Below are 57,671 nucleotides of genomic sequence, written 5' to 3'. Positions count from 1 at the left end.
TTTATCGCGCGGGTTTTTCCCGCATCGTGCACGGGATTGCGCGATAAATCGCGCCGCTACGGATCGAGCAGTTAAGGATTCAACCGCCGACGTGTCCGTCCCGAGCTCAGATAGTCCGCAATATAATCCTGCGAAATCTCCCCGCTGTAGCGGCCATCCTCATCGACAATCGGCATCCACACCAGATTGTGTTCATACAGTTTGGACAGCACCACACGCAGGTTCTCTTCGGCTTTGCCGGTGACGGTAAAGGTATGCAGCATCTCTTCACAGCGCCCACTGGCACCACGCGCTTCCCGACGTTTCACAAAGCCCAGTGGCTTGCCGTCATTATCCACCACCGTTACCGAGCGCATATCGTTATCATCCATGGTGGCGAAAGCTTCCTGCAAAGGAGTACTGCGCTGCACGGTAATGGTCGGCTGCTGATCGGTGACGTCACCCGCCTGCACCAGCAACAAACGTTTCAGGGTGCGGTCCTGGCCGACAAACGATCCAACAAAATCATTCGCCGGTTTCGCCAGCAATTCATCCGGGCTGGCACACTGCACAATTTTGCCCTGACCAAATACCGCAATGCGATCGCCCAGCTTCAGTGCTTCATCAATATCATGGCTGACCAGCATCACTGTCTTTTTCAACTGACGTTGCATGTCGAGAAATTCATTCTGGATCACCTCACGGTTAATTGGGTCGACCGCACCGAAAGGTTCATCCATCAGCAGTACCGGTGGATCTGCCGCCAGCGCGCGGATCACGCCGATCCTCTGCTGCTGGCCACCTGACATCTCACGCGGGTAGCGATGCAGGAATTTTGTCGGATCCAGCGCCACCATGCTCATCAGTTCAGTCGCGCGTTCACGGCAACGTTTTTTATCCCAGCCCAGCATGCGCGGCACCACGGTAATGTTCTCTTCAATGGTCATATTGGGGAACAAACCAATCTGCTGGATCACATAACCGATATTGCGGCGTAGCGTCACGGTATCCTGCATGCTGGTGTCTTCACCATTGATTAAAATTTTGCCGCTGGTAGCGGGAATCAGTCGATTGATCATCTTCAGCGTAGTGGTTTTGCCGCAACCAGAAGGGCCGAGCAACACACACATTTCCCCGGCGGGCACTTCCAGGCTGACGTTATCAACGGCATTGAAGCGGGTGCCATTTTTCTGGGTAAAGGTTTTCGTCAGGTTTTCCAGTTTTATCATTATCGAATCCCCTTAGGAGTCAGCGCCGACTGCAAACGATGCAGCAGCCAGTCAAGCACAATAGCCAGCACACAAATCATCAACGCACCGGCAATCAACATACGTACATCGCTGCCGCTGATGCCATCCAGCAGCTGCAGGCCTAAACCACCTGCACCGATCACCGCGGCAATCGCCATCACGCCCACATTCATCACCACGGCGGTGCGGATACCACCAAAAATGACCGGGAGTGCCATGGGGATCTCAACCCAGCGCAAGCGCTGCCAGAAGGTCATGCCGATACCACGTCCGGCTTCACGCAGGCCCGGTGGCAGGTTCTCCAGCGCGGTGTGGGTGTTACGCACAATCGGTAGCAGTGAATAAAGAAACACGGCGGTGATGGCTGGCAGGGCACCAATCCCCTGACCGATCAGCGAAAACAGCGGAATCATCAGGCCAAATAGCGCGATGGTCGGAATGGTGAGTACGATGGTGGCAATACCCAATACCGGCGTAGCCAGCCATTTAAAGCGCACAATCAAAATGCCCAGCGGTACGCCAACCACAATGGCAAAACCAACCGCCACCAGCACCAGCCAGGTATGCTGCCAGGTCAGGGCCAGCAGGGTGTCCCAGTTATCCATGATGTAATGCAGGGTATCCATAGCGCCTCCTTACAGCATGTTTTTAGATTTAAGGAAATCACGTGCCACCTGTTCAGGAGACTGGTGATCAATATCGACGCGTTTATTCATCTCGGTGATCGCCTCGTCAGTGATCAGCGGTGACAACTGATTCAGCGCAGCTTCCAGTCCCGGATGGCTCTCCAGCACATCTTTACGCACCACAGGCGTGACGTTGTAACTTGGAAAGAAGTGCTTATCATCCTCCAGCACCTTGAGATCAAAGCCTTTTACACGTCCGTCAGTGGTGTAGATCAGGCCAGCATCAACAAAGCCTTCCTGCACCGCGTTGTATACCAACCCGGGATCCATCTGCCGAATCTGTGGGCGGTCAAGCGGCATGTTGTAGGCCTTCTGTAACGGCTTGAGGCCATCAGAACGCCCGGCAAACTCCAGGTCCAGCCCCAGCTTCCAGTTATGATCCGGGTCAGTCTTACGAATCTGCTCCAGCTTTGCCACCAGTTGCGACATGGTGCTGATACCTTCCTTGTCAGCACGTTCACGTTTCATGGCGAAGGCGTAGGTATTGTTCATGGGGGCCGGGTCCAGCCAGATCAGCCCCAGCTTACCGTCAAGATCTTTCACCGTTTGATAAGCCTGCTGTGACGACATCGGCTTATTGATGTGGTTAAAGATGATGAGCGAAGTTCCGGTATATTCCCAGGTCATATCAATCTGTTTGTTGATCATCGCGTTACGACCAATGGTGGTGGCGATATTGGTTTTTGGGATCACCTGAAAACCTTTCTTTTGCAGCCACATCACCGTCATGGCGGAAAGAATGTGTTGCTCAGTAAAACTTTTGGTCGCCATCACAATGGGGGTGGCGGCCGCAGCGGCCTGGCTGAGTGCCAGGGTTGCGGTCAGTGCCAGCGCGGTGCGTTTTGCCCAGCGCGCCAGCAGGTTGGCAGTGGCCATCACAAGGCTCCTGTGGTTATGCCGCTGAGTGCGGGCTGAGGATGCGTCCCACTGCGGCGAGCAGCATATCGAGGATCAGCGCGAACAGGGCAGTTGCCGCTGCACCGAGGATCAGCGTTGGGAAGTCGTTGAGATAGATGCCAGGAAAAATCAGCTCGCCGTAGCTGCTGGCACCAATCAAAAACGCCAGCGGCGCAGTGCCAACATTGATGGCAGTAGCAATCCGCACCCCGGCAAGGATCACCGGCAGTGCATTGGGTATTTCCACCTGACGCAAACGCTGAAATTTGGTCATGCCAATACCGTTGGCGGCTTCGAGCAGCGAGGGGGGGACCGCGCTCAGTCCAGCAAAGGTATTTCGCACGATAGGCAGCAAAGAGGCGAGGAACAGGGCAATTAACGCCGGACGATCGCCAATGCCGACGATTACCATCGCCAGCGCCAGCACGGCCAGCGGTGGCAGCGTGTTGCCGACGTTGAAAATCTGCATCACGTACTCAGCCCAGCGCCGGGCAAACGGACGGCTCAGCAAAATGCCGCTGGGAATACCGACCAGCAGCGCGAACAACATTGACCAGAACACCAAAAACAAATGCTGTTGCCCAAGATAGATTAAATCCACCCGACGGGCGCGCAGCGTATCCAGCCCGAGTCCCCAGACCAGCAGCCCAACCACCACTACAATGGCAAGCACTGCCAACCCGGCTCGTCGGGCAAGCGATGCGTTTTGCATAGCGTGCTTCTCCCTGAATCATAAAAACATTTAAAAAATTAAGATTGCAGATAAAACGACTACTTAATGTCACTTTTCCAGTGAAAACCGGGAAAGGGGTTTTAGACCTATAGCAACCTAAAACGGAAGATGCCAGTTTTCAGGGGAAAATCAGACAGATAGAAAAAGGGGAAAAAACGGGTTCAACCCGCATGAAATAAGGCAATTCACGACAATAAAAAAAATTCATCGAATTATGTGACACTGTCACAAGCGAGCGCACGCAGAGGAAATTGACGACGGCAAATTTCGTCTAGCCTTGAGGCAAAGGAAGGAAGAAAAATGACTGAGAGCGCAGAAATACAAACGGGAAATCGTCACTGGATCCTGATCGGCTGCATGCTGGCTATGTTTATGGCGGCGATTGAGGTCACCATTGTGGCGACAGCGATGCCCACCATCATTGCCGATCTGGGCGGCTTCTCGCAGTTTGGCTGGGTTTTCTCCATCTATCTGCTTACCCAGGCGGTGACCGTGCCGCTTTACGGGCGGCTGGCGGATATGTGGGGCCGGAAAACGCTATTTTTTGTTGGGGTTTCACTGTTCCTTATCGGTTCAGTGCTGTGCGGCTTTGCCCATAGCATGACATGGCTCATCCTGTTCCGCGCTTTTCAGGGATTGGGAGCGGGGGCCATCATGCCGCTGACCACCACCATCGTTGCGGACATCTACTCACCGCGCGAACGCGCCAGTGTGCAGGGCTGGCTCTCCAGTGTCTGGGGAGTGGCGGCGATACTCGGGCCGTTGAGTGGTGCCTGGCTGGTACAGCATTTCAGCTGGGCGGTGATTTTCTGGGTCAACGTGCCGATTGGGCTGCTCTCCATGCTGCTGCTGGCGCGTTTCCTTCCGGCGCATGAACAACAGCAAAGCGCTGCGCTGAACATCACGGGTTGCGCCTGGCTGATGCTGAGCGTCAGCGCGTTGCTGATCGCCTTGTTGCAGGCAGAAGTCCTCGGTTACTGGCTGCTGCTGTTTCTGGTGATGGCGCTGATCGCGGCGGTTTTCCTCAAGCGTCATGAGCAACGCGCGGCGGCACCGCTGTTTCCGCTGGCTATCTGGCGCAGCCGGTTAATCGTGGCGGGCAATGCGGGTAACCTGATTATCGGGGCTGCGATGATGGGGATCAGCGCTTTCCTGCCCACCTGGATTCAGGGCATTACCGGTGGCACGCCGTTACAGGCAGGCAGCGCGCTGGCGATGATGTCGATTGGCTGGCCGCTTGCCAGCACCCTGAGTGGACGACTGATGCTGATGACCTCTTACCGCATTACCGCGCAGTTGGGGGCGCTATTGTTAATAGCCGGTAGTGCGTTATTGCTGCTATTACGCGCCGATAGCAGCATTATGCAGGCTGGATTCACCGCTTTTGTGATCGGTACGGGCATGGGAATGACCAGCACCACCTTCCTGGTTTCTGTGCAAAACCATGCGCATTATGAAATTCGTGGCATTTGTACCGCGTCGATTATGTTCAGCCGGATGCTGGGTTCGGCGATTGGGACTGCGCTGATGGGGGCGGTGCTGAATTATAACCTGATGCTACGGCTGCCGCAGGCCAGCGATCCGATGCAAAAAATCATGTCGCATGAAAGCCGTCAGGCCTTGCCACACGGAACATTGCAGGAGTGGATAGCCCAGATTGCCAGTTCACTACATTGGGTGTTTGTGGTGGCGCTGCTCATTGCCAGCCTGACACTATGGATTGCGTGGCTGATGCCGCATCAGCGACCAGAGAATACGTAGCGGCGCGCGGTGCCAAAAACCTGCGCGAAAAAACGCGCCGCTACAGGGTATGTTTACTGTGAAGATGAATCCTGCGAGCTGCCCGCAGCATTGGGTTCGTTACTGTCAGCGTCGTGGTTCAGCTTTTTGTAGACAATTTTCTGGGTATCATTCTCGCAATGGCCCACAACCTGGCCACCGGCCTGGTCGGCCTGATCGTTCGCGACGATATCCAGGGTAAAATCTGACTCGGCTACGCCGTTACTGATGATTTTTTTGCTGATGTCTGCTTTTACGCTTTCACAGGAGGCCTGTGCCAGCATCGGCAATGCCAGCAGGGACAGCAATACAACGGCTACACGTTTATTCATCACACACTCCTTTGGTTTTTATTCCCTTGATGACTATAGCAGCATCAGCGGCTTATGGTGCGACCACGCGGCCGGTACGACGATCCAGGCAACGCAGGGTGTTGGGTTCCCAGTAGGCGTTGACGTTATAGCTTTTTTCACATGAGTCACGGGTATCAAACGCTTTGTCGGTTTTGTCGAACTCTTTCTCGACGCGGGTATTCACCTTGTCGCGCAGGTTGCGGGTGTCATTCCATTGTTCCTTGCTTTGGCGTGCTGCTTCATTGCTGGCAGCGCTGTTGCCGTTTTCAATGATCAGTTTATCGGTCTGCGCGGAAGCCAGGGGGGCAGCCAGCAGTACGCTGGAGGTCAGTGCCGCAGCCAGTAGTGCGGGAAACAGTTTTTTCATCATCTTTTCCTTCAGTTAACGCCAGCACAGCCGCGATGGTGGCTGTAACAACAATGGTCGCTAGTATATCATCGCTGCTTCTTTACTCACCAGCGGTGAGGCATTTGTTGAGACTTCTGAGAGACTTTTTATGCTGGTTAAAACCGCACTGTTGTTCTTTTTCACTGCTATCGCGGAAATTGTTGGCTGCTTTCTGCCGTGGCTGTGGCTGAAGAAGGGGGCGACGGCATGGCTGTTGCTACCGGCTGCGGCCAGCCTGATGCTATTTGTCTGGTTGCTGACGTTACACCCGGCGGCGAGTGGACGCGTCTATGCCGCCTACGGTGGTGTGTATGTGATGACGGCGCTGATCTGGCTGCAGCTGGTCGATGGGGTAAAACTTAGCCCGTGGGATTGGGCAGGCGGTCTGATTGCCTTAAGTGGCATGCTGATTATTGTGGCGGGCTGGGGCAGTGAAGCGTAGCGACGCGATAAATCGCGCCGCAACACGTTATTCTTTATGTACCTTCAGACCGGCCAGCGTTTGCGTGACTGGCATCATCTCCAGGGTATTGATGTTGACGTGTTTCGGCAACGTCGCGACCCAATACACCGCTTCGGTCACATCTTCGGCTGTCAGTGCGGTGGTGCCTTCATACACCTTATCCGCTTTACCGTCGTCGCCTTTAAAACGGACATTAGAAAACTCGGTGCCGCCGACCAGACCCGGTTCGATATCGGTTACGCGCAACGCGGTGCCATGTAAATCGGTACGTAGATTGAGGCTGAACTGACGCACGAAGGCTTTGGTCGCACCGTAAACGTTGCCACCGAGATATGGCCAACTACCGGCAATTGAGCCGATATTGATAATATGACCGACATTGCGTTCCACCATGGCTGGCAGCAATGCGCGCGTCATATACACCAAACCTTTATTGTTGGTGTCGATCATATTTTCCCAGTCTTCAATATTGGCCTTATGTGCTGGTTCCACGCCCAACGCCAGACCGGCATTGTTAACCAGCACATCAATATTGCGCCACTCGGCAGGCAGGGCGGCGATAGCCTCTTCGATGGCCGCGCGGTTACGCACGTCCAGCTGAACGGTATACAGATTGTCACCCAGCTCGTCTTTCAGCGCCTGCAGGCGCTCAGCGCGGCGTCCACTGGCGATCACTTTATGACCTGTAGCAATGAAGCGGCGGGTGATACTTTGACCAAAACCGGCGGTCGCACCGGTAACAAAAATAATCATCTCACTGTTCCTTAACAATTGTATGTCCAGACTAATCTATTCTGACAAAGAAAAACTGACGAGAGAACAAAGTCTGTAGTGGATCGCAAAATTGAGACAAAAACACGGATTACCGAAGCGGAACGTATGGAAAATTTTGGATAAGTCAGAGGGTTGGCTTAGAATCGCGCCGGGTGCTTGAGGCTTTCTGTCTTAAGCATTTGTCAAAGGCAGAAAGAGAAAAGCCCCAAGTGATTATAAATCAACTTGAGGCCCATCTTTATGCTTCAGCCACATAAAGGTAGCCTCTTACGCGCCGAAAGGCAAGGAGAAGCAACCATGAAGCAGCATAAGGCGATCATGATCGCCATTATCGTATTAGGGGCGGTAGTCGCCGCCTTGCTGGTATCGAGGAAAGACCTTTGTGAGATACGGATTCGAACCGGTCACATGGAGGTTGCTGCTGTCATGGATTACGAACCTAAGTAAGAGCAACCGGCGGGGAGTGATCCCCGCCAATCCTGATGGTTGCGGCTAGCCTCAATGCACCCAATCCTTTCTTCGAACTCAAGCCAGGTCTTCTGCCCATAAAAAGCATTGACCGAATTTGTCATGCACAATGATGGCGCAGGCCTGCACCACGATGACACACGTCATTCTCACGCCAATCGCACCAAATCTGGCAGTTGTTAAATCGCAACCGATTGCTAACCCAGGCAACCGGTTGCGCATTCGGTTGCCTGCTCAGCATGACTAAAAACAAATGGGTTGAACATAAGCCATTGAATATAAATAAATAAATGATATTTCCGCGTTGGCATGTTGTTTGCAATCTGCATAAAAGGCCGTCACCTGCCATAACAAAGAGAAAGCCGGGTGCTTTCTCAACTAAGGAACATTTTATGCCTTTTGCATCCGAAATCACGCTGCGGGCCAGCTTTTTTGATTTTACCGGCCTGGCTACCCAGCCTGACACCATTGCCGATCAGGCGCGCTACCTCGAAGATGGGGTACTGGCCGTGCGCGACGGGAAAGTCGTCAGCCTGGAAAGCTGGGAAACGGCTCAGAAACACATTGATCCCACCAGCCTGGTCGACCTGCGTGGCAAACTGATCGTGCCGGGCTTTATCGATACTCACATCCATTATCCGCAGACCGAAATGATCGGCGCGTTTGGTGAGCAACTGCTGGAATGGCTGAATCAATATACTTTCCCGGTAGAAAGCCAGTATCACTGCCCCGATCACGCTGCGCAGATGTCGGCATTTTTTCTGCATCAGCTGTTGGCCAATGGCACCACCACCGCGCTGGTGTTCGGTACCGTGCATCCGCAATCAGTCGATGCGTTGTTCAGTGCTGCGGAGCAACTCAATATGCGCCTGATCGCCGGAAAGGTGATGATGGACCGCAATGCACCGGCTTATCTGACGGAAACGCCGCAAGCCAGCTATCTGCAAACCCGTGAGCTGATTCAGCGCTGGCACAATCGGGGACGATTAAGCTACGCGCTGACGCCACGTTTTGCCCCCACATCGTCGCCCCAGTTGCTGGAAAAGGTGAGTCAGCTGCGCGCGGAATTTCCCGATACCTGGCTGCATACCCACCTGAGCGAAAATCCTCAGGAAATCGCCTGGGTGAAAGAACTGTTCCCGGAGCACGACGGTTATCTTGATGTTTACCATCAGCACCAGCTCACCGGGAAACGCAGCGTCTTTGCCCACTGTTTGCATCTGGAAGACCATGAATGGCAGTGCCTGCACGACACCGATTCGTCGATAGCCTTTTGTCCAACCTCCAACCTGTTTCTCGGCAGCGGTTTATTTAACATCAAACGCTGCTGGCAGCAGGGGGTGCGCATGGGCATCGGCACCGATGTCGGTGCGGGGACCACCTTCAATCTGCTCCAGACGCTGGGCGAAGCTTATAAAGTCGGCCAGCTGCAACGCTACAAACTCAGCGCCTGTGAAGCCTTCTACCACGCAACACTGGGTGGTGCGCATGCGCTCGATCTTGATCATGCCATTGGCAACTTCAATCCCGGAAAAGAGGCCGATTTCGTGGTACTCGACCCGGCCGTATCGGCATTGCAGCAGCTGCGCTATGCCAACAGCAAAGATATCTGGGAGAAATTGTTTGTGCTGATGACGCTGGGTGACGATCGCAACATCGCCCAGACCTGGGTGAATGGTCAACCCGTCTGGCAACGTGAAAGCGGGGTAAAGGCTGCATGATTCAGTTTCTGCTTAATAATCGACTGGTGACCGAGCGCGACCTCGATCCGAATCTCACCGTGCTGAATTACCTGCGTAATCACCAGCAACGACGCGGCACCAAAGAGGGCTGCGCCTCAGGTGATTGCGGTGCCTGTACCGTGACGCTGGGAAAAGTGGTGGATGGCCATATGCACTATGAAACGGTGAACAGCTGCCTGACGCTGGTCAGCAGTTTGCAAGGCAAGCAGTTGATCACCGTGGAGGACTTGCGCCAGGGGAGCGATCTGCATCCGGTACAGCAGGCGATGGTTGATTGCCACGGTTCACAGTGCGGCTACTGCACGCCGGGTTTTGTGATGTCGTTATTTACCTTGCAGAAAAACAGTGACGGCTGGGACAGGCATCAGGCGGAGCAGGCACTGGCGGGGAATCTGTGTCGTTGCACCGGCTACCGGCCGATTATGGATGCGGCGCAGCAGGCCTGTGAGCACCCGGTGTGCGATAACTTCAGCCAAAGCGAAACCCACCTGGTGCAGCGCTTACAGGCGCTGACCAACAATGAAGTCCAGGTGCTGGAGGCCAATGGCAGCCGCTGTTTTGTCCCGAAAACGGTGGCACAGCTGGCGGCGTTGTATCAGCAGCATCCGCAAGCGCGTCTGCTGGCGGGAGGCACCGACCTCAGCCTGCAAATCACCCAGCAGTATCAGCGTCTTCCGCTGTTGATCGCGCTGGAGCAGGTGGCGGAACTGAAAACCTGTCTGGAAGATGATGAAAACTGGCGTCTGGGCGCAGGGGCATCGCTGCATCATTGCTATCAGTTTCTGGCAACGCGTATTCCGGCGTTCAGTGCCATGCTGGAGCGGTTCGCTTCACTGCAAATCCGCAATCAGGGCACGCTGGGCGGCAATATCGGCAATGCCTCACCGATTGGCGACGCTGCACCGATGCTGCTGGCGCTCAGCGCCCGGCTGGAATTACAGCAGGGGGAGCACTGTCGTGAAGTGGCGCTTGACCAGTTTTTCACTGGCTATCGCCAGACGGTGTTACAACCGGGGGAGTTTATCCGCAACATCATTATTCCGCGCGTGACGGTGTCACCTGATTTTGTCGCCTGGAAAGTTTCAAAACGCCTGGATGACGATATTTCTGCCATCTTTGCCGCGATCAATATGCAGCTGGAGAATGGCACGGTGCAGCGCGTCCGTATTGCCTTTGGCGGTATGGCGGCCACACCCAAACGTGCGTTGCAAGCCGAGGCCGTGCTAACCGGCGCCCCCTTTAATCTGACCACCATCGAAAGCGCCTGTGCCGCGCTGAGCCATGATTTCCAGCCACTGAGCGACTTCCGCGCCAGCGCGGCTTATCGTTTACAGGTGGCACGTAATCTGTTGCGTCGCTACTACGCGCAGGCCAGCGGTGAACTGACCATTGCGGAGGTAACGCGCTATGTCTCATAACCGCCCGGAACTGAATGAAACGTTATTAAAATCGCAGTTTGACGCCGGTATCCAGACGGGTGTCGGGCGCAGCCGTAAGCATGAAAGTGCCGATAAACACGTCTCCGGCGAAGCGATCTATATCGATGACAAACCGGAGCTGCCGGGTTTGTTACACCTTTGCCCGTTACTGAGTCCACATGCCCATGCACGTATCACCCGACTCGATGTGCAGCCCTGCTATGCGGTGCCGGGTGTGGTCAGCGTCCTGACATGGCGTGATGTGCCGGCTATCAACGATGTCGGCCCGCTGGAGCCCGGCGATCCGCTGCTGGCACAGGATAAAGTCGACTATCTTGGGCAGGTGGTGATCGCCGTTGCCGCCGAATCCCCGGAAGCGGCACGCGCCGGGGTCGCTGCGGCCATCGTCGAATATGAACCGTTACCGGCGATCCTCGATGTGTGCGAGGCGCTGGAGCAGGGATATTTTGTCCAGCAGCCCCACATCCATCAGCGTGGCGATGCGGATGCTGCCCTGGCGCGCGCGCCACACCGCATTCAGGGCAGCTTTCATATCGGTGGTCAGGAACATTTTTACCTCGAAACCCAGACGGCGCTGGTGATCCCCGGCGAGGACGCCAATTTGCAGGTGTTTTCCTCCACGCAAAACCCCACCGAAGTGCAGAAGCTGGTGGCAGAAGTGATGGGCATCAGCATGAACAATGTCACCATCGATATGCGCCGCATGGGCGGGGGTTTTGGTGGTAAAGAAACCCAGGCAGCAGGGGTGGCCTGCCTGTGTGCGATCGCCGCGAGCCAGACCCGGCGGCCAGCGAAAATGCGTCTCGCTCGCCGTGATGACATGCGTATCACTGGCAAGCGTCATCCATTTTATGTGCGTTACGACGTCGGCTTCGATGATGTGGGGCGTTTTTGTGGGGTGAGGATCGATCTGGCAGGAAATTGTGGATATTCGCTCGATCTTAGTGGATCGATAGTCGATCGAGCCATGTTCCATGCCGATAATGCTTATTACCTCGGCGATGCGCTGATCACGGGTTACCGTTGCCGCACCAATATCGCGTCAAATACCGCCTATCGTGGCTTTGGTGGTCCGCAGGGCATGGTGGCGATTGAGCAGATCATGGACCACATTGCGCGTGAGTTGCAGCTGGACCCGCTGGAGCTACGCAAACGTAACTACTACGGTAAGCAGGACCGCAACGTCACCCATTATCATCAGCAGGTGGAAGATAATCTGCTGGATGAGATCACCGCGCAGCTGGAAAGCAGTAGCGACTACGCTGTGCGGCGCAGCGAAATTCAGGCGTTCAATGCGGCCAATCGTGTCATGAAGCGCGGTCTGGCGCTGACGCCAGTGAAATTCGGCATCTCATTCACTTCAAGCTTCCTCAATCAGGCCGGTGCGCTGATTTTGATTTACACCGACGGCACGGTGCAGCTGAACCACGGTGGCACCGAAATGGGCCAGGGGCTGAACACCAAAGTGGCGCAGATCGTCGCAGAAGTGCTGCAAATCGACATCAGCCAAATCCAGATCACGGCCACCGATACCGGCAAAGTGCCCAACACCTCGCCAACCGCTGCTTCCAGTGGGGCCGATCTTAACGGCAAAGCCGCCCAGGATGCGGCGCAAACGCTGCGCGATCGCCTGACGGAGATGCTGTGCAAACTACACCAGTGCGGGCCGGAGCAGGTGAACTTCAGCAACGGCATCGTCCGGGTCGGGGAGCAACATTTTACCTTCGCCCAGGTCTGCCAGCAGGCCTGGCTGAATCAGGTTCCGCTTTCTGCCACCGGATACTATCGCGTACCGGGTATTCATTACGACCGCAACGCCGGGCGCGGCACGCCGTTTTACTACTTCGCCTATGGCGCGGCCTGCTGCGAAGTGCTGGTGGATACCTTCACCGGCGAATACCGCCTGCTGCGCGCCGATATCCTGCATGACGTGGGAGCCTCCCTGAATCCGGCTATTGATATCGGCCAGGTAGAAGGGGGTTTTGTACAGGGCATGGGCTGGCTGACCTGTGAGGAACTGGTATGGAACGATCAGGGCAAACTGCTGACTGATGGCCCGGCCAGCTACAAAATCCCGGCTATCAGCGATGTCCCGGCGGATCTGCGCGTCACCCTGGTGGAGAATCGCAAAAATCCGCAGCAGACGGTGTTCCACTCTAAAGCTGTCGGTGAACCGCCGTTTATGCTGGGGATTGCCGTATGGTGCGCGTTGCAGGATGCCGTCGCCAGCGTAGCGGATTATCGTCAGCATCCACTGCTGGATGCGCCTGCCACACCGGAACGGGTATTCTGGGGCGTACAGCGCCTCTCGGGAGCGGATGATGATCTACCACGACTGGATTAGCGTACTGCATGGCCTGCGGGAAAAACGGGAGAGTTGTGTCCTGGTGACCGTGCTCAGCGAGCGCGGTTCGGTGCCGCGTGACAGCGGCAGCAAAATGGTGGTCACTGCCAGCAACAGTTTTCTCACCATTGGCGGCGGTCATCTGGAATATCAATGTATCGCGCAGGCGCGGGAGATGCTGCAACAGCAGCGCTGTACACCGCATAGCGAGGAATTTGCCCTTGGTGCGCGTCTGGGGCAGTGCTGTGGCGGTATGGCGACGATTTTGTTTGAACCGCTGATGCAGCAGCAGCCGGAAATTCAGGTCTATGGTGCCGGGCATGTGGGTCAGGCGCTGGTGCAGCTACTGGCGACGTTACCCTGTCACATTACCTGGATTGATAGCCGTGCGGCGCAGTTCCGCACGGTGCCGGAGGGTATCAGGGTGCGACAGCTGGAAGAGCCAGTGGATGGTGTGGCCGAAGCGCGACCAGGCAGCTACTTCGTGGTGATGACCCATCATCATCCGCTCGATCTGGCGTTAAGCGAAGCCATTCTGCGTCGGGGAGATTTCTGTTATGCCGGGGTGATTGGCTCGGAAACCAAAGCGCAGCGTTTTCGCTATCGGCTGGAAGGAAAAGGGATCGCGCCGGATACGCTGGCACGCCTGCGTTGCCCGATCGGTTTGCCGGATGTGAAGGGCAAGCTACCGGCAGAAATTGCCGTGGCGGTGGCGGGCGAGATCATCAGCGTTTATCAGCGTCAGACGATGAGTTGTTGAGACGCCGCGAAACTGCCAGGATAGAGACATCCCGCCGGAGCCTGCTCCGGCGTTGCTGATGATCAGGAGCGATAATGAATTCAAGAACGAATCCTTTTTTCACTGCCAGCACCTTGCCGTATCAAACCCCACCGTTTGACCTTATTCAGGAAGAAGACTTTCTCCCGGCGCTGGAAGCCGGTATGGAAGAAAAACGCCAGCAGGTCGCGGCAATCGCCAGTAACCCGGAGCCAGCCACCTTTGAAAACACCTATGTCGCTCTGGAGCGCAGCGGGCAACTGCTGAGCCGGGTCAATCTGGTGTTTGGTGCCATGACCTCAGCCAACACCAGCGAACGCCTCCAGGAAGTGGATGAGTTAGTTACCCCCAAACTGACGGCACTGAACGACGAAATTACCCTCAACAGCCAGCTGTTCGCCCGTCTCGATAGCGTCTATCAGCATCGCGGCACCCAATGCCCGGATGCTGAAGCGATGCGCCTGGTGGAAGTGGTCTGGCAACATTTTCAGCTGGCGGGTGCCAGCCTGAATGACGCTGATAAGGACCAGCTGCGCGCCTGTAATCAGGAGCTGGCCACCCTCGGCACAAAGTTTGGTAATCGGCTGCTGGCCGCCACCAAAGCGGGTGCGTATACCGTCAGCAACCCGGCGGCACTGGCCGGACTCAGCGATGAGGAACTGGCCCATGCCAAAGCGGCAGCCGTTGCACGCGGTCTGTCGGGTGAATGGTTGATTCCGTTGCAAAACACCACCCAGCAACCGGTGCTGCAAGCGTTAAGCGTGCGGGCCACGCGCGAAGTGTTGTTCCAGCGATCGCTGACGCGCTGTGAGCTGGGCGACGAGAACGACACCCGCGCGCTGGTATTGCGCATGGCGCAGCTGCGCGCGCAACGGGCCAGCCTGCTCGGTTTCAAAACCTATGCCGAGTGGGGTTTGCAGGACCAGATGGCAAAAACGCCGGAAGCGGCGTTGAGTTTTATGCGTAATATCGTGCCTGCCGCCCGTGGACGTGCCGAGCGGGAAGCGGCAGAGATTCAGCAGGCCATTGAACGGGAGCACCACAGTTTCCCGCTACGCGCCTGGGACTGGAGCTTCTACGCTGAGCAGGTGCGTAAAGAAAAATATGCGCTGGATGAAAGCCAGATCCGCCCGTACTTCGCGCTGGAAAATGTGCTGGAGAAAGGGGTGTTCTGGTCCGCCAGCCAGTTGTTCGGTATTCGCTTTAGCGAGCGCCATGATTTACCGGTTTATCATCCCGATGTGCGTGTCTATGAGATTTTCGATGCGGACGATACGCCGCTGGCGTTGTTCTACACCGATTTCTTTAAACGCGATAACAAAAGTGGCGGTGCATGGATGAGCAACTTTGTCGATCAATCGACGCTGCTCGGCACCAAACCCGTGATTTACAACGTCTGTAATTACACCAAACCGGCGGCGGGTCAGCCTGCGTTACTGAGCTGGGATGAAGTTATCACCCTGTTCCATGAATTTGGTCATGCGCTGCACGGCCTGTTTGCCTCGCAGCGTTATGTCACCCTGTCGGGCACCGCGACGCCGCGTGATTTTGTCGAATTCCCGTCGCAGATCAACGAACACTGGGCCAGTAACCCGCAGGTGTTCGCCAATTACGCCTGCCATTATCAGAGTGGCGAGCCAATGCCTGCTGAGCTGCGCGAGAAAATGGTGCGCGCGGCGAAATTCAACAAAGGTTATGACATGACGGAGCTGCTGGCAGCGGCATTGCTCGATATGCAATGGCACTCGCTGACCACCCACGATAACCCGGAAGATGTCAGCCATTTTGAATTGCAGGCACTGGCGGCCGAGAATATCGCCCTGGCAACGGTGCCGCCGCGCTACCGTTCCAGTTATTTCCGTCACATCTGGGGTGGCGGCTATGCCGCCGGTTACTACGCCTATATCTGGACGCAGATGCTGGCCGATGATGGTTATCAGGCGTTTGAGGAGCGGGGCGGCTTAACGCGGGAAAATGGTCAGCACTTCCGCGAACAGATTCTGTCGCGCGGTAACAGCACCGATTTGCAATATCTGTGGCTGGCCTGGCGCGGCAAAGCGCCAGAAATCGGCCCGATGCTGGAGAATCGCGGGCTGTCGTCGTAGCAGCGCGATTCATCGCTCAATGTGATGCACCGACCGTAGCGGCGCGATTTATCGCGCAAAAAAGCCAGTCGGTGCATGTTCATACTTACCCCAGCGGGCCACCTTCGATGGTGTCACACATACCGGCCAGCACGCGCTCGCCGGTTTCATTTTTCAGATCCTGATACCAGGCCGCAGTGATTGCCGGGTCTTTTGCGTGCGTCACATCACAACGCTTACGCGCCTTCAGCACTAAATCTTTGGTGCGTTCCACGCGGCGTGCCTGATAACGCAGCAAAGCATCTTCAATGCCCAGCGAATGAGCCGCCAGTGTCTGTGCCAGCACAACTGCATCTTCCATCGCTGCGCATCCCCCCTGGCCAATATCCGGTGTGGTGCTGTGTGCCGCATCGCCCAGCAGCGCCACCCGGCCTTTTACAAACTGGCTGAAGGGTTCGATATCGTGGATCTCGACACGGTTGGTGGTGTCCGGGTTGATGGTGTCGATCAGACGCTGCACCGGCTCGGCCCAGCCAGCAAAGTAACCTTTCAGATCGCTTTTCAGCGTACTGCGATCTTCCGCTAATCCCTTTGGCAGCGGGACATCAAAGAAGAAGTAGAAACGATTGCCGCTGACGGGCATCAGCGACACGCGTTTGCCTTCACCGACAAACGTCGTCCACTGGTTCGCCGGGGCGATGCTTTCATCGATGGTCACCAGGCCATTCCAGTTAACGTAACCGGCATAGCGGCGTTCCACGCTTTCGCCCAGCACATAATGGCGGATAACGGAGTGGGTGCCGTCAGCAGCAATCAGAAAATCGGCGCTTTGCTGGCTGCCATCGTCAAACCAGGCCGTGACGCCTGATGCCGTTTGCTCCACCTGAGTTACGCGCTTACCAAAGCTGATGCGTGAGCGGCCATAGGTATCAATCAGCATTGCCTGAAGTTCGGCACGGGCGACCGGATAGGGATATTCACCCACCTGCTGCACCAGCGGCGACATGCTAAAACGGGTCAGCGTGCTGCCGCTGTGGGCATCGTTATATGCCATAAACGCCATGTTGCCACCCAGCGCACGCAGGGATTCTTTCATGCCGAGGGCATTGAGGCACTTAACGCCATTTGGCCAGATAGAAATGGCGGCACCGACCGGTTTCATCTCTTTCACCGCTTCGAACACCGTCGTGCTAAAACCTTCTTTCTCCAGCGCAATCGCCGCGCTCATTCCGCCGATGCCGGCACCAATCACAATCGCTTTCATAACCGTCTCCTTTGCAATACCAATGAGGCTTGCAACTTTTGTACCAACGAAGGAATGTGAAAAGCGAAGGGGGTAATGGGTTGATATTTATTGATTTAAATCAATTTATACCAGACCGCATTGCATGAAGTGCACAATACTGGTTCATTGCTATGCATCAAAATAGTGCAATGGCGTAAGGTGAGTGAATCAATGGTTTCATCACGCACCTGCTGTGGCGGCGCGATTTATCGCGCTTTTTTTCCGGCTCCGAACACAAAATTGCGCGATAAATCGCGCCGCTACGGGTCGATGCCATTTGGCGTATGCCATACTGATTCAGACTAACCACACGAGGGTAAGGCGATGAAGTGGACCATCCTGTTGCTGCTGCTGACCAGCCTCGGCGTCGCAGCACAAACCAACTGGCAGCCGCAGCAAAAAACGCCGCTACCGCAACTGACACCCGCTGCGGCGAAATGCGATGTCTCCGCCTGCCAGCAGAACTGTTATATCCAGCAATCTCAATGCAACAACAATAAAGACAGCGCCTGTGGTTCGCTGGCACAAATTTGCGTACAAAACTGTGCCAGCCAGTGCCGCTAAATGAAATAAAACTGTCACATCTGGGTGCTAGCGTGTTTCCCCGGCAAGGTAATGTTCTGATAACAGGGGAAAATAATGAAAACCCGCTACACACTGATGGCCACCGTTTTGCTGCTGGCGCAGCAGGCGCATGCGATCTCACTGCCGGACGCCGCCGCGCTCGCCAGCCAGACTTCAACCGGTTCTGCTCACGCAGGGTATAACGATCTTGAACAACAGATGTTGCAGGCCGAACGTGCCGCGTTACAGGGTAACCACCCAACGCTGACGCGTGACCTGCTGGAAAAAGCCAAACAGTCACCCACTCAGGCCGACTACGCATGGCTGAAAAGTAAGGGATATGATTTCCAGACCAAAGCCAATCAGCAGGCCGGTATCGCGCTGCTGTCGGGTTTTAGCGCACTGCCAGCCAGCGTGCTGGACGCCAACCGCGCCACCGTCACCAATATCAACCTGAATGCGACCCAGGGCACGCGTCATCAGGCGCTTGCCGATGCTGAAGGCATTAACCATCTCTATTTCCTCGCCGATGCAATGGGTCCGCGTCTGGGCAAAGCGTTTCTGACGGCCTATGACAAGGGTGAACTGGGCAAAGCGGCAGCCTTGATTAAAGCCAGCGAAGTCAGCACGGGCGCAGCGAAAAAGCATTTCAACTATCCGCGCCCGTTCCTGCATGAAGGCAACACCATCCATCTGGTGCCGGACGATACGGTGGTGAAGGATAATAAACCTTACACCGCCGATGGCGGCTCTTTCCCCAGCGGCCATACCAACACCGGTTACACCGATGCCTTACTGATGGCTGAAATGGTGCCGGAGCGCTTTGAAGCGCTGGTTACCCGTGGTGCCCGTTATGGTTATTCACGCCTGGTGCTGGGTGTGCATTATCCGCTGGATGTGATGGGTTCACGGATGGTGGCCGAACGTAATGTGGCCAATTACCTGAACGACACCCGTTACCAGGCGCTGTTCAGTGAAGCACGCGATCAGCTGCGTGCAGCGCTGGAGAAAGAGTGTGGCACCTCACTGGCGGAGTGCGCACGCAGTAACGGTCAGGACGATCCCTATCTTTCACCACAGATGAAGCAGTTCTATCGTTTCACCATGAGCTACAACCTGCCGAAGGCCGCAGGTAAAAATGTTGCGGTGACCGTACCGGCGGGCGCTGAAGTCTTGCTGAAAGCGGCGTTGCCGCAGCTGTCTGATGCGCAACGTCGTGCGCTGATGGTGAAATCGGCACTGCCAGCGGGTTATCCGTTATCAGGTAGCACTCCGGAACAATCTTTCTGGCAACGCCTGGATTTGACCGCCGCTTACGCGCTGGCGAAGTAAACATAGCGCGATGAATCGCGCCGCTACCACAGGGCGCGATAAATTAATCGACGATAAATAGTTTTGCGCCGGTTTCCGTTGAGGAGCGGTGCGCTTCGGCATTATCGGCCACCTGATAGCTGACGCCAGGTGTCAGGGTAAAGCAGCAGCCATCCTCCAGTTCAGTCAGCATCTCACCTTCCAGACAGAGCAAAATATGCCCCTTCAGGCACCAGTGATCGGCAAGATAGCCCGGCGAATACTCCACCATCCGCACGCGAATATCGTTAAAACGTTGCGTGCGCCACAGCGCAAAGCCGCGCTCGCCGTGATGCGTTTCCGGCTCGATTTTATCCCACTGGGTAATGCCAAACGGTAACTGGGTGATTTGCATGATGTTTATCCTGGTGAAGGGGAGATAATTGTTATACCCGCATTCACCCGTTCTGCAAACCCTTAACCTTGCTGATAAATTTCCATTGCATCCGGGCCGCTGGCTCCCTGATGAATAATCGCCATCAGCGCTTTGACCACCCGTGACGGGTTATCGTGCTGATAAACGTTACGGCCATACACCATGCCGCTGGCACCTTGCGCCATTAACGCCGCGCTTTTTTGCAATACGGCACCCAGCTCGCCTTTACCACCGCCGCGTACCAGCGTTGGACAACGTGCCGCTTCCACCACACGATGGAAATCTTCTACGTTCTCCGTCGGGTCGGCTTTGACGATATCGGCACCCAGCTCACGCGCCAGTCGTACCAGCGGTACGATTTTTTCTACGTCACCGATCGAGCCGTAAGCGGCACCTTGTCCCGCAGGGGCCATCACCAGCGGTTCAATCATCAGCGGCATCGCGTAGCGATCGCAGGCCTGACGCAGACGGCCAATATTCTCAACGCACATACGGAAGATGCCCGGTTCATCAGGGATCAGGTACAAATTAACCACCACTGCGGCGGCATCCATCTGCAATGCGGCGAGAATCGGTTCTTCCGGATTGTGCAACACTGCCCACATTTCGCGATGACGGGCAGCGTTATAGGCATTACCGACGTCGGTACGCATCACCAGCGCCGGTTTACGTCCCACTTCGCGTTGCAACAAATCGGCCTGGCCGTAGTTGACCTGAATGGCATCCGGCTGGGCAGCAATCAGGTTGCGCATCACGCCGGCGATATTTTCCAGGCCAATGAGAAAATCGGGTTCATTCGCAATGCCGTGATCGATAGCCACATCGAGACATTTGCCGTGCTGAAACAGGCGATTCATGCGGACTTTATGGGTGACGAACATGACGTGTTTCCTCCTGAAAAACCGCGAGATAAGGACATCATTGTAATTCCCGCTTGGTCGGAGCAGCCAGCCGTTATGTTACAGATGTGAAGTTGTTCACTTAATTAGGGAAAGCTCTATAGTGGATGGCTGACATTCAACTGAAAACGAAATGAAAGGAATCTTAATGCGTTTAATAGCAAGCATTACCCTCCTGGCGGCGCTGATCAGTGGCAACGTGCAGGCGCAGACACCCGACATCGACCCGATCGTAAAACCGCTGATGCAGCAATATCAGGTGCCCGGCATGGCCGTGGCGATTTTTTATCGCGGTAAAACCACGTTTTATAACTACGGCGTGGCGTCGAAAACCACCCAACAGCCGATCACCAATGAAACGCTGTTTGAAATTGGCTCGCTGAGTAAAACCTTCACCGCGACGCTGGCGAGCTATGCAGCCGTCCAGCACAAGTTACAGTTCAGCGACACCGCCAGCCACTGGCTGCCAGAACTGAAGGGCAGTGCCTTTGATCGCGTCACATTGCTGAACCTTGCGACTCATACCAGCGGCACACCGCTGTTTGTGCCGGATGCAGTGACGAATCAGCAGCAGCTGATGGCATGGTACAAAAACTGGCAACCCTCTGCGCCACCTGGCACACAGCGGGTTTATTCCAACCTCGGTATCGGGATGCTGGGTATGGTCGCCGCCAAAAGCTTGCATCAGCCATTCCGCCAGGCAATGGAACAACAGCTGCTGCCCGCCATGGGGATGCATCACAGCTGGGTGCAGGTGCCACCGACGGAGATGAAAAACTATGCGCAGGGCTACAACAAACAGGATCAGCCGGTACGTGTCACACCGGGTCCGCTGGATGCGGAAGCCTATGGTCTGAAATCCACCAGTGCCGATTTGATCCGCTGGCTGGCAATTCAGATCAATAACGTGCAGATTGATCCCGAATGGCGACAGGCGATCGCCAGCACCCATCAGGGGCAATATCACACCGAGGCGTTCACCCAGGCGATGATGTGGGAATATTATTCCCTGCCGGTAACACAGAATACGCTGGTGGCGGGGAATAGCGGGCAACGGATTATGCAGGGCATGGCAGCGACGCCGATTCGTCCGCTACAGCCTGCGCCACAACAGGCGTGGTACAACAAAACCGGCTCCACCAATGGTTTCTCCACCTACGCGGTATTTATCCCGTCAGAGCACATTGCCGTGATTATGCTGGCGAATAAATGGTTCCCGAATGATGACCGGGTCGTGGCGGTGAATAAGATGATCAATATGATAAAAGGCAGGGATTAACGATGCAGATACGCGCGTTGCAGACCAGTGATTACCGCTCATGGCTGAAGTTATGGAAGGGCTATCAACGTTTTTATAAGGCCGATATCAGCGACGTCGCCACTGAGCTGGCCTGGCGCCGCTTTCGGGTTGAGACTGAAACATTGAACTGTCTGGTAGCAGAAGAGGATGGGAAACTGATTGGTCTGGCGCATTATTTGACCCATCGTTCCACCTGGACATCAGGGGATTATTGTTACCTGCAGGATCTGTTTGTCAGTGAGGAGGCTCGGGGTAAAGGGGCAGGTAAGGCGCTGATCCTCGCGGTTTTACAGCAGGCGGAAGCGGCGGGTTGCTCGCGTGTTTACTGGACCACCCAGGAATCCAATGCTACCGCACGCAAGTTGTATGACCAAATAGCCAGTAAAACTGAGTTTATTCAGTATCGGAAATTAATCGGCAAACAAATATGACCCCGTCAGTAAGGATGAAAATAAAAAATCAGGCGCACAATTTCAGACTGACAGCCCGCCAGGGCTGCGCTAACGTATTGCTGCTGATTATTTTTTAATATTGGAGTGGAATATGACGGTTCCTGTTGTAGCAATATTTACGATTAAACCAGGCAGTGAAGATCAGGCTGAGAAACTATTTCGTGGCGTGATTGAAGAAACATTAAAAGAGCCGGGTTGTATGACTTACCAGCTTAACCGCGATAGCCAGAATCCACGTCGCTTTATCTGGACGGAAGAGTGGCAAAGCCAGGCGCTGCTGGAACAACATCTTAATGCGCCGCATATTGTGAAATTGTTTGGCGAACTGCCGCCGCTGGTCGAACATTCTGAAGTGATCGCCTTAAATAAACTGGCGGGTGGTGCAGCCTGATAGCTGCCTATAACGGCGCGATACATCGCGCCGTTACCCATTGAACCTGCGGAGAGCAAGGATGTTTAGCATCAAAACCACCCCGGCGCATAACGTCGAATTACAAACCCTGGTCGCGGAACTTGATGCTTTCCAGAGCGTGCTTTATCCACCAGAAAGTAATCACTGCCTGGATCTTGCCACGGTCGAGGATGGCTCACTGCTTTGCGTGATGGTCACCGATGCCGCTGATCATCCGGTGGGATGTGGGGCGATTTTGTTACAGGGTAACGGCAGCGCAGAATTAAAACGCATCTATGTCCGCCCGGCGTGGCGCGGTCACCAGCTGGGTGAGGCGATTGTGCAGCATCTTGAGACCCTCGCCGCACAACAGGGCTGTGAGGTTACCCGGCTGGAAACCGGCAATCAGCAGCTGGCGGCCATCCGGCTTTACGAGAAAATGGGCTATCGCCAGTGTGCGGCTTTCCCGCCATATTTACCCGATCCGCTCAGCGTCTTTATGATGAAACCACTGATGTAATGCGCCCGGTCGCCCTTAAGGGCGGCCAAAATAAAAATCAATTATCCATTCGTATACCTATCCGTTTGTATAACTTTCTTTTACCTCCACGCTGATTGATATTGTGATTCAATATCTGCAAGGCAGGGTGTTATATGAACGCGATGACGGCGGAGAATACATTTCTGCCCACCTCTTATCCGGTGCATGAAAAAATTATTTATTCGGTGGTGGATGACATCATCCACTGGATTGAAGACCATTTGTATGACGAAAATATTCGTGTCAGCACCGTCACCGGGAAAAGTGGCTATGGGCACTGGCATTTTCAGCGGATCTTCCGCGAGGTGACCGGCTATAACCTCGGCGAATATATACGTCTGCGCCGAGTCATCAGATCAACATTTTCTATTATTCACAGCCAGAAAACCTTGCTGGAAATTGCTATCGAAAATGGTTTCACCAGCCAGCAAACCTTCACCCGTATTTTTAAAAAATATATTCATGCCACCCCGGGTGAGATCAGGGGACAGTATGCCAATGACAAAAGCGCATTCTTTCACCTGACGGCAGAACTGTTAAAAAATAAATAAGCAAAAAACCATGGCGTTTTTTAACGCAACATTTGAAAAGGAAAAGAGAATGAAATTGAAGATGGTGATGGGTGCTTTATTACTGGCGAGTCAGGTGAGTGCAGCTTTTGCCGCGACCGAAGAAAATGTTCCCGCGCCGACTGCGGGCGTCGCGGCCTTTCTTAAGGTGCTGAACAGCAGCGGCGGCAAGCCGATTGAGCAACTGTCACCGGCAGCGGCTCGCCAGGTTCTGATTGGTGCGCAGAAGGGTGTCAAACTGCCTGCTGCTCAGGTGAGTGAAAAAGTCATTCAGGTACTGGGTCAGCCACTGACGCTCACCATTGTGAAACCTGAGCAGGCGCAGGGCGTACTGCCGGTATTTATGTTTTTCCACGGTGGTGGCTGGGTGCTGGGCGATTATCAGACGCATGAACGCCTGGTGCGCGACCTGGTGAATGCATCTGGTGCGGCAGCGGTGTTTGTCAATTACACCCCATCGCCGGAAGCCCATTTCCCGGTCGCCATTACTCAGGCTTATGAAGCCACCAAATGGGTGGCACAGCACGGCGCAGAGATCGGTGTGGATGGCAGCCGCCTGGCACTGGTTGGTAACAGCGTGGGGGGCAATATGGTGGCGGCGGTGGCGTTACAGGCCAAACAATTCCACACTCCGGCGATCCGCTATGACGTCATGTTGTGGCCGGTCACCAACGCCAGCTTTGATGATGCCTCTTACCAGCAGTTCGCGGAGGGGCATTTCCTGACCAAAAACATGATGAAATGGTTCTGGGATAGCTATGCGCCCGCTGAAAAAGATCGCAACAATATTCTGGCATCCCCGTTACGCGCCACCACTGAACAGTTACGCGGCCTGCCGCCGACGCTGATTCAAACCGCAGAACTGGATGTGCTGCGTGATGAAGGTGAAGCGTTCGGACGTAAGCTGGACGCGGCGGGTGTCCCTGTGACCGTCACCCGTTACAACGGCATGATCCATGACTATGGCTTACTGAATGCCCTGAGCCAGGAGCCAACGGTACGCACCGCGCTGCAACAGGCGGGTGCAGAAATAAAACTGCATCTCAATTAAGCCGCAAACGCCAGCATCAATGCTGGCGTTTTTCTTTGCGTGAATTTTGCGCACAGAATGCGTGGGGAAGATGGCAGCAGTTGAGTTAATTTAATTGTCATCTTTCCCGGTTGTTATTGAATTCCTCTTCACCCATGGCAAGGACTTCTATCATGAAAAAAATCGGTATTAACGGCTTTGGTCGCATTGGTCGCCTGGTTCTGCGTCGTATTCTTGAGCAAAAAGAAGCGGTTGAAATTGTCGCCATCAACGATCTCACCTCACCAGAGATGCTGGCTTATCTGCTGAAGTACGATTCCAACTACGGGGCATTCCCGGTATCGGTCAGTGCCGAAGGAAACAACCTGGTGGTTGATGGGAAAAATATTCAGGTATTTGCTGAGAAAGACGCGAAAAATATCCCCTGGGGCCAGCTCGGTGTGGATGTGGTGATTGAATGTACCGGCTTCTATACCTCAGCAGACAAAGCGCAGGCCCATATTGATGCTGGCGCGAAAAAGGTGCTGATTTCTGCCCCGGCTGGGGACATGAAAACCATCGTATTTAACGTCAATGATGACACCCTGGACGCGGCTGATACCATCATTTCGGTGGCGTCCTGCACCACCAACTGCCTGGCCCCGATGGCGAAAGCGCTGAACGACAGCTTTGGTATTAAAGTTGGCACCATGACCACCGTACATGCCTACACCGGCACCCAGGCGCTGGTTGATGGGCCGCGAGGCAAAGATTTCCGTGCTTCACGCGCAGCGGCGGAAAACGTCATTCCACATACCACAGGCGCGGCGAAAGCCATCGGCCTGGTGATCCCGGCGCTTGCTGGCAAGCTGAAAGGGCATGCGCAGCGCGTACCGGTGAAAACCGGTTCCGTCACTGAGCTGGTGTCCGTGCTGGATAAAAAAGTGACGGTGGATGAGATTAACGCCGCGCTGCAAAAAGCCTGTGAAAACAATGAGTCATTCAAATACACCGACGACCCGATTGTTTCCTCCGATGTGATCGGTGTGCCGTTTGGTTCGATTTTCGATGCGACCCAGACCGAAATCAGCGAAGCCGGTGACATCCAGCTGGTGAAAACCGTCTCCTGGTACGACAACGAATACGGTTTTGTCACCCAGCTGGTGCGTGTGCTGCATAAGTTTTCCAGCCTGTAAGGCAATCATCGCGCGCGATACCTTGCGCCGTTCATTTGAGCGGCGCGATTTATCGCGCTTTTTATTGATCTTATTGTCCACTTAATCGTTACACTGATTGCAATTTGACGCCATTGTTCGGCAAATATGTTTACCTTAACCTGTGTTCAACGAAGGGGAAATCACTCCTTTACCCGGTTAAACACAGAGCATTGAGGAGCAGATCATGATTGAACAACGCCTGTCAGAACAACGCGGTGTCGGTGCACACGGCTGGTTACATTCACACCACACCTTCTCGTTTGCCAACTATTGGGATCCGAAACAGGCAGGCTTCTCCGACCTGCTGGTTATCAACGATGATCGGGTGGCGAAAGCACGCGGTTTTGGCGCACATCCACACAGCAATATGGAAATCATCTCCTATGTGCTGGAAGGGGCGCTGGAGCATAAAGACTCGATGGGAACCGGGTCGGTGATTGTGCCGGGTGATGTCCAGTTGATGAGTGCCGGCAGCGGCGTGACGCACAGCGAGTTTAACCACTCCAGTGAAGACGGCGTCCACTTCCTGCAAATCTGGGTGGTGCCGTCTGAGAAGAATTCACCACCGGGCTATCAGCAAATCTCGGTGCCTGAGAGCGACAAACGCGGCAATCTGCGCCTGATCGTCTCTCCGGAGGGCGATGAAGGATCACTCAGTATTCGTCAGGATGTGCGTATCTACGCCGGACTCTTCAGCACGGGTGAGCAGCAAACCCTTACGCTCGGAGATGACCGTTATGCGTATATCCATGTGGCTCGCGGCAGCGTCACGGTGAATGGCGTGAAATTTAAAGCCGGAGATGGTGCGCGGGTGCGCGATGAAAAAACGCTGACCTTCAGCGAAGGCGATGAAGCCGAGGTGCTGGTGTTTGATTTACGTCCGCTTGAAGTGAATCATCCAACCCGATAACACATCAGGTACGTTCCGTAGCGGCGCGATTTATCGCGCGGGTTTTAAAAGACGCGCGATAAATCGCGCCGCTACGAAAACGTGCGGTTATTGGCCTGGTCGGCATGAATGCCGCCCCTACAGGCGTAGGGTGCGAATTTATTCGCACCGGGGATTGACGCTCAAGACGGTAGCTACGGGTTCATCTGTTCAATTAGCGTTGCAGAAACGCCAGCAGATCTTCATTCAGCTGATCCTGATGGGTCACCGCAAAACCATGCGGGCCATTCTCATACACTTTCAGTTCTGCACCCTTAATCATCTCAGCCGCAACTTTGCCAGTGGTGGCAAAGGGGACGACCTGATCGTTGCTGCCGTGAATGACCAGCGTCGGCACGTCAATTTTCTGCATATCCGGGCGGAAATCGGTTTCAGAAAACGCGGTGACGCAATCCAGCGTCCCTTTCAATGACGCCAGCAGAGCGATATTCAGCGTCTGGGTCAGCACGCCATCGGAAACGGTCTGGCCCGCGTTGGTGCCATAGAAAGGCGCGGCGAAATCACTGATAAACTGCGCACGGTCTTTTCTCAATCCGTCACGGATACCGGCAAACACCGATAAATCCACACCCTGCGGATAATCTTCGGCTTGACCAAAGATCGGCGTCACCGCGCCCAGCAACACCAGGCCAGCAACGCGTGCGGTGCCATAGTTGGCGATATAGCGGGTGACGTCGCCACCGCCCATAGAGAAACCCACCAGCGTGACGTCTTCCAGACCCAGGCAGTTAATCAGATCGTTAATGTCGGAGGCGAAGGTATCATAATCATATCCCTGCCACGGTTGTTCTGAGCGGCCAAATCCACGACGGTCAAAAGCGATAACGCGATAGCCACGTTCCGCCAGAAAATTCATCTGGCTATCCCACATATCCCCATCCAGCGGCCAGCCGTGGCTGAACAGCACCGGCTTACCTGTACCCCAATCTTTAAAATAAATCTGCGTACCGTCTGTGGTTCTGAAAGTGCTCATTGCATGGACCTCTTGTTGATTGAGTATATTGATTTGGCATGGCGGCCTGCATCAGGCCGGCGCCACCAGATAGCGGACTTCGGGCATATTTTCGCCCTGATGGAAGGCGTAAACCCGGCTCTGAATCTTGCGATCGTTCATGGTGTAGCGCTCTTTTTCGCGCAGATGCTCCATCCACGAACCCACCACAAAGGTTTCGACGAAAAGGCCGGGTTGCAGCACGTCTTCATAAATCGACCAGTTGATCGCGCCACCACGACGCCGTACGCGGCGCATATCCTGCATGCACAGGGTAAAATCATGGGCATCTTCGCTGCGGATACGATATTCGTAGCTCACCATCACCGGGCCTCGATTGTGATGGACCTCAGGCACCGGGCTGTTATCGCTGTCGTTCAGAATCTCAAGATTTAAATCGGGGTCCTGATCGAGCCGCCAGCGCCAGACGGTGGCGCAGGATAAAAACATCCCCACCGCCGCAATGCAGAGTGAAACCGGGATCGAGAAATGGGTCGCCAGCTGTCCCCACACGGCGCTGCCGACGGTCATTGAACCGAAGAATGCCGTGAGGTACACCGCCAGCGCACGGGCTTTGACCCATTTGGCGGCACTGCGCTGAGCGCCGAGATTGAGGGTGGACAGCACCGCAATCCAGGCGAATCCGGTGAAGAATTCGCAGGCATTCAGCCACCAGAAATGACGGATAAACGCCAGCGCCAGCATGGTCAGGCCAAACAGCAGGCTGGCCAGCACCATCAGCCGGTCGGCGCTGAATTTTTTGCTCAGTCCCGGCAGTAATACCGCACCGCAGATGGCTCCCAGACCGATACAGGCGAGCATAATGCCGTAACCGCCGGGGCCGAGGCCCAGTTCACGCCGTGCCACCAGCGGTAACAAGGCCCATCCGGCGCTGCCAAACAGAAAGAAGGCACAGGTGCGCACCAGCACATTACGGAAAACCGGTGCCGCATGGACATAGCGCAATCCCACCCGCACGGCAGGGAAAAAGTGTTCCGGCGGCAGCCGCTGGATGCTGGGTGCCGCCTTCCAGCGATACAGCACCCAGGCAACCCCGAGCACCGACAGCGCATTGAGCAGAAACACCATCCACGGACCGGCAAATGACAGGATCAGACCACCCAGCGCCGGACCAATGGCACGGCTGATGTTAATACCCAGCGAGTTAAGGGCGATGGCCGGTCCCAGCTCATTTTTGCTCACCAGATCCGGCACGATGGCCTGGAAGGGCGGTGAACTCATGGCGGCGCCGGTGCTCAGCAGAAAGGCAGCGACCAGCAACACGGAGGGCGTCACTAATCCTGCCCAGGAGAGCAGCGTCAGGCCGGTGGCGGCGATAAACACCCACAGCTGCGAAAACAGCAGATATTTACGACGATCGACAATATCGGCCATCACCCCGGAAGGCAGGGCGAACAGAAACATCGGCAGGCTGCTGGCAGCCTGCACCAGCGCCACCAGCAGAGGATCGCTGCTGAGTGTCAGCATGCTCCAGTTGACGCCAACATCGTTCATCCATGAACCGATGTTGGAGACCACCGTTGCCAGCCACAGCATGCGGAAAACCGGCTGCCTGAGAGGCTGCCACGGTGAAGCGGCTTGCACCGGTAATTCGTCGGGAAGTTCGGCACCCGCGCTGTGAATATCATTAACCTGTGCCATGTCGTAGCTCCTGCTTTGGCTTCGCACCGATGCGCCACGCTCCCGGACCGGTCAGCGCCAGCGTGGTAAAGATAATCAGCAGCAACCAGCCAAACTGGCCATCGGCGATCGACCAGTCCGGATGGACTACCAGCATCGCCACCAGCAACACGCCGATAATCGGCAGGCAGGCCAGCCGTGACCACCAGCCGAGAATGATCAGGATCGGGCAGATCACTTCCGCCACGATCGCCGGGATCAGGCTCATATACGGCCCCATGCCGAATGGGTCTTCGATACGCGTCAGTTCTTCCTGAAAATGAAACACCTTGGGTAAGCCATGCACATGCAGCAACAACAGGCTGCCGGTCAGACGCAGGAAAAACAGCCCCAGATCGATCCGGGGCGGGATGGAGAAAACCGATGAGGTCTTCATGATGTTAAAACGCAAAGCAGCTGCAACCGAGCGCGCCCCAGAAGGCGTTATCCTCGGCTACCGGGACATTGGCACCACGCGCAATATCATGCTGGTGGCTGTGGACGCCGCAAGGACCGCTGCAATGATGGGCCTGCGGCATCATGCCGACACGCGTCATAGCATCCGGTGGCGCACTGCGGTAGTGACCCGGCACCTTCACCACCGGTGACCATTCCGGCAGCACCGGCAGCGCAGGAGGGGCTTCCCCGCCAAAGGATCCGGCGGCATAGACCACATTGCCATCCACCACCGTCAGCACCGATTCAATACCTTTGATTTCCTCTTCGGGCACGCTGAAGAAATCCTTGCTCAGCACCGCCATATCCGCCAGCTGGCCGACTTTGATCTGACCTTTTTTCCCCTGTTCGCTGGAGAACCAGGCGCTGCCCTGCGTCCACAGCATCAGTGCGGTGTCACGATCGAGACGGGCATTGACGTCATACATTTGCATGCCGCCCACGGTACGACCGGAAACCAGCCAGTAAAGCGCGGTCCACGGGTTGTAGCTGGCAACGCGGGTGGCGTCGGTACCCAGACCCACCGGGACGCCGGTCTCCAGCATGCGGGCCACTGGCGGTGTGTGGCGGGTGGCTTCGATGCCATAGCGCTCGGCAAAATATTCACCCTGGAACGCCATACGATGCTGCACCGCAATGCCGCCACCGAGGGCTTTGATACGATCGATATTTTTCTGCGTCACGGTTTCCGCATGGTCGAAGAACCAATGCAGCCCGTTAAACGGAATATCGCGGTTCACTTTTTCAAATACATCCAGCATGCGGCTGATGGATTCGTTGTACGTGGCGTGCAAACGGAACGGCCAGCGATGTTCCACCAGGTGACGCACCACGCGCTCCAGCTCATCTTCCATACCCGGGGCCAGGTCCGGACGCGGTTCGAGGAAATCTTCGAAATCGGCCGCCGAGAACACCAGCATTTCACCGGCACCGTTGTGACGGAAATAATCACTGCCCTGGCCGGGGGTCAGCATATCGGTCCATTTTTCGAAATCTTCCAGTTCATGGCCGGGACGCTGGGTAAACAGGTTATAGGCGATGCGCACCGTCATCTGCTTTTTGCTGTGCAGCTCGGCAATCACTTCATAATCGTCGGGATAGTTCTGGAAGCCGCCGCCTGCATCGATGGCGCTGGTCAGGCCGAGGCGATTCAGTTCACGCATAAACTGACGGGTGGAGTTAATCTGCAATTCCAGCGGCAGTTTCGGTCCTTTCGCCAGGGTAGCGTAAAGGATCATCGCATTAGGGCGGGCAATCAGCATCCCGGTCGGGTTGCCGTTGCTGTCGCGCTGGATTTCACCCCCCGGTGGGTTTGGCGTGTCTTTGGTGTATCCCACCACTTTCAGCGCGGCGCGGTTGAGCAGGGCGCGATCGTAAAGATGCAGAATGAAGACCGGGGTATCGGGTGCCGCGTCGTTGATCTCTTCCAGCGTTGGCATGCGGCGTTCGGCAAACTGGAACTCGGTCCAGCCACCCACCACCCGCACCCACTGTGGTGAAGGGGTACGCAGCGCCTGCTCTTTTAACATGCGCAGCGCGTCAGCCAGCGAGGGCACGCCTTCCCAGCGCAGTTCCAGATTGTAGTTGAGACCACCACGGATCAGGTGCAGGTGGGAGTCATTCAGGCCGGGAATGGCGGTATGACCCTTGAGGTCGATGACTCTGGTCCCTTCGCAGTGGTGCTCCATCACTTCTGCCTGGCTACCGACGGCCAGAAATTTACCTTCACGAATCGCCACGGCGACAGCCACCGGGTTGGCACGGTCGACAGTGTGGAATTTGCCGTTGATTAAAATCAGCTCTGCTTTACCGAGCGTCACCATAGATCCTCCTGAACTGAGATGTCCGAATAGGGCTTAAGCCACCGGACGGGAAATGCGCGCTGTCGCAGGGCGGCAGAGCACCATCAGCTCAGGATTATGGTGAGCGGGGAGAAACGGCGTCTAGTTATACAAAGGGATACCTATACGTTCGTATACTTATACACAGAGATAATAGTCCGGTCATGCAATGCCCCCTAAACTCAGATCTGACAGTGACCAACCGGTGACTGCCACTTTTGCTCCGTATCTATGTTCACGGAAATCCAGTTACTAACCTCAATGGGTAAATTCATGTCCAACTCTAAGCTTGAAGTTCTGACCCCGCATAACAGCCAGATTATCTTTATCGATCAGCAACCGCAGATGGCGTTTGGCGTGCAGTCAATCGATCGTCAGGTGCTGAAAAATAACACGGTTGCGCTGGCAAAAGCGGCGAAGGTATTTAACATTCCGACCATCATCACCACGGTCGAAACCGAGAGTTTCTCTGGCTATACCTATCCTGAGCTGCTGGACGTGTTCCCGGGGCTGGATATTCTGGAACGTACCTCCATGAACTCATGGGATGATCAGAAAGTACGCGATGCGCTGGCCGCGAACGGGAAGAAAAAAGTGGTGGTTTCCGGCCTGTGGACCGAAGTGTGTAACAACAGCTTCGCACTGTGCGCCATGCTGGAAGGCGGCTATGAAATCTATATGGTGGCGGATGCGTCTGGCGGCACCTCAAAAGAAGCCCATGATTATGCCATGCAGCGCATGATCCAGGCGGGCGTGATCCCGGTAACCTGGCAGCAGGTGATGCTGGAATGGCAGCGTGACTGGGCACATCGTGATACCTATGACGCCGTGATGAAAATTGCCAAAGAGCATTCTGGTGCCTACGGCATTGGCGTTGATTACGCTTACACCATGGTGCACAAAGCGCCATCACGTCAGGAAAGCGAACATCGCACCCTGGCACCGGTCCCGGCACGTTAATTGCCATGCGATGACCGGCACTTCAATGTGCCGGTCACTGGAGGATCATGATGAGTCCTTTGATCATTTCTCTGGGAGCGGGGGTGTTGGTTGGCCTGTTTTACGCACTGCTACGGGTGCGTTCTCCGGCGCCACCGGCCATCGCGCTCATCGGTTTGCTGGGCATGATTATTGGCGGGCAACTGGTTCAGCTGGTGAAGCCGGTGCAGCAGGCCAGCACTGTCTCAAGCCACGTCGATAAGAGATCCTGACCATGCTGAAGTCATATGTTATCTCGTTGGTGGTGGGTATGCTGGCGGGCCTGATTTATGGTCTGATAGATGTCAATTCCCCTGCGCCGCCGGTGATCGCGCTGCTGGGGTTATTTGGCATGCTGGTGGGGGAGCAACTGGTCCCGCTGGCGCAACGCCTGATCCGTCGCCAACCGGTGACCCTGGCCTGGTTCCGCCATGAATGTGTGCCCAAAATCAGTGGCACGCCACCACCTGGTGGAGAAAAGGGACCCTAAGGAATATCCTCACGTCCGCGTGAGGATTATCAGAGGATTACAGCATGACGCTACCACAGCACATTGTTATCGTTGATGATGAACGCTCAGTCCGTAATGGCCTGAGCAATTTACTGCATTCTGACGGATACACCACCAGCCTGTATGAATCGGGCGAAGAACTCCTCCAAAACGAGTCAGCATTAAGCGGCGCAGCGATGCTGATCATCGACGTCAGATTGAAAGGAATGAGCGGTTTTGAACTTTACTCAGTCCTGAAACAGCAGTCCGTGGCACTGCCCGTGATTTTCATCTCGGCCGATCAGGAAGAATCGGTGCAGTGGTACGCGATTGCGTTGGGTGCGGTGACCTTTTTGCGTAAACCCATCGATGTTGATACGCTCCTGACCATCATTCGTAGCGAACTCTCGCGTGGGGAAACACCATAATGGGCATTATCTCTGTCCCGCAGGAAGGTCACATTGAAGCCAAAATTACGCTGCCGGAAGAGATAACGCTGACGCCGCTGGCACAGGATGGCAGCATTGCCTGGTTGATGGGACGATTTGCCAGCGGGGAAACTGTGCTGATCGCCAGCGCTGCCAGTGACGAGGTGGCCTTTCAGGCGACGCAGTTATTGAAAAATGAGCTGGCGCTGGCCCCGCACCTCGCTCCACGCTGGGCGGTGAAACCGGCTGGCTTTACCCGTTACCAGGGTCACTATGCGCTGGTCTATCCGCAATTTCCTTATCGCACGCTGGCGGGGATCATCGGGGTGCCACCCGAGCAAATTGCGGATTACCTCCGCAATGCCATTCAGCTGTGCCTGCCGCTCAGCCAGGCCCATCACCAGGGGATTGTGCATGGTGATATCAAGCCCGCTCATCTGTTCCTGAATAACGACGGTTCTTACCGCCTGGGGGGTTTTGGTCTGGCCTCCGTCACCGTCGATTCTCAACTGAAAAATTCGCTACGCGCCTCAGGCGGTACGCTGGCCTATATGTCACCGGCGCATACCGGACGCACTCCTTATCCGGTCAGCAACCTGAGCGATCTCTACAGCCTGGGCGTGGTGTTATACGAAATGCTCACGGGCAGGCTGCCATTTGGTTCACCCCAGGCAGGGCACACCGAATGGATCCACCACCATCTGGCTACCGCACCACGGCCACCGGAGTCGATCCGTGCGGATGTCCCGGCGATGCTTTCGGCCATCATCCTGCGATTGCTGGCAAAATCACCGGCGGATGGCTATCAAACCATTGATGGTCTGCTGGCCGACCTGCGACGTTGCAAAGCGACGCTGACCGCTGAAGGGACTATTGCCCCCTTTACCCTGGGTTTGCAGGAACGTTTCACGACGAATTATCGTGTTGAAACGCTCTTTACCGGCCATCCACAGGCGCGAGAGTTACTCAATGCGCTGGAGGAAGTGCAGCGCAGCGGTACCCATCATCTGGTGATGATTGGCGGTGCGCCGGGATCAGGGAAGTCGGCCATCATTGCTTCGGCACTGAAAAAGATGCAGCACAAACCGATTTTGTTGACCGTCGGCAAAGCCGATCAGCATTCTCCCCAGGTGCCATATTCCGCGCTGACGGCGGCCTTTCGCACCCTGACGTTATATCTGCTTGGCTTGTCCGCTGCGGATGTGCAGGTGTGGCGGGCGCGTTTAGTGCGAGCGTTGGGCGATGATGTCGAGCTGGCGATTGAACTGGTTCCGGAACTCCGCCAGTTGCTGGATATTTCGCCGCAGGCGGTCAGCGCCGATGCGTTAATCGATGCGCGCGAACGTTTTCATCAGATGGCCTGTGCGTTAATCAAGGCGTTTACCTCATCCGGTAAACCGCTGGTGATGTTGATTGACGATGTGCACTGGGCGGACCAGGCCAGCCTGCAACTGCTGGAGAAAGTGTTTGAACGTAATGAACATCTGCCATTTTTACTGGTGATCGCGCATCGCGATGCGGAGTCGATGCCTTGTCGGCAGGTGGCGGGGTTCCTGGCGCGTATTCAGAGCGCCGCCGCACGGATCACCCAGCTGACACCGCAACCGCTCAATGTAAAAATGGTCGCCCGCTGGCTGGCGGGCATGCTGCATACCCGCACCAGCGGCACCAGTGGGCTGGCCCAGCTGATTCATGAGAAAACCGGCGGCAATCCGCTTTTTCTGCAAGAGTTTTTTAAACAGGCCATTGATGACGGGCTGATCTTTTACACCAAAGATCCGCTGAAATGGCACTACGACCAGAGCGCTTTAAAGGCACGTCAGTACACCGATAATGTCGCCAGTCTGGTGGTTCGCCAGCTGGAGCGGATGCCGGAAGCGACGCGCCAGCTGCTCGGCAGCCTGGCCTGTCTTGGCGGGAATGGCCAGCTGGTGCTGCTCAGCCAGATTCTGGGTGCCAGCCCGCGCAAAATTCAGGATCGGTTACGCCCCGCGATTGCGGCGCGGTTTATTACCATCGTCAATGATGAATACACCTTCACTCACGATCGCGTTCATGATGCAGCTTTTTTGCTGATTGGTTTTAAGCAAAAGTTACGTATCCATCAACAGGCCGCCTGTCTGCTGGCGGAGTGCGCACCACGTGCCGAGGGCAACGAGACGCTGTTTCGCGCGGTGCATCATATTGCGATGGCAGCGGATGTGCCGATGACCCCGGCGCAAAGTCGTCATTATTTTCGCCTCAGCCTCACGGCGGCGCAGCGCGCCAAACGTGCCGGAGATTACGCTTCTGCTTTACGCTATCTGCAAACTGCACGCGTGCTCAATCAGCAGCAGCCCGCTTCGGACCATTTTCTGCTGGGCTTTGAGGAAGCGGAGTGCCAGTTCCTGCAAGGCAATCTCAGCGCAGCACAGTCGCTGTGCACCGGGCTGCTGGGGATGCCCGGCAGCCTGACGGAGAAATCCGCCGCGGCTTGCCTGTCGGCTGAAATCCATATGCGGCAGTCAGACAACTATCTGGCACTGGAGACAGCGCTGGCCTGGCTGGCGGTATTTGGCGTGCACTTCAATCGTTATCCCGATGAAGATGAGTGTGATGCTGCGTGGTACGCACTGAAAGCGCGACTGGGGCCAGATCCCGCCACCACCATCGGGACGCTGCCGCTGATGGCGAATCGCGAAAAAGAATCGGTGCTGAATCTGATGGCCAGCACCATTTTTGCTTCCTCTTATGACTGCCCGCAGTTACACCTGCTGCTGGTGTGCAAAATGCTGGATATGACGCTGGACCACGGTATCAGCGGTGCGTCGGTGTTTGGCCTGTCATGGTTTAGCGTGCTGATCACCGATCGCTACCAGGAATACCATTACGGCTTTAAATCCGGCATGTTAGCCACCCAACTGGCCGAAAAGCATAATTTTTTGCGTTTTAAAGCGCGCACCTTGTTGCCGCTGGATCAGGTGGGGATCTGGACGCAGCCGCTGGCCTTCGCAATCGATTACGCGAAAAAAAGCTTCAATGTCGCGCTGGCCCACGGCGATAAATCCTTTGCCTGCCTGTCGTTGCGTCATCAGGTGATGAACTACCTGACGCGCGGTGATCATCTGGAATCGGTGCAGACCACCATCGAACGGGGTCTGGCCTTTACGCAAAAATCTTTTTATCCCGATGTCGAAAACGTGCTGCTGATGCAAAAGCATTTTGTCATTCACCTGCGCGGCAGCAGCAATACAAAATTTAGCGGGGTGGACCTCTATCCCACTCAGCTTAGCGGCAGCGAACCGGGCCCGGTGTCCGGTCCTAAAGCGATGGTGCTGTTCTGGTCATATTTGTATCGTGGCATGGCGCATTTTTATGCGGGTGAATATCCCCTGGCGTTGCCATGTTTCGCCCAGGCGACGCAGCTGATAAGCGCCGTACCCGGTTATATCTATCTGATGGACCTGCATTTCTTTAGCGCGCTGAGCCTGACGGTGCCATTGTCTGCCGGGCAGGCGACCGCCAAAGTTCATCAGCAGGCCCACGACCATTTTGACAAAATTGTCCAATGGTCGGTGCTTAATCCCGAGCTGTTTGCTGATAAAGCCGCGCTGATCGCCGCTGAACTGGCCCGCCTGCGCGGTGAAGTGGGCGAGGCGTTAAGCCAGTACGAGATGGCGATTAATTTGTCACGCAAGTCAGGCTATCAGCACATCAACGCACTGGCTTACGAGCTGGCGGGATATTGCGCCAAAGGCTGGAAGCTGGATGTGCCTGCCGATGCCTATTTAAAAGGGGCAATCAGCGGCTGGGAAAACTGGGGGGCACAGGCCAAGGTGCGCCAGCTGGAGCAGCGCTATCCGCAACTGGCGACGCAAAAGCAAAGTAACGCTTTCACCACCATCCCCTTTGAAGACGAAGCCATTCGTGACCTCGAAAGTGTGGTGACGGCGGTACGTGCCCTGACGGAAGAGATCAATCTTGATCGCCTGATCCATATTCTGATGCGTATGCTGCTGGAACGGGCCGGGGCGCAGCGTTGCCTGCTGATTCGCGTGCTGGACGGTAATGTGCCGGAAACGGAAGCCTGGGCCGAAGCCAATGCCGATGGCGTTAAAGTCAGGATTGTCAAAGAACGGCCAGCCGCCACCGATTTGCCGCTGTCGGTGCTTTCTGCGGTGATCCGTACCGGACAGGAGATTCGTACCGGTAAACCGGAAGATTTCAGCCCGTTTAGTCAGGATCCGTATCTGGTTGCCTCCGGTGCCGCCGTGATGTGTGTGCCCATGTTCAAACAGGCCAATATGGTTGGGGTGTTATATCTGGAAAACCGGCTGATGCCGGATGTGTTCACCGCCGAGCAATCGCATATCGTTAAAACCCTCAGCGCGCAGGCGGCGGTATCCATTGAGACAGCGCGCCTGTATGCGGAATTGCTGGAAGAAAACATTCACAGAAGGCGAGTGGAGAAGCAGCTGCGCACCAGCCAGACGTCCCTGATGCTGGGGGAGAAAATCAGCCATACCGGCACCTGGAGCTGGGATATCGGGCAGGACAGGCTGTCAGTGTCGGATGAATATATGCGTATTCTGGGCTTGCCTGAGCAGCAGCAAAACTGGTCGATGGCGGATTTCATGACCGTTGTGCATCCTGACGACTTCCAATGTATTAACGAGCTGGTGCGTGACAGTGTGCGCAACGGTATCAGTATGCAGGCGGAATTTCGCATCATTCGGCCCAATGGCGAATGCCGTTATATAAAAGGGATTGGCGATCCGGTGGAAAACTGGCCGGAGGTGAAGGAGTATTTTGGCACCATTTCCGACATCACGGTGCAGCGCCGGGCAGAGGATGCGGCGCGTATGGCACAGGCCGACCTGGCTCGGGTATCACGCGCCACCACCGTCGGGCAGTTAACCGCCTCGATAGCGCACGAAATCAACCAGCCGTTAATGTCGATCGTCGCCCATGCCGGTGCCAGTCAGCGCTGGTTGAAACGCGAACCGCAGCATATCGAGAATGCCTGTTTCAGTCTTAATGAGATTTTGCAGGAGGGTAAACGTGCGGGCGATATCATCCGGGGTTTGCAGGCGTTAACCCGTAAACATGACTCGGTTTTTGCTAAAGCTAACCTGCATTTGATCGCCCGCGATATTCTGGCGCTATCCCGTGCTGAGATTGAAAGAAAATGGATCTCGCTGGAGCTGAAGCTGCATGCCGACTGTGCCGAGGTTTATTGTGACCGTATCCAGATTCAGCAGGTGCTGCTGAATCTGGTGGTGAATGCGATTGATGCCATGACCGGCATCGACGAGCGTGCGCTTATCCTGACGCTGGCGACCTCCAATCCCACACCCGACACCATTCGTTTTGAAGTGCAGGACACCGGATCGGGTATCCCTGATGAGGTGCGGGACCATATCTTTGAGTCGTTCTATACCACCAAAAAGGAAGGGATGGGGATGGGGCTGACGATCAGCCAGGGCATCATTAAAAAACATTGTGGCGAACTGCGGGGAGAAAACCGTACTGACTTTGGCAGCCGCTTCTGGTTTACCTTACCTGTCGAGCCGCCAGCCAGTGATAACGCCTAACGACGGCGCGTGCTGAGAATATTAAGCCGTTCGGCAGCACGCACCAGATCGGAAAGGGAACGGACATTCATCTTTTCCATCACCCGGCGTTTATGCACCTTAGCAGTAATTTCACTGATGCCCATCTCCGCCGCAATTTGTTTGTTCAGCAAACCACTAATCGCCAGCATCATGACTTCGCTTTCACGCGGGGTCAGTGACTGATGGCGCACCGTCATGTCATACTTTTCCTGCGAAGACACGAGGTTTTCCTCAGCAATCACCAGCGCTTCCGCCACCGCCTGTAATATCCGCTCAGGATCGACCGGTTTGGTTAAGAATTCACAGGCACCGGTTTTCATCGCTTTAACGGTTACGGGAATGGTGCCGAACCCGGTGAGGAAAATGGTAGGAATAACATAACCACGCGCATTTAAGGTATTTGCCACGGCAAAGCCATCTGCACCCGGCATATTAATATCCAGAATCAGGCAGCTGGGAACGGCATTGAAGGTATGATCAAGAAATGCCTGGGCGGTGGAAAAAACGTTAACGTCATAATCTTCTGAACTGAGCAGATTACTCAGGGCAGATCTTACCGATTCGTCATCATCAACAACATAAACCAAGTGATTCATAGTAGATCTCTTCTCAACCTGAATTTCACGGATGTTTAAACGTTGTGCTTAATATCCAATATACTGCGAAAAGACACAGGTTCAACCTGCATAAAAATGTAGCGGCGTTAGCATAATGCCGGATGTTATCACAATAAGTATCATTATCATCGGGGAATGTTGCAGTGTGAAGATAACATATAACTTATTGACCCGAATGGTTAATTATTGATCCGGAAATCAGGAAGTATTAAATCAGCCAATTAAAAAAGTGGCATGCGTTCAAACTTTTTACGATATTCGCGCGGGCTTAGAGTGCGGTGCTGGCTAAATATGCGCGAGAAGTAGAGCGGGTCACCATAGCCGACTGCGCGTGCGACCTGGGCAATCGGCAACTGGGTTTGCTGTAACAAATCACAGGCGCGTGAAACGCGCTGGCGTTCACGCCAGCCATAAATCGTATGCCCCATCTCACGCTTAAAAAGATGCGCCAGTCGGGAAGGGGATAAAAAAGTCATCTGCGCCAGTTGTTCCACTCGCGTCTCTTCGGCCAGATGTTCATTGATGTAATGGCAAACGGTCTGAATACGTGGGTCACGGTTATGGCGATTGCTGGTGGGTTGTCGCTGGAAAGCATCCAGAATAATACGCTCCAGTGTGTTCATCGCCATCGCTTCCGCCAGCGGTTCTGCCGCCGCATTCCAGTGAATCACTTCTTTAAACAGTTGCACCATGTGCTGCAACAGCGGCGAATCGCCACATGCCATACGACCAATCTGGCCCTGATTACGATCCCAGTGCAACCAGTCGATCCAGTAGGGACGAGGCACAAAGTAAATCCATAGATGATCCCAGGCGGGGCTTTCTTTCGCACGACCGTAGTGATGCAGTACGCCCGGCGGAAACAGCAGCATCTCGCCCGGCTGGCAACGGAATTCACCGTCAGCGTTATGAATAATGCCTTCACCTTTTAACGTGATATTGAGCAGATAACCCTTCATCCCCTGTGGCCGATGAATAAAAAAGTCGAGCTTACTGCCGGGGCTGATTGGCGTATATCCCGACACCATAAAGGCGTTAAAGGTGAAACTTTTCACCAGCGGGGAGAAATTCATCATGTCGGCATCGCTCAACTCAACCATCAGCGTCATTCCTGCGGAGTAAGAAGCGGGAAGTATAACTGCGCCCTCTGCCGGAATCGCATGGCGGAGAGCGCTTTTGCGGCGTGGCGCAACTTTAGTCTTGCAGCGGCTCCCTGGCCACTGAGGTGATGAGAGGGTTATTTTGCTGGTAGCGACCCGCCGCCAGATCCTGTGCCACCTGGTGATAGAAATCATCCAGTTTATAGAAATACAGCAGTCCGAGGTTGAGCACCGCCAGCAACAGCGGGAAGAAGATAAACAGGAACTCAATGGTATCAAGCACCGACTGTGACTGGGTGGTGCTACCGCCACTGACAAACCCGACCGTCCCAAGCACCCAGCCGACGCTGGCGGTACCTAACCCCATACCCAGCGTCTGACCAAGGGTACCGGCACTGAACAATATGCCCTCAATACGTAACCCGGTGCGCCATTCGCCGTAGTCAATGGTATCGGCCAGCAAGGCAAACATGGTGGCCCCAATGCCACAGAAGCCGACACTGCGCACGGCGGTGGCGATGATCACAAACAACGCATCCTGTTTATTCAGCAACGGGATCAGATAGGCTACCGAGCAGATCAGCAACCCCAGCATGGCCAGCCGTCGTTTGCCGAGTTTCTTTAGCAACACCGGAATGATCATCAGCGTCAGCAGGCCGGGAATGTATTGCGCCATGCTGATGTAAGCGATCAGGGAGACATCGCGCAGAATGTATTTTGAGTAGTACACCCCGACGGCGGAGAGGGCAGTCAGGCTGGTAAAGGTGACCAACAGATAGAAAAAGATCATCAGCCAGTAGCGGTTTGCCAGCATGGAACTCACCACCTGACGTGCATTGATGCGCTGACTGTTGTCACTGCGCACCGGCTGAATGCGTTCACGCGTGCCCATCGCCGTCAGGAACAGACAAAGCGCGGTAAAAAAGCCAAAGATGGCAAACACGATGATCCAGGATGTACTGCTGTTGCCAAAGCGCGCCACCAACGGCAGGGTAAATACGCCGACTGTCAGCGATCCGCAGGTCGATAGCCCCTTGCGGAAGACACTCAGGATACCGCGCTGATAGGCGTCACGGGTGATCAGCGCCAGCAATGAACCATAGGCGATGTTATTGGCGGTAAAGCAAATGTTTGCCAGCAGGTAGGTGATGCAGACATAAGTGACTTTCAGGCTATAGCTGACGTCCGGTACCGTCGCCATCAAAAATGCCGACAAACCAAAAGGCAGCGCGGTCCACAGCACCCAGGGCCGCGCTTTACCCAGACGCGAGCGGGTTTTATCGATGCGGATACCGACAAAGATACAGATCACACCATCCAGCACCCGGGCGAAGAACATCAGCGAGCCAATCAGCAGGGCGGAGATCCCCACAACATCGGTATAAAAATAGGCGAGGAAAGTCACCATCAGGGTGTAAGTCAGGTTGGTACCATAGTCGCCGAGTCCAAAGGCCAGGCGTTCAGCGAAGCCAATGCGTTGCAGGTCATCCGTTGGGGTAGCGGTTTTCATTGTGCGTCCTCCAGTTCAACAATCGCTACATCCCAGTCAGCCAGCGTGAGCGTCTCGCCTTGTTGCCAGTGCCGCTGGCGCAATAATTCCCGTCCGCGCGCACCTGCCAGGGTGACCTGCTGCGGCTGACTGCTAAAGTTAAGATAAAACAGCACGGTGTTACCGGCACGATTGGTGGCGCGTTTAACCACTATGGGGAAGCGGTGACCATCAGCGTCATCGGCCATTCCCAGCCGCTGGCGCAGCGTACACAACACACTTTCCAGCGCCCCCTCGCTGATGCAGCATCCGATATAGGTGGCACTGCCACGGCCAAATTGATGGTGAACGATGGCGGCATATTTGCCCCAGTAAGGATGCTGGTAGCGCGCCCAGACTTCTGCGTTCGGGTTATCCATTTCCAGTAGCTCCATCCAGTGATCAACCTGGGTTGCCTGCGGGGGCAGGTCCAGCACATCCGACTGTAACGTGACGTCGTGCGGTTCAACAAACAACTGATAGCTGGCCCCAATCGCTTCGCGAATCACGCCCGGCTGGCGTTCATGGCGCACTTTCAGATGCTGATTGGCAAAGCCCGACTTAAACGAATACAGCACATGACCACCGTCAGCAACGAACTGGTTCAATCGTTGCAGCACCTCATCAGACACGGCATACATCAGTGGCGCGATCAGCAACTGATAGCGGCTGATACGCGGGTCGTCAACGGTGAGAATATCTACCTCGATATTCAGCCGGTAAAGGGCATCATAATAGCTGCGGAATAAATCGTTGTACTGATGCTCTTTATGGCGACCAAACTGGTGCCCCTGGTACGGGTGCCAGTCAATGGCGGTCAGGCAGGTGTTGCTGACCAGCAGCGCCGCCCGATTCTGTTTCTTTAATCCTGCCAGTTGCGGCGACAGCTGGGCCAGTGCCTGACCAATCTGTTGCGCTTCATGGTAAATCGGGTTGGGTTGCAGATCGTGGCTGAGTAAACCCTTCCAGTAGGTTTCATAGGCGTTGTGCAACGAATGCCAGTGCCAGTAACCGATCATCGCCGCACCCGAGGCAATATGGCTGAATGCCTGTAAGCGCAACTGGCCGGGCCAGGGGGTCCAGTTTTTGAATGCCTGCGCCTGGGTTTCAAGCACCAGGTAATTGTTGTCTTTTGTGGTGCGGGCAATATCACCGGCGAAGGCGATTTCAGCGCCGGTCAGCTGGTGCTGGCTGGGATGATAAATATCGACCCCGGTGATATCGAGTGCAGCAGACGCCGCAAAATGATCGACCTCGCCACGCAGACCATAGGACCAGGTTCGCCATTCAAAATCGAAGTTATGAGTGATGAACTGCTCTGGCCGACGGTATTCACTGACCAGTGTTGCCTGCCAGGCAAGAAATTGTTCAACCAGCTGCCGCTGATATTGCTGGAAAGCCGCGCCGAGACTGGCATTGATGGTGCTCTCCAGCGGCGGGAAGTCTTCCCAGGCGTCGATACGGTTGCTCCAGTAATCAAGCCCGAACTCGGCATTGAGTCGGGTAAGATCGCCAGAAAAACGCTGCTGTAAATGTCGCACAAAATCGCGCTGCACATGCGTACCGCAGGTATCGTAATACTTGGTTTCGTTATCGATTTGAAAGCCAATCACCGCCGGGTGCTGCGCCGTTGCATCTAATAATTTGCGAATAATCCGTTCGGCGTAGCGTAGATAGATGGGGCTGGTGATATCCATCTTCTGGCGATGGCCATATTTATTCACGCCCTGCGGCGTCGTCGCCATCACGGAGGGGTGTTTCTTTGCCAGCCAGCCCGGGATGGCGTAAGTAGGGGTGCCGATAATCACCGCAATCTGGCTGGCATGCATACGGTCCAGCACGGTGAGTACGCTGGAAAAATCAAACTCCCCATCGTGACGTTCGAAGGTGCTCCAGGTGCTTTCGGCAATGCGCACAACATTAATACCCGCCGCCTTCATCAGGCGGATGTCCTCATCCAGCCGTTCTTCGGGCAGGTATTCGCGGTAATAGGCCACACCATATAACAGCTTATCCATCTCATCTTCTCCACTGCATGCGTTATGGCGCTACGTTAGCGGAAGGAGATTGGTCAAAGATAAAATTTGCTGTCACGAACATAGAGAAACTCGCTCCCGCCTTAAGTCCATGAACTGCATCACAAAATGGCGGAGGAGTCGGGAAGGATAAACCAACCCATGCCGGGCTGGTTTAGGGGAAAGGGTGAATCAGGCGCGAATAAAGGCGAGCAAATCGGCGTTGATCACATCCGCATGCGTTGAGTGCATCCCGTGGGGAAAGCCGGGATAAATTTTCAATGTGCTGTCCTGCAACAGTTCATCCTGCAGCAATGCGGCAACTTTATAGGGCACGACCTGATCGTCGTCTCCCTGCATCACCAGCGTCGGGACGGTAATCGCCTTTAAATCTTCCGTCTGATCGGTTTCCGAAAAGGCTTTGATACCATCGTAATGTGCTTTAGCCCCGCCGATCATCCCCTGACGCCACCAGTTCTGAATTGTGCCCTGGGAAAACTGCGCACCTTCACGGTTGAAGCCATAGAACGGACCCGAAGCCACATCAAGATAGAACTGCGCACGATTTGCCGCCAGCGCAGCACGGAAGCCATCAAATACCTCTATCGGCGTGCCCTGGGGATTTCCCGGCGTTTTCAGCATCAGGGGAGGGACCGCGCTAATCAGCACCGCTTTGGCGACGCGCCCCTGGGGCTGTCCATATTGGGCGACGTAACGCGCCACCTGACCACCACCGGTGGAATGTCCGACATGCACAGCATTATGCAGGTCAAGATGTTCAACCACCGCGGAGGCATCTGCCGCGTAATGGTCCATATCATGTCCTTCACTGACCTGATCCGACCGGCCATGACCGCGCCGATCAATGGCAATGACCCGGAATCCTTCCGCCAGAAAGAACAACATCTGATTGTCCCAATCATCGGCACTTAACGGCCAGCCGTGATGGAAAACAATCGGTTGAGCATCTTTCGATCCCCAGTCTTTGAAGAAGATATTCACGCCATCTTTCGTCGTTACAAATGCCATAGAACAGACTCCTCATGTCAGAAAAGATTGGTAGCAGCCCGGGGGAATCATGTGATGTTAACCCCCGCAACAGTATAGCCGCAGGCACGAGGAAACGACGGCTTACGCGACGGGGTTATTCATGGGTGTATTTGATCAGCTCGTCAGCAGGCTCAATGTGGTTCACATAACGTGCGCTGTCGATTTTGTATGATGCGCCAGCCTCTTTAGACTGCATTACCACCCTGGCTTCGGCATCATCCAGCGGCGTGCCGCGCGCTTGTGCAGTGCTTACGAACGCGAGGAGCAGTAGCATAATGCTGGTGGTTAACATGTTGATATATTTCATGATAATGTCCTGTGTGGCTCAATATATGGGAAGCTCAGGCTTCGATTGCATAAATTGTAAGCACAAGGCAGGAGGAACTAAATAGGGGTTCTCTGGCGGAGTCTTTCAGATAATTTGAATGATGCAAAAGGGGCGGATATGAATTTCTGCAAAAGGATCAATTATCTCATCGTATAACTATCCTTCTGTATAACTTACTTTTTGTCCGGCTCCCTCCGATAATCATTGCGGCACAATGCGCCTAAGATTCCCTCATACATTGCGAGCTAATCATGAAAAATCACCCTCTGAAATTTGTCACTCTGACCTGTAGCCTGCGCTCAGGGTCGGTCAATGCAGCGATTGCCAGCACCTTACCGGAGCTGGCTCCGGAGGGCGTGGTTTTTACCGCTCTGGGATCGCCAGGGGAATTCCCGCATTACAGCATGGACACGGAACTGGAGGGGTTTCCTGCGGCCGTGGTCGCCATGGCAGAAGGCATCGCCGGGGCCGATGGCCTGGTGATCATCACCCCGGAATATAACCATTCCATTCCGGGCTTGCTGAAGAATGCCCTCGACTGGCTTTCCCGTGTCAATCCACAACCGCTGGCCGGAAAGCCCGTGCTAATCCAGTCTGCCTCGCCGGGTAAATTAGGCGGGGTGCGCGCGCAGCTGCATCTGCGCCAGATTCTGGCGTATTTCGATGCCAAAGTGCTGAATAAGCCGGAAGCGATGATTGGTGATGTCGGCCATAAGGTGGTGGATGGCATCCTGGTCGATGAGGACACCAAACGTTTCCTTACGCGCCAGTTAGTGGCCTTTGCGGAATTTGCCGGCAAATAATCTTATCTTTTCCTTCCCATAGCGGGCGATGCTGGTGCATCGCCCGTTTTTTTTGCCCCATTCTGGTTCAAACCCTCCTGACAAGATCCTCCCTGACGGCATTTGATCCGGCGAGATACGGCAAATCACAATGTTGGCACACTTAATGCTTGTGCATTGTTGAACAAACAACACCAGAGGCTTTCCACTATGAAAACGATGTTACGCATGGCCTGTCTTGCAGCACCTGTGTTCTTCAGCGTCGCGCAGGCTGCCACCCTTGTGCCTGGCAGCCTGACCATTGGCTCGGACCTGACATATCCGCCGTATAACTTCTTAAAACAGGATAAACCCGCCGGTTTTGATGCCGAGTTTATTGACCTGATCGCCGCGCCGCTGAAACTGAAACCGGTGGTGAAGGACACCCGCTTTGCCAGCCTGATCCTCGGTTTAAAGAGCGATAAGTTCGACGTTGTCGCTTCAACACTCTATGTCACGCCAGAACGTGCACAGCAGGTGGATTTTCTGCCGTATATGAAAACCGGGGGGTCTTTGCTGGTCACTGCCAGTTCCAGCTTTGCGCCAGAGAAACCTGAAGATCTGTGCGGCAAACGCGTCGCTTCGATCAAAGGCGGTGCCTGGATTGCGCGTCTGAATAAAGTGTCAACGGACTATTGCCAGCCGAAGGGGCTGGGGGCCATTTCGGTACGTGAGTTCCCGACTTCACCAGAAGCCACTCAGGCGCTGCTGTCGTCCGCGGTGGATGTGCAATATGAAGATGCCGCGGTGGCAAAAGCAACGGTTGAAAAGACCGGACAGCGCCTGAAAATCTCCTCGCACCAGATGATCTATCCGGTGGTGGTCGGCCTGGCGGTGAATAAGGACAACCCGCAGCTGCTGAACGAACTGAAAACCTCATTCGCGCAGAAAGTGAGTGACGGCAGCTATCGAGCGCTGCTGCAAAAGTACAACCTGCAAATGCCGGACGCGGATGAAATCACCAAAGCATTAGCTGGCACGCTGTAAATAACGGATCGCCCTGGAGGAAGCATGCAATTTGACTGGCCTTACCTGATAAGTTTATTTCATTACGCGGACTTCTGGCGGGCCAGTTGGCTGGTGGTACAACTCAGCGTGCTGACCTGGCTGGGCGGGATCGTTCTGGGGCTGGGTGTGGCGCTGGCGAAGCAGTCACGCAATACGCTGCTGCGCAATGTGGCTGGCTGTTATATCTGGCTGTTCCGCAGCCTGCCGCTGCTGGTGCTGCTGATTTTTATCTTTAACCTGCCACAGATTTTTCCGGCGACCAGCAGCGTACTTTCCAACCCGTTTGCCGCGGGCCTGTTGGCCCTGATCATCAGTGAAACCGCCTATATTGCGGAGATCCATCGCGGTGGTTTGTTATCAGTACAGCGCGGGCAGTTTGAAGCGGGAAGGGCGTTAGGATTGAACACCACCCAAATCCGCCTCAGCATCATCATTCCCCAGGCGTTGCGTATCTCGCTGCCAACGCTGGTGAATGAATTTATTACCATCGTGAAGATGACCTCGCTGGTGTCGGTGATTTCCCTGTCAGAGATTCTGATGGTGGGAGAGCGCCTGTACACCGATAACTTCAAGGTGATGGAAACGATGCTGGCGGTGGCCTGCTACTACGTGCTGATTGTCACCGTGTTTGAGCGTCTGTTTGGCTGGCTCGAACGCCGCTGGGATGTACAGAATCGTACTCCGGCAGCGTTTGATGCCGAACAGGCCCGCGCCAGCTTACCGACACCTCAGGCTTTGACGCGCAAAAGCCACAGCGCATCGGCCAAACCGATTCTGCAATTGCGCGGGATCAGCAAAGCGTTTAACGATAAACCGGTGCTGCGCGATATCAACCTCAGCGTGAAACCCGGCGAGGTGATCTCGATTATTGGTCCTTCCGGCTCCGGCAAAACGACGTTGATCCGTACGGTGAACGGGCTGGAGAAACTCGACCAGGGCAGCGTGGAGCTGCTGGGTCAGGCGTTTATCGAGGCGGGACAGCGTGAGAATGCCTTAGCTTACCGTTCGCAGATTACCCGGCTCGGCATGGTGTTCCAGGGGTTTAATCTTTTCCCGCATAAAACGGTTCTGGAGAATTTGCTGCTGGCACCGCGCCTGCACAATCTGGACAGCCGCGAGGATCTGCATCAACGCAGCCTGGCGATGCTGGATAAGGTGGGGATGCTGGAACATGCCACCAAATATCCGCATCAGTTATCCGGCGGCCAGCAACAGCGCGTGGCCATTGCCCGAACGCTGGTGATGAAGCCTGCGGTGGTGTTGTTTGATGAGCCGACATCGGCGCTTGATCCCGAGCGCGTAAGCGAAGTGTTGCAGGTCATTGAAAAGCTGGCAGAGGAGGGGATCACCATGCTGATCGTCACCCATGAGATGAAGTTTGCTTTCACCATTTCTGACCGCGTGGTGTTTATGGAGCAGGGACGTATTCAGATTGACGCCTCACCCGCAGAGATTCGCCAGATGCGCGACCACCGGATTTCACGCTTTATCGATGATATGGCCACGGCCTGAGGTCAGCTATGAAAGGAACAGCCGGGGAAGCCCGCACCCTAACCATTGAAATACCAGAACATATTGATTTATCTGGCTTGCCAGCGTTCGAGCGCATTTCGATTCTGCTGCGTGAAAATATTATCAGCGGCAACCTGGTCGCCGGACAGGCGCTGGCTGAAATCGAACTGGCGGCGTTATGTGACAGTTCCCGCAATACGCTGCGGGAAGCGCTGCGTTTTTTACACGGCGAAGGGTTGGTGAATTATCACCAGAATCGCGGAGTGTTTGTTCGCCAGCTGGATAAGCGGGATGTGCGCGATATTTTCAAAGCACGCCGCCATCTGGAAGTGCTGGCGCTGACAGTGAACACGCCAATCAGCGACTTTCATCTGACGCGCATGGCGCAGCATCTGGACAAAGCCGCCCAGGCCGCAGCCGAAGAACAGTGGCGCAGCGTGGGCACCCACAGCCTGCGTTTTCATCAGAGCATCGTACAGATGTTGGGCTGCTCACGATTTAACGATTTCTTCAGCGTCTTACTGGCGCAGCTACGTCTGCTGTTTTGCAGCGGTGCTGGCGAGCGTGATTTTCAGCTGCCGTGGATTGCCCGCGATCGTCAGATCCTGACATTACTGGGCGAGCAACAAACCGCAGCCGCATGTCAGGCGCTCATTGATTACCTCGACTATTCCGAGCGCCAGCTGACCACCACTTTTAGTCATCCTTTTTCTCATGGAGAATTATACTGATGTCGAATTATCCTGCCGCTTATCAGAGCACATCCGGCTCTGCATTAGATGTTGACCGCCAGTTCTATCAGGCGCTGGCCGAGGGACCGCGTGAACTTACCGCTTCCCATCTGATCCCGATTCGGACCGGTTTCGCCTGGGAAGTACCAGCCGGACATATTTTCCGTATCACCACACCGGAAGGTCCACAGGTTGGGGACTTGAACATCTGGAACCGCCGCGATCCGCGCGAGAGAATGTGGGTTTCCCGCACACGTCAGCTGCAACGTGCGCATCTTTCAACTTACGATCGCCTGTGGTCCAATTTACCGTTTATCCGCCCAATGGCGACCATAACCGCTGACTCGCTGGCCGATTATGGCATCGACAGCGATGGTGGCCGGGTGCATGATTTGCTGGGAACGCGTTGCGATCCTTACGTCAACAAGCTGCTGACCGGTGAAGATTTCGATTTTCATTGCCATTCCAACCTGGTGCGTGCCGTGCAGCCGTATGGTCTGACCGAGTTTGATGTTCATGATGTGATGAATGTCTTCCAGTGCACCGGCCTGAATGACGATGATCAATACTTTATGAAAGCCTGTCCGGCGAAAAAGGGCGACTACCTGGAGTTCTTCGCCGAGATTGACCTGCTGTGTGCGTTATCTACCTGTCCGGGCGGCGATTTGTCACTGCCGATGTGGGGCGACGAAGCGGAAGATACGCTGAAAGTGTGTCGACCGCTGGGAGTCGAAATCTACAAACCGCAGTCTGAGTTACTGGCTAACTGGACATCGCCGGTATCACCGGATTACCGGGGTAATCATGGTATGCAGCTGAAGCCCGTCAGCTGGTAATTGCCAGAGAAACAACCAGCTGAGACAGCTGGTTGTTTCTTGCCGGGTCAACCTCAGCTGGCGGTGGCTTCAATCGCCAGCTCATCAGCTTCAATGTTCATGACTTCACCAGAAGGAAAGGTCAGTAACAGTTTGGCGTTGCCTGTGAATTTGCTCGCTTGATGTTTATCTGCCGATATCTCAATTTTGGTGTTGTCAGGAACCTTAAATGACGCAACAGATTTGCCATGACTTATGACGGAGATGGTTTGAGGTGATGTACTGGCCAGCGCTGACATGCTCAGCAAAAACAGAGAGAGTGTGGTTAGATTTTTCAACATACTCATTTGCTCATCCTTAATATCAATTGATTTCCACGTTTCGATGCCTATTGCAGGCTTCATGCCAGGCACGAAAGGCCAGACATTGCCTTAAAGACAATTTGCGATGCGATTAGTTTCAGTGAGTAACGACTCTTTCCTGACACCCACAAAAGTACCTATAATGTATATTATGTTAAATACGATATCTGCACAGACCCCGGAACGCACCTCTCCCGTCGCGGCGTGATTTATCACGCGGGTTTTTGGCACCCCGCACTGGATTGCGCGATAAATCGCGCCGCGACGGCATATGCCAGCCTGACGCCGCTACGGCAAAATTCTGCCATCATGGCCCTGCTCTTTCCTCAGATTTCACGTAGCGTCGTCTGAAGCCGTTGAGGATTATGCGTCGGATTCTCTCTCTACGGCATCCCGGTAGACATACACGCTCTCGACCATGTCATACGGGAATGTTTGCACCGATAAAAGCTCATAGCTTTCAACTCCGTCGCGTTTCATCTGTTTAAAAGCATTACGCGCGACGTCATGATTCCCACCGTCATCGTCACAAAACGCGACAAAGAAATCGCTCGGTTTGACACCGTGTTGGGTAGCCAGCTTATTCACAATATCATTAATAATATCAATTTTCGGTGTCCTCGATGTCAGGTAAACTTTATCTTTGTAGCACCATGAACGGACATCACCATTCGGGAATTTGGTAATATCTTTATCGACCGTACCATCAAAATTAATTGTCATTTCAGGAGCGGGTTCGTCATGCCATAACGCCCCAGCAATATCTTTAGCGAATAAGAAATCAACCAGTTTGATAAGTGCACCATCAATAAAAGACCGCGATGAAATAAATCCAACATACGTCCGCCCCTCACAAACTGAGAGAAAAACATCCCGGATATGCGTTTCTTTATCATATGCGGTCCTGTCATCATCTCTGTCAGCCCACTCTTTGTTAGAGATACCCATAAATCGATGGCTGGTAATGCTGATGGTATCGTCGAAATCGAAAAGCAGCACCACCCTTTTATTTTCCACATTGTAATTTTTAATCAGATCATTAATTTCTAACAATGTGAGATCCAAAGGTGAATTACAAACGCCACTCGTCTCCGGGGTATGATCTTTGGTTTCGACTCGCAGGTAGTTATCCAGACAACGGCTTTCCAAATCCTCTATCACTTGTGCAATGGTATTATCATCACAGGTGAGCGTACCTTTTAGTGCTCCGACATTGATTAAACCTGAACCATGGGAAATAATTTTTTGCATACTACAAAATAATGCAACTTCTTTACTTAATGGGTTTTCATTGAACTCTTTCTCATAATCATTGAGTGCATGAAGAATCTGTGCGAACCTTTTCCTGGTTGTAAAATCAGCATGACTTATTCTTTGGTAAGCTTTATCAAACAAAGCCCGGAACGCTTCACTACTTTCGTAATGTTGCTGAAATAGATTAATAGTAGATAAAAAAGGTGTAGTTTGCGTTTCCATATGAAGAATATTCAGCTCTGAAAACAATGAAATGATTTTCTTCAGACTACCTTCTGACGATATGTCATAGGGATTTTCGATTGTCTGACTAATCGGCTGAACATTATCATTCGATATTTCCCTGACGGGAACCCGTTGCGATAGGGTGATATCAGCATCAATATCAGTAGCTGTAACGTTAAAACCCATTTTTTTAACCCTGCCGGTTTCCATGTACTCTCCTCATTTGTTACATTCTGGATGGAGTCTGTCATTCCTTGCAGTGAAATACCGTAACATATTTGCCCCGAACGAACGCCATTATCAGGGAAAAGTCAGAAAACTGATGAAGTCACCCTAAGCGGGGAGAGGCGAGAAGTTGGTTATGCGCCAGCACGATTTCTGTTTCAATTTTACCGCGTAACGCCTTCAACGAGGTTTCATAAGCACGCATATTAAAGAAAGCAGTATCGGGTGGGTTGTTATTTAAGTCTGGAAATCTAACATCCGAAGAAAAGACACCATCACAATTAAAAATAAAAGCATTCTTACATAAGCGTGCTTTGTTACGTATTACGCCTGCGTTCGCTTGAATACTCCTGCATTCATCAATCAGTGATCGACTCTCCGTAATGGTAATGTTTAGGGCATTTATTTTCCTTCTGATTTCATCCCTTAATATTTGATCATCGGGTGTAATGACAGCACTGTCGAGTTCAATTCGCATTCGCGTCATATCGTCAATCTTATTATTGAGCATTAAAATATTTTCTTCAGCTAGCGTTATTGTTGCATCACAATCAGGAAGGCAGGTTTCTGTCCCATAGTCTGATAAACTCACTCCCAATTGATCACTCGCGATCTGATTAGTGTTGAAGACTCGTTCACAACGCAGACTGACATAAGACTGACTGGGCAAAAAACGCTCGATCTCATGGATATTACGATCAACGATCTTTTTACATTGTTTCATATGGCCAATGATTTCTACTAATGAATTCCTTTCTTCTGTGGTATCCCGGATAAACCTTGCTTCATAAGCATGAAAATATTCAACCTTGTGTGCCGGGGTTAAATATTTCACTGCTATTTCGGGTTGGGTTGCTGCGAGTGCAGCATGGGATAAAACAGAAATAACAACAACCCATTGATAGAGGTTTTTCGGTGAGAGAGTCAGTCGATGGTTGCGTTTTATATTATTGCTTTCCAGCGTAAAGCCGGTGGTTTCATTTTTCACGCTATTCAGCGTGGCGACCAGATGATGACGATGCTTAACGCAATGACTATGCTGAGTGACACGCATACGATTCGTATTGAATATTTGAGCAATTCTATGCTGCTGGAAAGTTACCGTCATAGCCACTTCCTTATTACTTTATTCGTTGCACCCTTTTGTCAGAGTTAAGATATAGTCATTCTTCATAATTTTTCCATTTTTAATAGGCTAAATCAGGCAAAAAAATATAGCGGCACGATAAACCCTGCCGCTACGTTGTACCTTATACGTACTATTCTTTTTCGTACTTATCAAACTCCCCCTTCCAAATCACGGCACTTTTTCATCAGTTGAAGTTTTAGACGAAATAATTTTGAGTGACTTGTCAAGACCAGGTGGTTCAACTATAAATACATCCTTGCTATAGGAAACCTTCCAGATATGAGTTCCCTCAGGCAGCCTGCTGGTATCTATTTTATAGAGTATTCTGGCCCTGTTTGAACGCCCACCATATTGGTTTGTCCCTATTATTTCATTGACGATTTTTTCCTCGGTGCTATCTTTCGGTGTGAGAGGCGTAACAAAAAAACCCTGAACTTTATCCGTCTTATGACCTCTGATTATATTAGATGCGTTGATGTGATTATCCCTGTCTATATTTATTGATGAATCATAAGCAGTGTAATGAATAACTTCCTTAGGCCATTCTCCTTGCTGAAGTTTAGTCTTGCTATAGACATCCCCATTTTTACTTCTTGCCATAATGACCATGTCCGGCGTATTGGTATTTCCAGGAGCAACTGGTTCACTCCGTCTGGAACTGGAGCTTGCATTTCTTCGTGAACTATTACCATTACCGTAAGGTGCATATAATGCACCGGATGTTGATGGTTTCGAATCCGGCAGCACCGAATGTCTCCCTCCATCAGCATATAAGGCTACTCTTTTTCTCTTTTTCGATGGTCCAGCCTCAGGAACAACATCAGGCTCAACCTCATCCCTTCTCACCTTTGGTTGAACCTGAGACTTTAAATCTGGGCCGACATTGTCATTAACGGGTTTATGTTTCGCTATCCACTCACATTCTTTACCATTTTTTGCTCTAAATAAAAATGCCATCATCTCTCGGTAGCTGCTGGCAGGGATATTATCAATATAATTATCTAACTGTATTTTTGTTAATTCTGAAAAACCCGAAAGATTACTCTTCATAAATTCCTGAAGTGTTGATCTTTGCTCAACTGGAAGATTAAAACCCCCAGGAAGCCTCATTGGCTTACCTTTTTCATCGACATGCTTATGATTCGGACGCAGCATTCCTGTTTTTCCATCATAATCGTAAGTCATTTTGATATCGTTATTGGTCAGTTCAACATAAAGAGTGACTATTAATTAACTCCAGTCGCTCATAAGTACTTTTCTTCCCTTGCTGGCATAGAATTTCATTCCGAGGATCTGCCATCTTTTCCTCAAGTTTCTTTATCAGTTCTTTGCGTCCTTGTGGGTCATTTTTTATCGTTGCAACTAATGCCGTTGCCCAGGCGACTCCTCCCTTTTTTTTCGCTGACATAATCACCTCAGGTAATAAAGCTGTTAAATGTTCTCGTGCCTCCGTCGACGTAATCGCTCCTGGCTCTTGTATAGCGACTATGATTTGAGAGTAATTTTCGAGCAGTTTGTCTGCCGGGTGAGGATAGATACTTATAAATTCTTTTAGTCTGCTTTCGATCTTTTCATACAAATTAGCGTACCCCGCCACCTCTTCACTCAAATACTCATGAGCGAGTTGCGGACTATATTTTAACTTTTCAGCTGCCTCACCTAGCTCTATATTAAGATAACCTAATTTTTTTCCTGACCCAGTCGCTGATGTTGTCATTGCCTCATGATCATAGATCGTATATATCGGCGTATGAGTAACTTCTCTTGGCATAAGATAACCTATAAGAAATGAGGCGGGATTTATCTATAAACGCAACATTCAGCCGCCTCCCTGCACACTGCGCTTGTGCTGCTGATAAGTTATTTAGTCGCAAAAGAATCTTTTATGAAAATCACCCAAAGCTTCTGTATTTCTGCAAAGGGACAGAAAAATCCGTGTTTTTCACAAGAAATATGACACAGATGTATGCCTTGACTTTAACTAATATGACAAAGGCATAACCATTTGGTTATGCCTTTGTCAGACTGCTGACAAAGTCCTGGTCGTAAGACCGGGACTTTGATCTAATAAGGTCAGTGCACTTAACGGACTGACCGCCATGCTCAAAGAACCCGCCCCACAGCAATACCAGTTTGAAATGGTCACCCTCGACGAGCTGGTGCCTGAAGACCATCTGGTGCGCAAAATCGATGCCGCCATTGACTTCGAATTTATCCGCGATGCCGTGGCACACCTCTACTGCGCCGACAACGGCCGACCGGCCATTGACCCCGTCCGCCTGATTAAAATGATGCTGCTGGGCTACCTCTTCGGTGTCCCCTCTGAGCGTCGTCTGGTCAGGGAAATCCAGGTCAACGTTGCTTACCGCTGGTTCCTGCGCATGGGCCTGACGGAGAAAGTCCCGGACGCCTCCACCCTCAGCCAGAACCGTATCCGCCGCTTTAACGACAGCGACGTGTTCCAGCAGATTTTTGACCACATCGTGGAGCAGGCGCTGAGTCAGGGCATGGCGAATGGCCGCGTGCTCTACACCGACAGCACGCACCTGAAAGCCGATGCGAACCCGCGCAAAGCCATTAATGAACTGCGCCCGGAAGGGGTCAGCGAATATCTGGCGGAGCTGAATGCCGCCGTGGAGGCCGACAGGAAACAGCGTGAAAAAAAGCCGCTGCCCGGCGTAAAAAAATCGCCAGAAAGCGCAGCCGCCGTTAAGAATACCAAAGTCAGCACCACCGACCCGGAAAGCGGCTTTATGCACCGGGACAACAAGCCGCAGGGCTTCTTTTATCTGGACCACCGCACGGTGGACGGGAAGTACGGCATCATCACCGACACGTTCGTCACGCCGGGCAATATCCACGACAGCCAGCCCTTCATTGGGCGGCTGAAGCGCCAGATAAGCCGGTTCGGGCTGGAGCCGGTCGCGGCGGGCGTGGATGCAGGCTACTTCACTGCAGCGGTCTGCCATCTGACACAGGAAATGGGCATCGCGCTGGTGCCGGGCTACCGCAGGCCGAACAAAGGCCAGAATGATTATCAGAAAAAGCACTTCCGGTATGACGCGGAGCGGGACCTGTATGTCTGTCCGGCAGACAGCGAGCTGTGCTATGGCACTACGGACCGTAACGGCTACCGGCACTATCGCTCAGACCGTGTGGTGTGTGGCGTATGCCCGATGCGTGAGCGGTGTACGCAGAGCCGGAGCCAGCAGAAAACGGTGACGCGGCACGTGTGGGAAGAGGCGAAAGAGAAGGCGAACGAGCTGCGACTGACGAAATGGGGAAAGAAAGTGTACGCGCGGCGTAAGGAGACGGTGGAACGGAGCTTCGCGGATGCGAAACAGCACCACGGTCACCGCTATGCGCGGTTCCGTGGTCTGATGAAGGTGCAGATGCAGTGCCTGCTGGCGGCGACGGCGCAGAATATAAAGAAG

Annotated in this window: 54 protein-coding genes (1 of these 54 only partly in view); 29 read left to right on the top strand and 25 right to left on the bottom strand. The window is 53.9% G+C overall.

Translation table 11 applies throughout. From position 1 onward, the window contains the following. Positions 1-71: 71 nt before the first annotated feature. Genes osmV through CUN67_RS09915 form a run of 4 tightly spaced genes read right to left on the bottom strand, consistent with a single transcriptional unit; the run spans position 72 to position 3,524 of the window. The gene (osmV, locus tag CUN67_RS09930; RefSeq protein WP_208715108.1) at positions 72-1,208 is read right to left on the bottom strand and encodes an osmoprotectant ABC transporter ATP-binding protein OsmV; all 1,137 of its coding nucleotides are present in this window, start codon (positions 1,206-1,208) and stop codon (positions 72-74) included. Beyond that, positions 1,208-1,855, bottom strand: a complete 648-nt coding sequence (gene osmW / locus CUN67_RS09925) for an osmoprotectant ABC transporter permease OsmW (protein ID WP_084874892.1) — start codon at positions 1,853-1,855, stop codon at positions 1,208-1,210. The genes osmV and osmW overlap by 1 nt, the downstream gene beginning before the upstream one ends. Before the next feature lie 9 nt (positions 1,856-1,864). Next, on the bottom strand, positions 1,865-2,791 hold the full coding sequence (locus CUN67_RS09920) for a glycine betaine ABC transporter substrate-binding protein (protein WP_208715107.1): 927 nt from the start codon (positions 2,789-2,791) through the stop codon (positions 1,865-1,867). Between the two features lie 16 nt (positions 2,792-2,807). Then, positions 2,808-3,524: an ABC transporter permease gene (locus tag CUN67_RS09915; RefSeq protein WP_208715106.1), complete on the bottom strand. Its 717-nt coding sequence runs from the start codon at positions 3,522-3,524 to the stop codon at positions 2,808-2,810. Positions 3,525-3,845: 321 nt separating this feature from the next. Here CUN67_RS09915 and CUN67_RS09910 point away from each other — a divergent pair, with 321 nt between their 5' ends. Beyond that, positions 3,846-5,306 (top strand): MDR family MFS transporter, encoded by a 1,461-nt coding sequence (locus CUN67_RS09910; RefSeq protein WP_208715105.1) that lies wholly within the window; start codon positions 3,846-3,848, stop codon positions 5,304-5,306. 53 nt (positions 5,307-5,359) lie between these two features. On the opposite strand, the gene CUN67_RS09905 is transcribed toward CUN67_RS09910, so the two are convergent. Together CUN67_RS09905 and CUN67_RS09900 are read right to left on the bottom strand one after the other, a co-directional pair. Continuing rightward, positions 5,360-5,656: a DUF1161 domain-containing protein gene (locus tag CUN67_RS09905; RefSeq protein WP_208715104.1), complete on the bottom strand. Its 297-nt coding sequence runs from the start codon at positions 5,654-5,656 to the stop codon at positions 5,360-5,362. 52 nt (positions 5,657-5,708) lie between these two features. Beyond that, positions 5,709-6,044: a DUF1283 family protein gene (locus CUN67_RS09900; RefSeq protein WP_208717156.1), complete on the bottom strand. Its 336-nt coding sequence runs from the start codon at positions 6,042-6,044 to the stop codon at positions 5,709-5,711. A 130-nt stretch (positions 6,045-6,174) separates the two neighbouring features. Between CUN67_RS09900 and CUN67_RS09895 the strand changes: the two genes are divergently transcribed. After that, a complete protein-coding gene (locus tag CUN67_RS09895) occupies positions 6,175-6,507 on the top strand; it encodes a YnfA family protein (RefSeq protein ID WP_208715103.1) in 333 nt (110 codons plus the stop codon). A gap of 27 nt (positions 6,508-6,534) precedes the next feature. Here the strand turns inward: CUN67_RS09895 and ydfG are convergent, their stop codons facing one another. After that, positions 6,535-7,281, bottom strand: a complete 747-nt coding sequence (gene ydfG / locus CUN67_RS09890) for a bifunctional NADP-dependent 3-hydroxy acid dehydrogenase/3-hydroxypropionate dehydrogenase YdfG (RefSeq protein ID WP_084874878.1) — start codon at positions 7,279-7,281, stop codon at positions 6,535-6,537. A gap of 318 nt (positions 7,282-7,599) precedes the next feature. Here ydfG and CUN67_RS09885 point away from each other — a divergent pair, with 318 nt between their 5' ends. The 6 genes from CUN67_RS09885 to dcp all read left to right on the top strand — a co-directional run bounded on the left by CUN67_RS09885 (position 7,600) and on the right by dcp (position 16,178). After that, positions 7,600-7,749 (top strand): Hok/Gef family protein, encoded by a 150-nt coding sequence (locus CUN67_RS09885; RefSeq protein WP_208715102.1) that lies wholly within the window; start codon positions 7,600-7,602, stop codon positions 7,747-7,749. Between the two features lie 413 nt (positions 7,750-8,162). Continuing rightward, a complete protein-coding gene (gene guaD / locus CUN67_RS09880) occupies positions 8,163-9,491 on the top strand; it encodes a guanine deaminase (protein ID WP_208715101.1) in 1,329 nt (442 codons plus the stop codon). Further along, on the top strand, positions 9,488-10,930 hold the full coding sequence (xdhA, locus tag CUN67_RS09875; RefSeq protein ID WP_208715100.1) for a xanthine dehydrogenase small subunit: 1,443 nt from the start codon (positions 9,488-9,490) through the stop codon (positions 10,928-10,930). The genes guaD and xdhA overlap by 4 nt, the downstream gene beginning before the upstream one ends. Then, complete coding sequence (xdhB, locus tag CUN67_RS09870) at positions 10,920-13,295, top strand: xanthine dehydrogenase molybdopterin binding subunit (RefSeq protein WP_208715099.1); 2,376 nt, start codon at positions 10,920-10,922, stop codon at positions 13,293-13,295. The genes xdhA and xdhB overlap by 11 nt, the downstream gene beginning before the upstream one ends. Next, complete coding sequence (gene xdhC, locus CUN67_RS09865; RefSeq protein ID WP_208717154.1) at positions 13,273-14,055, top strand: xanthine dehydrogenase accessory protein XdhC; 783 nt, start codon at positions 13,273-13,275, stop codon at positions 14,053-14,055. The genes xdhB and xdhC overlap by 23 nt, the downstream gene beginning before the upstream one ends. A gap of 74 nt (positions 14,056-14,129) precedes the next feature. Beyond that, positions 14,130-16,178: a peptidyl-dipeptidase Dcp gene (gene dcp, locus CUN67_RS09860; protein WP_208715098.1), complete on the top strand. Its 2,049-nt coding sequence runs from the start codon at positions 14,130-14,132 to the stop codon at positions 16,176-16,178. Between the two features lie 85 nt (positions 16,179-16,263). Here the strand turns inward: dcp and hpxO are convergent, their stop codons facing one another. Then, on the bottom strand, positions 16,264-17,421 hold the full coding sequence (gene hpxO / locus CUN67_RS09855) for an FAD-dependent urate hydroxylase HpxO (protein ID WP_208715097.1): 1,158 nt from the start codon (positions 17,419-17,421) through the stop codon (positions 16,264-16,266). A gap of 345 nt (positions 17,422-17,766) precedes the next feature. On the opposite strand from hpxO, the gene CUN67_RS09850 reads away from it, so the two are divergent. Both CUN67_RS09850 and CUN67_RS09845 read left to right on the top strand, forming a co-directional pair. Continuing rightward, a complete protein-coding gene (locus CUN67_RS09850) occupies positions 17,767-18,006 on the top strand; it encodes a hypothetical protein (RefSeq protein ID WP_208715096.1) in 240 nt (79 codons plus the stop codon). A gap of 75 nt (positions 18,007-18,081) precedes the next feature. Next, on the top strand, positions 18,082-19,338 hold the full coding sequence (locus tag CUN67_RS09845; protein ID WP_208715095.1) for an acid phosphatase: 1,257 nt from the start codon (positions 18,082-18,084) through the stop codon (positions 19,336-19,338). A gap of 43 nt (positions 19,339-19,381) precedes the next feature. Here the strand turns inward: CUN67_RS09845 and CUN67_RS09840 are convergent, their stop codons facing one another. Further along, positions 19,382-19,711 (bottom strand): DHCW motif cupin fold protein, encoded by a 330-nt coding sequence (locus CUN67_RS09840; protein WP_208715094.1) that lies wholly within the window; start codon positions 19,709-19,711, stop codon positions 19,382-19,384. A gap of 62 nt (positions 19,712-19,773) precedes the next feature. Next, positions 19,774-20,613, bottom strand: a complete 840-nt coding sequence (locus tag CUN67_RS09835; protein ID WP_208715093.1) for a class I fructose-bisphosphate aldolase — start codon at positions 20,611-20,613, stop codon at positions 19,774-19,776. Between the two features lie 166 nt (positions 20,614-20,779). Here CUN67_RS09835 and ampC point away from each other — a divergent pair, with 166 nt between their 5' ends. The 8 genes from ampC (at position 20,780) to CUN67_RS09795 (ending at position 27,020) form a co-directional block, all read left to right on the top strand. Continuing rightward, on the top strand, positions 20,780-21,910 hold the full coding sequence (gene ampC / locus CUN67_RS09830; protein ID WP_439332277.1) for a class C beta-lactamase: 1,131 nt from the start codon (positions 20,780-20,782) through the stop codon (positions 21,908-21,910). A gap of 2 nt (positions 21,911-21,912) precedes the next feature. Further along, on the top strand, positions 21,913-22,362 hold the full coding sequence (locus CUN67_RS09825; protein WP_208715091.1) for a GNAT family N-acetyltransferase: 450 nt from the start codon (positions 21,913-21,915) through the stop codon (positions 22,360-22,362). 112 nt (positions 22,363-22,474) lie between these two features. Continuing rightward, on the top strand, positions 22,475-22,774 hold the full coding sequence (locus CUN67_RS09820) for a putative quinol monooxygenase (protein ID WP_208715090.1): 300 nt from the start codon (positions 22,475-22,477) through the stop codon (positions 22,772-22,774). Positions 22,775-22,835: 61 nt separating this feature from the next. Continuing rightward, positions 22,836-23,294 carry a GNAT family N-acetyltransferase gene (locus CUN67_RS09815; RefSeq protein ID WP_208715089.1) on the top strand — a complete coding sequence of 153 codons (459 nt, stop codon included), beginning with the start codon at positions 22,836-22,838 and terminating at the stop codon, positions 23,292-23,294. Positions 23,295-23,428: 134 nt separating this feature from the next. After that, entirely contained in the window at positions 23,429-23,866 is a 438-nt protein-coding gene (locus CUN67_RS09810; RefSeq protein WP_208715088.1) for a helix-turn-helix domain-containing protein, read from the top strand. Between the two features lie 49 nt (positions 23,867-23,915). Continuing rightward, positions 23,916-24,935, top strand: a complete 1,020-nt coding sequence (locus CUN67_RS09805) for an alpha/beta hydrolase (protein WP_208715087.1) — start codon at positions 23,916-23,918, stop codon at positions 24,933-24,935. 152 nt (positions 24,936-25,087) lie between these two features. Next, the gene (gene gap, locus CUN67_RS09800; protein ID WP_208715086.1) at positions 25,088-26,089 is read left to right on the top strand and encodes a type I glyceraldehyde-3-phosphate dehydrogenase; all 1,002 of its coding nucleotides are present in this window, start codon (positions 25,088-25,090) and stop codon (positions 26,087-26,089) included. 205 nt (positions 26,090-26,294) lie between these two features. Then, the gene (locus CUN67_RS09795; RefSeq protein WP_208715085.1) at positions 26,295-27,020 is read left to right on the top strand and encodes a pirin family protein; all 726 of its coding nucleotides are present in this window, start codon (positions 26,295-26,297) and stop codon (positions 27,018-27,020) included. Positions 27,021-27,213: 193 nt separating this feature from the next. Here the strand turns inward: CUN67_RS09795 and CUN67_RS09790 are convergent, their stop codons facing one another. From CUN67_RS09790 to CUN67_RS09775, 4 genes are read right to left on the bottom strand one after another with little or no spacing between them, the layout of a single operon-like run. Beyond that, on the bottom strand, positions 27,214-28,032 hold the full coding sequence (locus tag CUN67_RS09790) for an alpha/beta fold hydrolase (RefSeq protein ID WP_208715084.1): 819 nt from the start codon (positions 28,030-28,032) through the stop codon (positions 27,214-27,216). A 51-nt stretch (positions 28,033-28,083) separates the two neighbouring features. Then, entirely contained in the window at positions 28,084-29,712 is a 1,629-nt protein-coding gene (locus CUN67_RS09785) for an MFS transporter (protein ID WP_208715083.1), read from the bottom strand. Next, on the bottom strand, positions 29,699-30,127 hold the full coding sequence (locus CUN67_RS09780; RefSeq protein ID WP_208715082.1) for a DoxX family protein: 429 nt from the start codon (positions 30,125-30,127) through the stop codon (positions 29,699-29,701). Before CUN67_RS09780 ends, CUN67_RS09785 begins: the two co-directional genes overlap by 14 nt. Positions 30,128-30,131: 4 nt before the next feature. Then, positions 30,132-32,009, bottom strand: a complete 1,878-nt coding sequence (locus CUN67_RS09775) for an amidohydrolase (RefSeq protein ID WP_208715081.1) — start codon at positions 32,007-32,009, stop codon at positions 30,132-30,134. Between the two features lie 291 nt (positions 32,010-32,300). Between CUN67_RS09775 and CUN67_RS09770 the strand changes: the two genes are divergently transcribed. Genes CUN67_RS09770 through CUN67_RS09750 form a run of 5 tightly spaced genes read left to right on the top strand, consistent with a single transcriptional unit; the run spans position 32,301 to position 39,496 of the window. Next, positions 32,301-32,987 carry a hydrolase gene (locus CUN67_RS09770; RefSeq protein WP_084874831.1) on the top strand — a complete coding sequence of 229 codons (687 nt, stop codon included), beginning with the start codon at positions 32,301-32,303 and terminating at the stop codon, positions 32,985-32,987. Positions 32,988-33,034: 47 nt separating this feature from the next. Then, complete coding sequence (locus tag CUN67_RS09765; RefSeq protein ID WP_439332276.1) at positions 33,035-33,238, top strand: DUF1427 family protein; 204 nt, start codon at positions 33,035-33,037, stop codon at positions 33,236-33,238. Positions 33,239-33,240: 2 nt separating this feature from the next. Next, the gene (locus tag CUN67_RS09760; protein ID WP_208715080.1) at positions 33,241-33,495 is read left to right on the top strand and encodes a XapX domain-containing protein; all 255 of its coding nucleotides are present in this window, start codon (positions 33,241-33,243) and stop codon (positions 33,493-33,495) included. A 44-nt stretch (positions 33,496-33,539) separates the two neighbouring features. Further along, positions 33,540-33,923 carry a response regulator transcription factor gene (locus CUN67_RS09755; RefSeq protein ID WP_208715079.1) on the top strand — a complete coding sequence of 128 codons (384 nt, stop codon included), beginning with the start codon at positions 33,540-33,542 and terminating at the stop codon, positions 33,921-33,923. Continuing rightward, the gene (locus CUN67_RS09750) at positions 33,923-39,496 is read left to right on the top strand and encodes an ATP-binding sensor histidine kinase (protein ID WP_208715078.1); all 5,574 of its coding nucleotides are present in this window, start codon (positions 33,923-33,925) and stop codon (positions 39,494-39,496) included. The genes CUN67_RS09755 and CUN67_RS09750 overlap by 1 nt, the downstream gene beginning before the upstream one ends. Here CUN67_RS09750 and CUN67_RS09745 read toward each other — a convergent pair. From CUN67_RS09745 to CUN67_RS09720, 6 genes are all read right to left on the bottom strand, one after another. Continuing rightward, positions 39,493-40,113, bottom strand: coding sequence for a response regulator transcription factor (locus CUN67_RS09745; RefSeq protein WP_208715077.1), 621 nt, complete (start codon positions 40,111-40,113; stop codon positions 39,493-39,495). The two genes, CUN67_RS09750 and CUN67_RS09745, sit on opposite strands and share 4 nt — an antisense overlap. Positions 40,114-40,355: 242 nt before the next feature. Further along, on the bottom strand, positions 40,356-41,234 hold the full coding sequence (gene araC / locus CUN67_RS09740) for an arabinose operon transcriptional regulator AraC (RefSeq protein ID WP_208715076.1): 879 nt from the start codon (positions 41,232-41,234) through the stop codon (positions 40,356-40,358). 94 nt (positions 41,235-41,328) lie between these two features. Next, positions 41,329-42,744: an MFS transporter gene (locus tag CUN67_RS09735; protein WP_208715075.1), complete on the bottom strand. Its 1,416-nt coding sequence runs from the start codon at positions 42,742-42,744 to the stop codon at positions 41,329-41,331. After that, positions 42,741-44,780 carry a beta-galactosidase gene (locus tag CUN67_RS09730; protein WP_208715074.1) on the bottom strand — a complete coding sequence of 680 codons (2,040 nt, stop codon included), beginning with the start codon at positions 44,778-44,780 and terminating at the stop codon, positions 42,741-42,743. The genes CUN67_RS09735 and CUN67_RS09730 overlap by 4 nt, the downstream gene beginning before the upstream one ends. A gap of 189 nt (positions 44,781-44,969) precedes the next feature. After that, on the bottom strand, positions 44,970-45,806 hold the full coding sequence (locus CUN67_RS09725; protein WP_208715073.1) for an alpha/beta fold hydrolase: 837 nt from the start codon (positions 45,804-45,806) through the stop codon (positions 44,970-44,972). Positions 45,807-45,921: 115 nt separating this feature from the next. Next, positions 45,922-46,134: a DUF1471 domain-containing protein gene (locus CUN67_RS09720; RefSeq protein ID WP_208715072.1), complete on the bottom strand. Its 213-nt coding sequence runs from the start codon at positions 46,132-46,134 to the stop codon at positions 45,922-45,924. Between the two features lie 272 nt (positions 46,135-46,406). Between CUN67_RS09720 and CUN67_RS09715 the strand changes: the two genes are divergently transcribed. The 5 genes from CUN67_RS09715 (at position 46,407) to CUN67_RS09695 (ending at position 51,063) form a co-directional block, all read left to right on the top strand. Continuing rightward, entirely contained in the window at positions 46,407-46,958 is a 552-nt protein-coding gene (locus CUN67_RS09715; protein WP_208715071.1) for an NADPH-dependent FMN reductase, read from the top strand. 189 nt (positions 46,959-47,147) lie between these two features. Beyond that, positions 47,148-47,963 (top strand): ABC transporter substrate-binding protein, encoded by an 816-nt coding sequence (locus tag CUN67_RS09710; RefSeq protein WP_208715070.1) that lies wholly within the window; start codon positions 47,148-47,150, stop codon positions 47,961-47,963. A 24-nt stretch (positions 47,964-47,987) separates the two neighbouring features. After that, entirely contained in the window at positions 47,988-49,496 is a 1,509-nt protein-coding gene (locus tag CUN67_RS09705) for an amino acid ABC transporter permease/ATP-binding protein (RefSeq protein ID WP_208715069.1), read from the top strand. Between the two features lie 8 nt (positions 49,497-49,504). Continuing rightward, positions 49,505-50,227 (top strand): GntR family transcriptional regulator, encoded by a 723-nt coding sequence (locus tag CUN67_RS09700; protein ID WP_208715068.1) that lies wholly within the window; start codon positions 49,505-49,507, stop codon positions 50,225-50,227. Further along, complete coding sequence (locus tag CUN67_RS09695) at positions 50,227-51,063, top strand: urea carboxylase-associated family protein (RefSeq protein ID WP_208715067.1); 837 nt, start codon at positions 50,227-50,229, stop codon at positions 51,061-51,063. The genes CUN67_RS09700 and CUN67_RS09695 overlap by 1 nt, the downstream gene beginning before the upstream one ends. Before the next feature lie 53 nt (positions 51,064-51,116). Here CUN67_RS09695 and CUN67_RS09690 read toward each other — a convergent pair whose 3' ends face one another. The 5 genes from CUN67_RS09690 to CUN67_RS09670 form a co-directional block, all read right to left on the bottom strand. Next, positions 51,117-51,389, bottom strand: coding sequence for a hypothetical protein (locus CUN67_RS09690; RefSeq protein ID WP_208715066.1), 273 nt, complete (start codon positions 51,387-51,389; stop codon positions 51,117-51,119). A gap of 378 nt (positions 51,390-51,767) precedes the next feature. Further along, positions 51,768-53,093, bottom strand: coding sequence for a hypothetical protein (locus tag CUN67_RS09685; RefSeq protein WP_208715065.1), 1,326 nt, complete (start codon positions 53,091-53,093; stop codon positions 51,768-51,770). A 118-nt stretch (positions 53,094-53,211) separates the two neighbouring features. After that, positions 53,212-54,216, bottom strand: a complete 1,005-nt coding sequence (locus CUN67_RS09680) for a hypothetical protein (protein WP_208715064.1) — start codon at positions 54,214-54,216, stop codon at positions 53,212-53,214. Between the two features lie 189 nt (positions 54,217-54,405). Then, positions 54,406-55,422: a hypothetical protein gene (locus CUN67_RS09675; protein WP_208715063.1), complete on the bottom strand. Its 1,017-nt coding sequence runs from the start codon at positions 55,420-55,422 to the stop codon at positions 54,406-54,408. Between the two features lie 22 nt (positions 55,423-55,444). Further along, a complete protein-coding gene (locus tag CUN67_RS09670; RefSeq protein ID WP_208715062.1) occupies positions 55,445-56,008 on the bottom strand; it encodes a hypothetical protein in 564 nt (187 codons plus the stop codon). A 328-nt stretch (positions 56,009-56,336) separates the two neighbouring features. On the opposite strand from CUN67_RS09670, the gene CUN67_RS09665 reads away from it, so the two are divergent. After that, a protein-coding gene (locus CUN67_RS09665; RefSeq protein ID WP_208715061.1) for an IS1182 family transposase crosses the window boundary here: on the top strand, positions 56,337-57,671 show its 5' portion. Its footprint extends 75 nt past the window's final position; the window shows 1,335 of its 1,410 coding nt (coding positions 1-1,335); it begins with the start codon at positions 56,337-56,339; its stop codon lies beyond the right edge, outside the window.

Source organism: Pantoea cypripedii (assembly GCF_011395035.1).
In the GTDB taxonomy this organism is placed as follows: domain Bacteria; phylum Pseudomonadota; class Gammaproteobacteria; order Enterobacterales; family Enterobacteriaceae; genus Pantoea; species Pantoea cypripedii_A.
This window is presented reverse-complemented; position numbering and strand designations above follow the sequence as displayed.

Bases quoted from the DNA above. Each gene is read 5' to 3' on its own strand.
- CUN67_RS09670 (WP_208715062.1), bottom strand. From the start codon at position 56,008: ATGCCAAGAGAAGTTACTCATACGCCGATATATACGATCTATGATCAT.
- CUN67_RS09765 (WP_439332276.1), top strand. From the start codon at position 33,035: ATGATGAGTCCTTTGATCATTTCTCTGGGAGCGGGGGTGTTGGTTGGC.
- CUN67_RS09705 (WP_208715069.1), top strand. From the start codon at position 47,988: ATGCAATTTGACTGGCCTTACCTGATAAGTTTATTTCATTACGCGGAC.
- CUN67_RS09815 (WP_208715089.1), top strand. From the start codon at position 22,836: ATGTTTAGCATCAAAACCACCCCGGCGCATAACGTCGAATTACAAACC.
- xdhA (WP_208715100.1), top strand. From the start codon at position 9,488: ATGATTCAGTTTCTGCTTAATAATCGACTGGTGACCGAGCGCGACCTC.
- ampC (WP_439332277.1), top strand. From the start codon at position 20,780: ATGCGTTTAATAGCAAGCATTACCCTCCTGGCGGCGCTGATCAGTGGC.
- ydfG (WP_084874878.1), bottom strand. From the start codon at position 7,281: ATGATTATTTTTGTTACCGGTGCGACCGCCGGTTTTGGTCAAAGTATC.
- CUN67_RS09915 (WP_208715106.1), bottom strand. From the start codon at position 3,524: ATGCAAAACGCATCGCTTGCCCGACGAGCCGGGTTGGCAGTGCTTGCC.
- CUN67_RS09840 (WP_208715094.1), bottom strand. From the start codon at position 19,711: ATGCAAATCACCCAGTTACCGTTTGGCATTACCCAGTGGGATAAAATC.
- CUN67_RS09745 (WP_208715077.1), bottom strand. From the start codon at position 40,113: ATGAATCACTTGGTTTATGTTGTTGATGATGACGAATCGGTAAGATCT.
- CUN67_RS09785 (WP_208715083.1), bottom strand. From the start codon at position 29,712: ATGGCACAGGTTAATGATATTCACAGCGCGGGTGCCGAACTTCCCGAC.
- CUN67_RS09850 (WP_208715096.1), top strand. From the start codon at position 17,767: ATGAAGTGGACCATCCTGTTGCTGCTGCTGACCAGCCTCGGCGTCGCA.
- CUN67_RS09735 (WP_208715075.1), bottom strand. From the start codon at position 42,744: ATGAAAACCGCTACCCCAACGGATGACCTGCAACGCATTGGCTTCGCT.
- hpxO (WP_208715097.1), bottom strand. From the start codon at position 17,421: ATGAAAGCGATTGTGATTGGTGCCGGCATCGGCGGAATGAGCGCGGCG.
- CUN67_RS09910 (WP_208715105.1), top strand. From the start codon at position 3,846: ATGACTGAGAGCGCAGAAATACAAACGGGAAATCGTCACTGGATCCTG.
- CUN67_RS09760 (WP_208715080.1), top strand. From the start codon at position 33,241: ATGCTGAAGTCATATGTTATCTCGTTGGTGGTGGGTATGCTGGCGGGC.
- CUN67_RS09690 (WP_208715066.1), bottom strand. From the start codon at position 51,389: ATGAGTATGTTGAAAAATCTAACCACACTCTCTCTGTTTTTGCTGAGC.
- CUN67_RS09725 (WP_208715073.1), bottom strand. From the start codon at position 45,806: ATGGCATTTGTAACGACGAAAGATGGCGTGAATATCTTCTTCAAAGAC.
- CUN67_RS09700 (WP_208715068.1), top strand. From the start codon at position 49,505: ATGAAAGGAACAGCCGGGGAAGCCCGCACCCTAACCATTGAAATACCA.
- osmV (WP_208715108.1), bottom strand. From the start codon at position 1,208: ATGATAAAACTGGAAAACCTGACGAAAACCTTTACCCAGAAAAATGGC.
- CUN67_RS09790 (WP_208715084.1), bottom strand. From the start codon at position 28,032: ATGAGCACTTTCAGAACCACAGACGGTACGCAGATTTATTTTAAAGAT.
- CUN67_RS09820 (WP_208715090.1), top strand. From the start codon at position 22,475: ATGACGGTTCCTGTTGTAGCAATATTTACGATTAAACCAGGCAGTGAA.
- guaD (WP_208715101.1), top strand. From the start codon at position 8,163: ATGCCTTTTGCATCCGAAATCACGCTGCGGGCCAGCTTTTTTGATTTT.
- CUN67_RS09895 (WP_208715103.1), top strand. From the start codon at position 6,175: ATGCTGGTTAAAACCGCACTGTTGTTCTTTTTCACTGCTATCGCGGAA.
- CUN67_RS09845 (WP_208715095.1), top strand. From the start codon at position 18,082: ATGAAAACCCGCTACACACTGATGGCCACCGTTTTGCTGCTGGCGCAG.
- xdhC (WP_208717154.1), top strand. From the start codon at position 13,273: ATGATCTACCACGACTGGATTAGCGTACTGCATGGCCTGCGGGAAAAA.
- CUN67_RS09920 (WP_208715107.1), bottom strand. From the start codon at position 2,791: ATGGCCACTGCCAACCTGCTGGCGCGCTGGGCAAAACGCACCGCGCTG.
- CUN67_RS09685 (WP_208715065.1), bottom strand. From the start codon at position 53,093: ATGGAAACCGGCAGGGTTAAAAAAATGGGTTTTAACGTTACAGCTACT.
- CUN67_RS09695 (WP_208715067.1), top strand. From the start codon at position 50,227: ATGTCGAATTATCCTGCCGCTTATCAGAGCACATCCGGCTCTGCATTA.
- CUN67_RS09900 (WP_208717156.1), bottom strand. From the start codon at position 6,044: ATGAAAAAACTGTTTCCCGCACTACTGGCTGCGGCACTGACCTCCAGC.
- CUN67_RS09750 (WP_208715078.1), top strand. From the start codon at position 33,923: ATGGGCATTATCTCTGTCCCGCAGGAAGGTCACATTGAAGCCAAAATT.
- CUN67_RS09770 (WP_084874831.1), top strand. From the start codon at position 32,301: ATGTCCAACTCTAAGCTTGAAGTTCTGACCCCGCATAACAGCCAGATT.
- CUN67_RS09775 (WP_208715081.1), bottom strand. From the start codon at position 32,009: ATGGTGACGCTCGGTAAAGCAGAGCTGATTTTAATCAACGGCAAATTC.
- CUN67_RS09755 (WP_208715079.1), top strand. From the start codon at position 33,540: ATGACGCTACCACAGCACATTGTTATCGTTGATGATGAACGCTCAGTC.
- CUN67_RS09675 (WP_208715063.1), bottom strand. From the start codon at position 55,422: ATGACTTACGATTATGATGGAAAAACAGGAATGCTGCGTCCGAATCAT.
- CUN67_RS09835 (WP_208715093.1), bottom strand. From the start codon at position 20,613: ATGTTCGTCACCCATAAAGTCCGCATGAATCGCCTGTTTCAGCACGGC.
- CUN67_RS09805 (WP_208715087.1), top strand. From the start codon at position 23,916: ATGAAATTGAAGATGGTGATGGGTGCTTTATTACTGGCGAGTCAGGTG.
- CUN67_RS09715 (WP_208715071.1), top strand. From the start codon at position 46,407: ATGAAAAATCACCCTCTGAAATTTGTCACTCTGACCTGTAGCCTGCGC.
- CUN67_RS09780 (WP_208715082.1), bottom strand. From the start codon at position 30,127: ATGAAGACCTCATCGGTTTTCTCCATCCCGCCCCGGATCGATCTGGGG.
- xdhB (WP_208715099.1), top strand. From the start codon at position 10,920: ATGTCTCATAACCGCCCGGAACTGAATGAAACGTTATTAAAATCGCAG.
- dcp (WP_208715098.1), top strand. From the start codon at position 14,130: ATGAATTCAAGAACGAATCCTTTTTTCACTGCCAGCACCTTGCCGTAT.
- CUN67_RS09825 (WP_208715091.1), top strand. From the start codon at position 21,913: ATGCAGATACGCGCGTTGCAGACCAGTGATTACCGCTCATGGCTGAAG.
- CUN67_RS09885 (WP_208715102.1), top strand. From the start codon at position 7,600: ATGAAGCAGCATAAGGCGATCATGATCGCCATTATCGTATTAGGGGCG.
- CUN67_RS09730 (WP_208715074.1), bottom strand. From the start codon at position 44,780: ATGGATAAGCTGTTATATGGTGTGGCCTATTACCGCGAATACCTGCCC.
- CUN67_RS09710 (WP_208715070.1), top strand. From the start codon at position 47,148: ATGAAAACGATGTTACGCATGGCCTGTCTTGCAGCACCTGTGTTCTTC.
- CUN67_RS09720 (WP_208715072.1), bottom strand. From the start codon at position 46,134: ATGAAATATATCAACATGTTAACCACCAGCATTATGCTACTGCTCCTC.
- osmW (WP_084874892.1), bottom strand. From the start codon at position 1,855: ATGGATACCCTGCATTACATCATGGATAACTGGGACACCCTGCTGGCC.
- CUN67_RS09795 (WP_208715085.1), top strand. From the start codon at position 26,295: ATGATTGAACAACGCCTGTCAGAACAACGCGGTGTCGGTGCACACGGC.
- CUN67_RS09905 (WP_208715104.1), bottom strand. From the start codon at position 5,656: ATGAATAAACGTGTAGCCGTTGTATTGCTGTCCCTGCTGGCATTGCCG.
- CUN67_RS09680 (WP_208715064.1), bottom strand. From the start codon at position 54,216: ATGACGGTAACTTTCCAGCAGCATAGAATTGCTCAAATATTCAATACG.
- araC (WP_208715076.1), bottom strand. From the start codon at position 41,234: ATGGTTGAGTTGAGCGATGCCGACATGATGAATTTCTCCCCGCTGGTG.
- gap (WP_208715086.1), top strand. From the start codon at position 25,088: ATGAAAAAAATCGGTATTAACGGCTTTGGTCGCATTGGTCGCCTGGTT.
- CUN67_RS09810 (WP_208715088.1), top strand. From the start codon at position 23,429: ATGAACGCGATGACGGCGGAGAATACATTTCTGCCCACCTCTTATCCG.